Origin of the sequence: Pseudomonas putida (genome assembly GCF_028682175.1) — a bacterium.
Taxonomy (GTDB): Bacteria; Pseudomonadota; Gammaproteobacteria; order Pseudomonadales; family Pseudomonadaceae; genus Aquipseudomonas; species Aquipseudomonas putida_AD.
In genome coordinates, this window is sequence record NZ_JANHKS010000025.1 from 1 (window position 1) to 57,671 (window position 57,671).

Sequence of the window (57,671 nt, forward strand, 5' to 3'; positions counted from 1 at the left end):
TCAACAGCGGTAAGGTTCGCCTAAGCTTGTGATCACTGACACGGAGACGTCCCATGCCACAACTTCTGCTCGCCTCCGGCTCCCCGCGTCGCCGGGAATTGCTGACCCAGGTCGGCGTGCCGTTCACCACGCTCGCCGCTGATATCGACGAAACCCCGCTTGACCACGAAACCCCGGCCGCCTACGTCGAGCGTCTTGCCCGTGGCAAGGCCGATGCTGGTCTGTTGCAACTGGCCAATGACCCTGCGTACCCCACCGCCTGCGTGCTCGGCGCCGACACCGCCGTGGTGCTCGATGGCCGCATCCTCGGCAAACCCGTCGATGAGGCGGACGCCCTGGCCATGCTCGCCGCCCTGTCCAACCGCGAACACGAAGTGCTGACCGCCATCGCCGTGGTCGACGAGCAACACTGCGAGACTCGCGTGATCACCAGCCGCGTGCGTTTCCGCGCGATTTCCACTGAAGATGCCCGCGCCTACTGGGCCAGTGGCGAGCCGTGCGACAAGGCTGGCAGCTACGGGATTCAAGGACTGGGCGCCGTGTTCGTGGAACATCTGAGCGGCAGTTATTCCGCAGTGGTCGGCCTGCCTTTGTGCGAAACCGCAGAAATCCTGCAGCGTTTCGGCATACCCTGTTGGCAATGCCTGGAAGGTAACAAGCCATGAGTGAAGAGATTCTGATCAACATCACGCCGATGGAGTCGCGCGTGGCCGTCGTCGAGAACGGTGTGTTGCAAGAGGTTCACGTCGAGCGGACCCAGCGTCGGGGGATCGTCGGCAACATCTACAAAGGCAAGGTCGTGCGGGTGCTGCCCGGCATGCAGGCGGCGTTCATTGACATCGGCCTGGACCGCGCCGCGTTCATTCACGCCTCGGAAATTTCCATGCGTGAAGGCCCGGCCGTGGAGACCATCAGCTCGCTGGTCCACGAGGGCCAGAGCCTGGTGGTGCAAGTCACCAAGGACCCCATCGGCAGCAAGGGCGCGCGCCTGACCACTCAGCTGTCCATTCCGTCGCGCTACCTTGTGTACATGCCGCGCACCGCCCACGTCGGCATTTCCCTGAAGATCGAAGACGAAGCCGAGCGCGAGCGCTTGAAGCAGGTGGTCACTGACTGCGTGGCCAAGGAAGGGATCAAGGAGAAGGGCGGGTTCATCCTGCGCACAGCCGCCGAAGGCGCCGGCGCCGATGAAATCATGATGGACATCCGCTACCTGCGCCGCCTGTGGGATCAGATCAGCGAGCAGATCAAGACCATCAGCCCGGCCAGCGTCATCTACGAAGACCTGGGCCTGGCCCTGCGCACCCTGCGGGATCTGGTCAGCCCCCGCACCGAGAAGATTCGCATCGACTCGCGGGAAACCTTCCAGAAGACCACTCAGTTCGTGGCCGAACTGATGCCGGAAATCGCCGACCGCCTCGAACACTATCCCGGCGAGCGTCCGATCTTCGACCTCTACGGTGTCGAGGACGAAATCCAGCGCGCCCTGGAGCGCAAGGTGCCGCTCAAGTCCGGTGGGTATCTGGTGATCGACCCGGCGGAGGCGATGACCACCATCGACGTGAATACCGGCGCGTTCGTCGGCCATCGCAACCTTGAAGAAACCATCTTCAAGACCAACCTGGAAGCCGCCACCGCGATTGCCCGCCAGCTGCGCCTGCGCAATCTGGGCGGCATCATCATCATCGACTTCATCGACATGGAAGACGGCGAGCATCAGCGGCAGGTGCTGCGTACGCTGGAAAAACAGCTGGAGCGTGATCACGCCAAGACCAACATCATTGGTATCACGGAGCTTGGGCTGGTGCAGATGACGCGCAAGCGCACCCGCGAAAGCCTTGAGCAGGTGCTGTGCGAGCCCTGCAGCAGTTGCCAGGGTCGGGGCAAGCTGAAAACCCCTGAAACCATTTGCTACGAGATTTTCCGGGAGATTCTGCGCGAAGCTCGTGCCTATCAGGCGCTGGGGTATCGGGTGCTGGCCAACCAGAAAGTGGTGGATCGCCTGCTCGACGAAGAGTCGGGTAATGTGGCGGAACTCGAGGTATTCATCGGCCGTACCATCCGTTTTCAGGTCGAAACCATGTATTCCCAGGAACAATATGACGTCGTGCTGCTCTGATCTGGCTCAAAACGTTTCTTGAAAGAATACCGAGCCCTCAGGGGCCGCAGGCATGGATGCCCTCCACAGAGATTGCTGCGTGACAAATGAGCAAAACCCGGACATACCCGCAACCGCACCAGTGAGCCGGATGCCATTTGTAGTCTCTGTGCACGGAGGCCCGGTGGCATGGAGCGTATGACGCGATTCTTCGCGGCCCTGACCCGTTGGGGCCTAAGCCTGTGCGCGCTGTTCGTGGTGCTGGTCGCGCTGTACGTCAGCGTGGGGCGGCAGTTGGTGCCGATGGTGGCCGAGTACCGCGCCGACGTTGAAGTCAAGGCGCAGGCCGCCGTGGGCATGCCGGTCAATATCGGGCGCCTGGAAGGCAGCTGGAGCGGCTTTGCCCCTGTATTCGTGGCACGCGACGTGATGGTCGGGCAGGGCGCAGGTACCGTCCGCCTGGACCAGGTTCGGGCAGTGCCGGACCTGTGGGCCAGCCTCAAGGCGCGTCAGGTGCGCCTCGCCCGTCTGGAAGTGGACGGCCTGCAGTTGTCGCTCAAAGAGGACAAGGACGGCCACTGGGCACTGCAAGGGCTGCCCGTGCAGGACGACAAGCCGTTCGACCCCGAGCAGGCCCTGACCCAGATGCGCATGGTGTCGCAGCTGTCGCTGTTCGACAGCCAGATCACCCTGCAACCCTACGAGCAATCCCCGCTGACCCTGACCTACGTCAGCATGACCCTGCGCACCGGCAGCTATCACCAGCGCCTTGACGCACGAGTGACGCTGCCGGATGGCCAGCCGCTGTCGCTCAACGTGCGCTCGAAGATCCGCGCCAGCGCCTGGCGTGACGCCGAGGCCGAGGCGTACCTGAGCGTGCCCCAGAGCGACTGGTCCAAATGGCTGCCCAAGAGCCTGGTCGGCGACTTGCACATCAAGACCCTCAAGGCCGGTGGCGAATTCTGGCTGACCTGGGGCAAGGGCAACCTGCAAACCGCTGTCGCCCGGGTCAACGCCCCGCAGTTCAAGGGAGCTTACGCGGATCGCAAGTCGTCGAAGCTGGACAACCTGGCGCTCAATGCCTGGTTCCAGCGCAGCGACACGGGTTTCAGCGTGGCCCTGGATTCGCTGGCAATGGACATCGCCAGCAAGCGCTGGGAAAGCCGGGTGCAACTGACACAGACTGCGGCAACGTCTGACAGCGAAGAGCTGTGGCACGTACAGGCCGACCGGCTGGATCTGACACCGGTCACGCCGCTGCTCGATTCCCTGGCCCCTCTGCCGGACAAGCTCATGGTGGTGCTCGATCACCTGAACGTCACCGGCGGCCTGCGCAACGTGCTGCTCGACTACCGTCCCAAGGCCGAAGGTGCCAGGCGCCTGGGCTTTGCGGCGAATCTGGACAAGGTCGGCTTCGACGCCTACCACGGCGCGCCCGCGGCAGGAAACGTCAGCGGCGCCATCAGCGGTGACCTGGGCGGCGGCGAGCTGCGCCTGAACACCGACGATTTCATGCTGCACCTGGACCCGATCTTCAAGAACGCCTGGAATTACCGCCACGCCGATGCACGCCTGACCTGGGCGCTGGACGATCAGGGTTTCACGCTGATTGCGCCGTACATCAAGGTGCTGGGGGATGAGGGCAAGATCGCCGCCGATTTCCTGATTCGCCTGCATTTCGACCACGATCAGGAAGACTACATGGACCTGCGCGTCGGGCTGGTGGATGCCGACGGTCGCTACACCGGCAAATACCTGCCCGCCGTGCTGAGCCCGGCGCTGGATCACTGGTTGCGCACGGCCATTGTGAAGGGCGACGTCGAGCAGAGCTTTTTCCAGTACCAGGGCTCGATCAACCACGATGCGCCGGATGTGGCGCGGGTCATCAGCCTGTTCTTCAAGGTGCATAACGCCACCCTGGACTTCCAGCCTGGCTGGCCACAACTGACCGGCGTGGACGGCAACGTGTTCGTCGAGAACAGCGGCGTGCGGATCCGCGCCAACAAGGGCCAGTTGCTCGACACCCAGGTGCGCAACGTGGCCGTGGACGTGCCCCACGTGCCGTCCGGCCAGCCCAGCCACCTGCTGGTGGACGGCGATTTCAACGGCAGCCTGCAGGACGGCATGAAGATCCTCCAGGAAGCGCCCATCGGCACCGGCCAGACCTTTGCCGGCTGGCAGGCCGAAGGGCCGCTGCAAGGCCACATCAATCTGGACGTGCCGCTGGTCAAGGGCCAGGAGCCCAAGGTTGCGGTGGACTTCAACACCGACAGCGCGCACCTCAAGCTGCCTGAGCCGGAGCTGGACCTGACCCAGCTCAAGGGCAACTTCCGCTTCGACTACAACAAGGGCCTGAGCGGCAAGAACATCAAGGCCATGGCCTTCGACAAGCCGCTGAACGCGGAAATTTTCGCCGAAGGCAAACCCGGTGCGCTGGTTACCCGGATCGCTGCCAGCAGCCAGATCGCTACCAAGCGCCTGACCGACTGGCTGGGCGTCACCCAGCCATTGCCGGTGTCCGGTGACCTGCCGTATCAGTTGCAGTTGACGCTCAACGGCGCCGACAGCCAGTTGCAGATCAACTCCAGCCTCAAGGGCGTGACGGTCGATCTGCCTGCGCCGTTTGGCAAGGCGGCCGACGACACCCTCGACACCGACTTCCGCATGAACCTGCAAGGCGCCGAGCGGCGTATCGGCGTGGGCTACGGCAATCTGGCGAATTTTGCCTTCGCGGCACCCGCCGGCAAGTTCGCCGACGGGCGTGGCGAGTTGTTTCTGGGTGAAGGCGGGGCGGTAGTGCCGGATGCCAAGGGCCTGCGTGTGCGCGGTTCGCTGTCCGAGCTCGATATCGCGCCCTGGCAGGCGATGGCGCAACGCTACGCCGGCAATGACCCAGGCGGCAGCGCCAAGCAGTTGCTCAGCAGCGTCGATCTGCAGATCGGCAAGCTGACCGCCATGGGCACGACCCTGGATCAGGCTGGCGTTCAGCTCAAGCGCAACGAAGCCAGCTGGAGCCTGGCCCTGGACAGCGCCAAAATCAAGGGCTCGGCGACCTTGCCGGACAGCAAGGCCACGCCGGTCGATATCAATCTGCTTTACGTGCGCCTGCCAGCGCCGGACCCGAACGCCGCCGTGGTGGAAAACGCCCCGGATCCGCTGGCAGACGTCGATCCGCACAACATTCCGGCGATGAACATCAAGATCACCCAGCTGTTCCAGGGCGATCAACTGATGGGCGCCTGGTCGCTCAAGGCGCGCCCGACGGCCAATGGCATCCAGTTGTCGGACATGGACCTGGGCCTCAAGGGCATCTCCCTGGTCGGCAATGGCGGCTGGGAAGGCACGCCGGGCTCGACCAGCAGTTGGTTCAAGGGCCAGGTGGCGGGCAAGAACCTGGCCGACGTGCTGAAAGCCTGGGGCTTTGCACCGACCGTCACCAGCCAGTCGTTCGAGATGAACGCCGATGGCCGCTGGCCCGGTTCGCCTGCCTGGGTGGGCTTGAAGCGCTATTCCGGCAGCCTGGATGCGACCTTGAAAAACGGTCAGTTCGTGGAAGTCGAGGGCGGCGCCCAGGCGTTGCGGGTGTTTGGCCTGCTCAACTTCAACTCCATCGGGCGGCGCCTGCGCCTGGACTTCTCGGACCTGCTGAGCAAGGGTTTGAGCTATGACCGGGTCAAAGGGCTGCTGGTGGCCAGCGATGGCGTCTACGTGACCCGCGACCCGATCACCATGATCGGGCCGTCGAGCAATCTGGAGCTCAACGGCACGCTGGACATGGTCCGCGACCGGGTCGATGCGAAGCTGCTGGTGACGTTGCCGGTGACCAACAACCTGCCGATTGCCGCGCTGATCGTCGGCGCGCCAGCCATTGGCGGGGCACTGTTTCTGGTCGACAAGCTGCTGGGTGATCGCGTCGCGCGCTTCGCCAGCGTGCAATACAAGGTCGAAGGCCCGTGGAAAGAGCCTAAAATCACCTTCGACAAGCCGTTCGAGAAACCACAGTAAGGCCAGACCAGGCCAGGCGCCTGTAGGAGCGCGCTTGCCCGCGATTACAGTGGGTCAGCTACACATGTGTTGGCTGAAACGACGCCATCGCGGGCAAGCGCGCTCCTACGGGACCGAGGCGACACCGGATTCCTCCGGCACCCCGGTTCCCGGTGCGCGCTCTTGGGGCTGTCTTGGAGTACAGTGCAGTTCTATCGATCAAGGAGCGTTCAATGTCCTTCGCTGTGATTCAGATGGTCAGCCAGAGCGATGTCCAGGCCAATCTGGCCCGCGCCCGGGCGCTGCTGGAACAGGCTGCCGCATCGGGTGCCAGGCTTGCCGTGCTCCCCGAGAACTTCACGGCCATGGGCCGGCGTGACGTCGCTGCCATCGGTCGCGCCGAAGCCCTGGGCGAAGGACCTATCCTGCCATGGTTGAAACTCGCCGCCCGTGACCTCAAGTTATGGATAGTCGCCGGGACATTGCCGCTGCCGCCCCAGGGCCAGCCAGACGGCAAGGTCACGGCGTGCTCGTTGCTGATCGACGATCAGGGCCAGCAGGTGGCGCGCTACGACAAGCTGCATCTGTTCGATGTGGACGTGGCCGACGCCCGTGGCCGCTATCGCGAATCCGACGACTACGCCCACGGCAACAACGTGGTGGTGGCCGATACACCCGTGGGCAAGCTGGGTCTGACCGTGTGTTACGACCTGCGCTTTCCCGAGTTGTACACAGCCCTGCGAGAAGCCGGGGCCGAATTGATTACCGCGCCGTCGGCCTTTACCGCCGTGACAGGCGCGGCGCACTGGGAAATCCTGCTGCGCGCGCGTGCCATCGAAACCCAGTGCTATGTGCTGGCGGCCGCGCAGGGCGGGGTTCATCCGGGGCCAAGGGAAACATTTGGGCACGCAGCGATCATAGATCCATGGGGCCGCGTGCTGGCCGAGCAGGCACAGGGTGAAGCCGTGCTGTTGGGCCAACGAGACAGTGAAGAGCAAGCGTCCATACGGGCGCGGATGCCGGTTACCAACCACCGGCGATTTTTTTCGCAGGACGCCTTGCGGCCTGCCAATACCCCGGAGTGAATATGAGCGACTTGTCCTCTGTCAGCGAACACCTTCTGGCGCCAGGCGGCCTGAGCATCGACAGCCTGCAATCGGTGCTGGGGGAGCTTGCCGGTCCCGGGATCGACGCTGCCGACCTGTATTTCCAGGGCCAGATTTCCGAGTCCTGGGCGCTGGAAGACGGCATCGTCAAGGAAGGCAGTTTCAATCTTGATCAGGGCGTCGGCGTGCGTGCGCAATCGGGTGAGAAAACCGGTTTTGCCTACAGCAACGCAATCACCCCTGAGGCCCTGAGCCAGGCCGCCCGTGCGGCCCGCTCGATCTCCCGCGCCGGGCAGAACGGCCGCGTGCAGGCCTTCACCACCCAGGACGTGGCTCAGCTCTACGCGCCGGACAACCCGCTGGAAGTCATGACCCGCGCCGAAAAGGTCGAGCTGCTCAAGCGCGTCGATGCCGCCACCCGCGCCCTGGACCCGCGCATCCAGCAGGTTTCGGTGAGCATGGCCGGGGTCTGGGAGCGCATCCTGGTCGCCTCCACCGATGGCGGCCTGGCCGCTGACGTGCGCCCGCTGGTGCGCTTCAACGTCAGCGTGATCGTCGAGCAGAACGGCCGTCGTGAGCGCGGCGGCCACGGCGGCGGCGGGCGTACCGATTACCGTTATTTCCTCCAGGAAGACCGCGCCATGGGCTATGCCCGCGAAGCGCTGCGTCAGGCGCTGGTCAATCTGGAAGCGATTCCGGCCCCGGCTGGCACGCTGCCAGTGGTGCTGGGTTCCGGCTGGTCCGGTGTGCTGCTGCACGAAGCCGTGGGCCACGGCCTGGAAGGCGACTTCAACCGCAAGGGCAGCTCGGCCTACAGCGGGCGCATGGGCGAAATGGTTGCTTCCAAGCTCTGCACCATCGTCGATGACGGCAGCCTGGCCGGGCGTCGCGGCTCGCTGAGCGTGGACGACGAAGGTACGCCGACCGAATGCACCACCCTGATCGAGAACGGCGTGCTCAAGGGCTACATGCAGGACAAGCTCAACGCCCGCCTGATGGGCGTGGCCCGTACTGGTAACGGCCGTCGCGAGTCCTATGCGCACTTGCCGATGCCGCGCATGACCAACACCTACATGCTGGGCGGCCAGAGCGATCCGGCGGAAATCATCGCGTCGGTGAAGAAGGGCATCTACTGCGCCAACCTCGGCGGTGGTCAGGTCGATATCACCAGCGGCAAATTCGTGTTCTCCACCAGCGAAGCCTACCTGATCGAAGACGGCAAGATCACCGCGCCGGTCAAGGGCGCGACGCTGATCGGCAACGGTCCGGAGTGCATGAGCCGGGTGTCGATGGTCGGTAACGACCTGTCGCTGGACAGCGGCGTGGGAACGTGCGGCAAGGACGGGCAGTCAGTGCCGGTAGGTGTGGGTCAGCCGACGCTGAAGATCGATGCGATCACAGTGGGTGGTACGGGCGGGTAAGGAGCTATATCAGGCACCTGTGGGAGCGAGCTTGCTCGCGAAGGCGGTGTGTCATTTTCAGACTTGGTATCTGACACGCCGCCTTCGCGGGCCAGCCCGCTCCCACAGGGGAGGAAGGCTGCGAAGCGGGTTTAACGCAACCCGCGCTTGGTTTCGTCCAGGTCGCGGATGTATTTGAAGATTTTACGGGACGCGGTAGGTGCCTTGTTCTGCTTGGCTTCGTGCTGGGCCTGACGGATCAGCGAACGCAGTTGCTGGCGGTCGGCATCGGGGTATTCGACCACGAACTGCTCAAGCGTCTCGTCGGTGCCGCCGGTCAGGCGATCACGCCAGCGTTCCAGGTTGTGGAAACGCTCGTTGTATTGACGCGTGGAGGCATCGAGCTGATCGAGCAGGACCAGGATTTCATCCAGGTTCTGGTCGCGCATCAGCCGGCCAATGAAGGAAATGTGGCGTTTGCGCGCGATATGCGCGGTGTGCTTGGGAGCATCGGCCAGTGCGCGACGCAATTCGTCGGTCAGAGGCAGCTTGGCCAGCACATCGGGTTTGAATGTCGTCAAGCGTTCACCCAGATCCACCAGAGCGGCGAGCTCTCGTTTGACCTGGGATTTGCTTTTCTCTCCGTCGAAGGAGTCGTCGTAAGAATCAACCATGGGGGCCGTCCGCAAATAAACGCCGCCATGATAACCAGTCAGGGACCAATTGTCCGGCCCGGCTGCCGAAATCGGAATTTGATGGAGTAAGTCATGAGTGCATCAGAAAGCGTCGGCCCACAGGCTTTGCCAGCCCTGCAGCAGCAGGTCGAGCAGATCGTCGCCGAAGCCAAACGCCAAGGCGCGAGTGCCTGTGAAGTCGCTGTGTCGCTTGAGCAGGGGCTGTCGACGTCGGTTCGCCAGCGCGAAGTCGAAACCGTCGAGTTCAACCGTGACCAGGGTTTTGGCATCACCTTGTATGTGGGCCACCGCAAAGGCTCGGCCAGCACCTCGGCCAGCGGCCCGGATGCCATTCGCGAAACCGTCGCGGCGGCACTGGCCATCGCCAAACACACCTCCGAAGACGAAAGCTCGGGCCTGGCCGATGCCGCGCTGATGGCCCGGGAACAACCGGATTTCGACCTGTTCCACCCCTGGGACATCACGCCTGAGCAGGCCATCGAGAAGGCGTTGATCTGCGAAGCGGCGGCATTCGACGCCGACAGCCGGATCAAGAACGCCGATGGCACCACCCTGAACGTGCATCAGGGCTGCCGCGTGTACGGCAACAGCCACGGCTTCATCGGCGGTTATGCATCGACGCGTCATAGCCTCAGTTGCGTGATGATCGCCGAAAAAGACGGCCAGATGCAGCGCGATTACTGGTACGACGTGAACCGTCAGGGCGAGCTGCTGATGGACGCCAGACTGATCGGCAAGAAGGCCGCGGAGCGCGCCGCGAGCCGCCTTGGCGCCCGCCCGGTGCCGACCTGCGAGGTGCCGGTGCTGTTTTCGGCGGAACTGGCGGGCGGGCTGTTCGGCAGTTTCCTGGGGGCGATTTCCGGCGGCAACCTGTACCGCAAGTCGTCGTTCCTCGAAGGCGCCATGGGCCAGCGGCTGTTCCCGGAGTGGATGACCATCGACGAACGCCCACACCTGATGCGCGCCATGGGCAGCGCGGCGTTCGACGGTGATGGCCTGGCGACCTACGCCAAGCCGTTCGTCGAAAACGGCGATCTGGTGTCCTACATCCTCAGCACTTACTCGGGCCGCAAGCTGGGCCTGCCAAGCACCGCCAACGCCGGCGGCGTGCACAACCTGTTCGTGTCCCACGGCACCGAAGACCAGGCCGCGCTGATCCGTCGCATGGGCCGTGGCCTGCTGGTCACCGAGCTGATGGGCAGCGGCCTGAACATGGTCACCGGTGACTATTCCCGAGGCGCGGCGGGTTACTGGGTCGAGAACGGCGAGATCCAGTTCGCCGTCCAGGAAGTGACCATTGCCGGCAACATGCGCGACATGTTCAAGCAGATCGTCGCCGTTGGCAGCGATCTGGAGATGCGCAGCAACATTCGCACGGGGTCTGTGCTGATCGAGAAGATGATGGTGGCGGGAAGCTGAATTCCCCCGTTAACGCAGTAACCCAAAGGCCTGCCCCGGATTCGGTGCAGGCCTTTTTCTTTGCCCGCAATTCTGAAACCGCCAAACGTCCTGTAGGAGTGAGCTTGCTCGCGATAGCGGTGTGGCATTCAGGCATGAGGCATCTGACACGACGCTATCGCGAGCAAGCTCACTCCTACAGGGTTGCGGTGTAACCAACGCAATGTCGGGGTTGTTTTGATTCTTAAACTCATTTAATAATGAATATCATTCGCTAAATGAGCCCGGGGTCATGAGCACTGTCCTCCAAGAATCGCCTTACCTGGAAAACTGGCGCGCGCTGAGTTTGCGCGTGCGCTGCGCCGTGGCGCCGGACGAGCCGCGGGGCATCGAGCATTACTTGGCCGAAGGCCGGTATCTGGCGCGCTTCACGGCCACCCCGCAGACCCTCATCGCCGAAAGCACCTTCCGCCTGCTGCTCGACACCGCCCGTGACACCGCGTTGCCCTGGCACTGGCGCTGCCTGTGCCTGGATCAGGCATGGCGCCCGTTGCGCGACCTCAAGGTGCTCGCCCACAGCAATCATCAACGCCAACGCTGGCAGGCCTTCGCCCATCAACTGGCGACCTGCGTGTTGCAGCCCTCGATTTCTCTCGCTGAACTGATGCAAGGATCTCTTGATGAGTAATACCCGTATTGAACGCGACAGCATGGGCGAGTTGCAGGTCCCGACCGAGGCCCTGTATGGCGCGCAGACCCAGCGTGCGGTGAACAACTTCCCGATCAGCCAGCTGCGCATGCCGGCCCAGTTCGTCCGTGCGTTGCTGCTGGCCAAGTCCGCTGCCGCCCAGGCCAACCTCGAACTCAAGCAGATCAGCGAAGGCCAGAGCAAAGCCATCGTCACCGCCTGCAAGGAACTGCTGTCAGGCGACTACATGGCGCATTTTCCGGTGGACGTGTTCCAGACCGGCTCCGGCACCAGCACCAACATGAACGCCAACGAGGTGATCGCGACCCTCGCCAGCCGTGTGCTGGGCGAGCCGGTGAATGCCAACGATCACGTCAACTGCGGCCAGAGCAGCAACGACATCATCCCGACCACCATCCACGTCAGCGCCGCGCTGGCGATCCATGAGCAGCTGTTGCCGGCGCTGGCGCACCTGATCCAGGTCACCGAGCGCAAGGCCGAACAGGTTCACTCGTTCGTCAAGACCGGCCGCACGCACCTGATGGACGCCATGCCGGTGCGCATGAGCCAGGTCCTCAACGGCTGGGCGCAACAGCTCAAGGCCAACGTCGAACACATCGAGAACCTGCTGCCCAGCCTTCAGGCGCTGGCTCAGGGCGGCACCGCCGTGGGCACCGGCATCAATGCTCACCCTGAATTCGCTTCGCGCTTTGCCGGCCATCTGAGTCGCCTGAGCGAAGTCGGCTTCGTGCCGGGCAAGGACCTGTTCGCGCTGATCGGCTCGCAAGACACCGCCGTTGCAGTCTCCGGCCAGCTCAAGGCCACTGCCGTGTCCCTGATGAAAATCGCCAACGACCTGCGCTGGATGAACTCCGGCCCCCTGGCAGGCCTTGGCGAGATCGAACTGGAAGCCCTGCAGCCGGGCTCCTCGATCATGCCAGGCAAGGTCAACCCGGTGATTCCGGAAGCCACCGCCATGGTTGCCGCGCAAGTCATCGGCAACGATGCGGCGATCACCGTCGCGGGGCAGTCGGGCAACTTCGAGCTGAACGTGATGCTGCCGATCATCGCCCACAACCTGCTGCAAAGCATCGAGCTGCTGGCCAACTCCAGCCGCCTGCTGGCGGACAAGGCCATCGCCACCTTCAAGGTCAGCGAAGCCAAGCTCAAGGAAGCCTTGTCGCGCAACCCGATTCTGGTCACCGCGCTGAACCCGATCATCGGCTACCAGAAGGCTGCGCACATCGCCAAGACCGCCTACAGCGAAGGTCGGCCGATCATCGACGTGGCCCTTGAGCACACCGAGCTTGATCGCGCCCAGCTGGAAACCCTGCTCAACCCGGAAAAACTCACTGCCGGCGGGATCTGACCCGCCGTCGCCACCACCCACGCACCGTCTCAGGAGACGCGCCATGGAGCATTGGAAAAGCACCATTCTCAAAGGCAATAGCTGTTTCAACCGTGGCGACCTGATCGACGCACGCGAGCTGTACCTGCAAGCGCTGGCGCTGGCCCAGGTGCTGCTCGAGCGCTGGAGCGACCCGGACGAGGCGGTGGCGGCGTTCGTGATTTCCCACCACAACCTGGCGGACCTGCACCTGAGCCTCAATCAACCGGAGGAGAGCGCCGAGTACCTGTGCTCGGCGCACCAGCGGCTGTTGCAGGTGATCCAGAACCAGCGCCTGAGCGCGGGCTTGCGTCAGGCCGCGTTCCGCCACAGCAACAAGACCTACAGCGAACTGTTGGGCTTCATCAACGAACACGGTGAATACCCACGCACCCATCGCCTGCTCAACAGCAGCGGCGAACACTCACGCTCGGCGCTACAGCGCAACGCCGCTGCCGCCGGCACCTTGTCCTTCGGAGTCCATTGATATGCCGTATACCTTGCCTGCCTTGCCATACGCCTACGATGCCCTTGAGCCGCACATCGATGCGCAGACCATGGAAATCCATTACACCAAGCACCACCAGACCTACATCAACAACCTCAATGCCGCTGTTGACGGCACCGAGTACGCCGAGTGGCCCATCGAGAAACTGGTGGCCAGCGTCGGCCAGCTTCCTGAAAAACTGCGTCCGGCGGTGATCAACCAGGGCGGCGGTCACGCCAACCACTCGCTGTTCTGGGAAGTGATGAGCCCTAAAGGCGGCGGTCTGCCGACGGGTGCGCTGGCCAAGGCCATCGATGAGCAACTGGGCGGCATCGAAGCGTTCAAGGACGCCTTCACCAAGGCTGCGCTGACCCGTTTCGGCAGCGGCTGGGCCTGGCTGAGCGTTACTCCCCAGAAAAAACTGGTCGTGGAAAGCAGCGGCAACCAGGACAGCCCGTTGATGAACGGCAACACGCCGATCCTCGGCCTGGACGTCTGGGAGCACGCCTACTACCTGCGCTACCAGAACCGTCGCCCGGAATACATCGCCGCCTTCTACAACGTCGTCAACTGGGACGAAGTGGCCAAGCGTTACAGCGCTGCGATTTCTTGAATTCACAACAATAAGCAGGCGATCTATGCGCTCGGAATTCCTCACTATCGGCAGCGTCAGGCTGTTGCGTCTGGCCTTGGGTTCATTTTTGCTGTTGGCCGGCACAGGGCTGCTGATTGCCCAGGGTTTGTCCTGGTTGAGCCTGGAACCCAGGATGCTTCGAGCGCTGGAAGGCGGTGCGATGTGCGCCTTGGGCACGGCTCTGGGCGCGGTGCCGGTGCTGGTGATCCGGGGGATGCCGGTGGCGGTGGCCGACGCATTGCTGGGATTCGGCGCAGGCATCATGCTCGCCGCCACGGCCTTTTCCCTGATCGTGCCGGGCCTGGGCGCTGCCCAAGGCCTGGGCTTTACCCCATGGGGCGCAGGTGCCTTGGTCAGTGCCGGCATTCTTGCTGGCGCCGTGGGGCTGTTCATCGTCGACACCCTGGTGTCTCAGGGGCCGCACTTATCGGACGTGGCCGAAAAACCGGCCATTCCCTCGAATATCTGGCTGTTTGTCATCGCCATCATTGCTCACAACATTCCGGAAGGCATGGCGGTGGGCGTGTCGGCGGGCGGCGGCCTGGCCCACGCCGACAGCCTGGCGATGGGTATCGCCTTGCAGGACGTACCCGAAGGGCTGGTGATTGCACTGGTGCTGGCGGCGGCGGGCATGTCCCGGCTCAACGCCTTTCTGATCGGCGCGGCTTCCGGGCTGGTGGAGCCGGTGTTTGCCGTGCTGTGCGCCTGGCTCGTTGAAGTCGCCGCGATGTTGCTGCCGGTGGGCCTGGCGATGGCGGCCGGTGCGATGTTGTTGGTGGTGGTGCACGAAATCATCCCCGAGTCCCGCCGCAACGGCCACGACAAGATCGCCAGCTTCGGGCTGCTGGTGGGGTTCTGCCTGATGATGGTGATGGATACTGCATTGGCTTGATTGCGCCACAACACTTGTAGGAGTGAGCTTGCTCGCGATTGCGGTGTGTCAGATATCCATTCAGGGACAGACACGCCGCTATCGCGAGCAAGCTCACTCCTACAGGGTTTGCGTCTCAGGTAAGAAAAACCCTTATAATCGCGCGCCTATTCCATTGTGATGCGAGATCCATCGTGAGCTTACCGCCGTGCCCCAAATGCAATTCCGAGTACACCTACGAAGACGGCGCCCAGCTCGTCTGCCCGGAATGCGCCCATGAGTGGTCCGCCAACGGCGCGGCTGACGCGGACGATGATGTGAAAATCATCAAGGATGCGGTAGGCAACACGCTGCAGGACGGCGACACGGTGACCGTCATCAAGGACCTGAAGGTCAAGGGCTCGTCCCTGGTGGTCAAGGTCGGCACCAAGGTCAAGAACATCCGCCTGGTCGATGGCGACCACGACATCGATTGCAAGATCGACGGGATTGGCGCGATGAAGCTCAAGTCCGAGTTCGTGAAGAAGGGCTAATGCTTTGCGTAGCAGCACGGCTTGCCGGCGGGGGCGTCCTCAAGAATGTCCCCGCCGGCAAGCCGTGCTGCTACGGGTCAGTGTGCAATCCTCAAATCGGCAGGTTGATCCCGAAGGTATTCACGCCCTGTTCGCTGCGGGCGAAGACCGTGCCGCCGTGCATCAGCGCAATGGCCTTGACGATCGCCAGTCCCAGCCCGTGATTCCCCCCGCTGTTGGTGCGTGAAGCATCGACCCGGTAAAAGCGCTCGAATAGCTTGGGCAGGTGCTCGCCGGAAATCTGCGCGCCAGGGTTGGCGACGCCGATGCTCACATGATGACCTTCGTCGCTGATGTCCACGTGAATGGTCTGCCCAGGCAAGGTGTGCTGCACGGCGTTGTGCACCAGATTGATCAGCGCGCGTCGCAAGTGCGCTTTCTCGATGGGTGCACAGGCGTCGCCCCGGACCTCGACCTGAACCTGTGCGTCTTCCAGAATGAAATCCAGGTAATCCAGGGTTTTCGCCACTTCCCCGGCCAGGGATGCCTGGGTCAGTTCCGTAGCCTTGCTGCCCTGATCGGCGCTGGCCAGGAACAGCATGTCGTTGATGATCGAGCGCAGCCGTTCCAGTTCTTCCAGGTTTGATTGCAGCACCTCGAAATAATGCTCCGCCGAACGTCCCCGCGTCAGCGCCACCTGCGTCTGGCCGATCAGGTTGGTCAGCGGCGAGCGCAGTTCATGGGCGACGTCGGCGTTGAACCCTTCCAGTCGCGCATAGGCCTGCTCGACCCGCTCCAGCGTCGAGTTGAACGAGGTGACGAACTGGTCCAGTTCAGGCGGCAGTGCAGACAACTGCAAACGGCCGGACAGCCTGGGAGGTGCCAGTTTGCGCGCTTCCAGCGACAGGGCGTACAGCGGTTTCAGACCGATCCGCGTCACCCAGTAACCCAATGCCGACGCCAGAGCGATGCCAATCGCCGCCAGGCTGATGAGCGCGATCAGCAGCGAGTGCTGGGCTTGGCGGAACGTCTCGGTGTCAATGGCGGTAAGGAATCGCAGGGGCGGGCGCTGATCCTTGGCCGGGAATTCGCTGACCAGCACCTTGAACGGGTAATCGTGATCGCTCAGCAAAAGGTCGCGCATGCCCAATGGTCCACGGGCGAATTCGCGGATAGCAGGGCCGGGGTTACCGAACTCGTAAGAGGGATTGTCGCTGACGACCCAGAATCGCAACCGCTTGTCTTCCTCGCTGAGCAGCTTGAGCTTGGTGCTGAGTTTGCCCCAGTGCTCAAGATCACCGAAACGCTGCACCTGTGATTCCAGCACGCTGTAACGGGCATCGACTTCAGCCTGAGGCAGCAACCCAAGGTTCTTGCCCACCTGCAGGTAGAGCGCCCAGCCGATCAGCAGGAACACCAGCAGCGCCACCAGGGCAAACAGGCCGGACAGGCGCAGGGCGATGGAGTTGCTAGACACGACGGCTCTCCAGCACATACCCCATGCCGCGGATGGTGTGCAGCAGTTTCTGCTCGAACGGGCCGTCGAGCTTGGCCCGCAGGCGCTTGATCGCCACCTCGACCACGTTGGCGTCACTGTCGAAATTGATGTCCCAGACCATCTCGGCAATCGAGGTTTTCGAGAGGATTTCCCCGTGGCGCCGCGCCAGCACGCTGAGCAGCGAAAACTCCTTGGCGGTCAGGTCCAGGCGAGCGCCCGCACGGGTGGCCTTGCGGCTGATCAGGTCGATCCACAGGTCGGCGATGCTGATCTGCACCGGCTCGTGGCCGCCGCTGCGGCGGGTCAGGGCCTGCAGGCGCGCCACCAGTTCCAGGAATGAAAACGGCTTGCCCAGGTAGTCGTCGGCGCCCTCGCGCAGGCCGCGAATACGGTCGTCGACGTTTTCCCGCGCGGTGAGCATGATCACCGGCGTCTGCTTGCGCGCGCGCAGGGCCCGCAGCACGCCGTAGCCGTCCAGGCCGGGCAGCATGACGTCGAGGATGATCACCCCGTACTCGCCTTCCAGCGCCATGTGCAGGCCTTCGATGCCATCGCGCGCGACATCGGTGGTGTAACCCTGTTCGGTGAGGCCGCGATGCAGGTAGTCGGCGGTCTTCTCTTCGTCTTCGATAATCAGGACACGCATGGGTGCACTCTCAATTCTCTGGTGCTCACTTCTCTGATGCTCACTTTTCAGTCACCAGCAGGGCGGCAGGCTTCTTGCCGGCTGAGGGCGCTGTCGGGGTGGCGGTCGGGTGCCTGCGATGGAAAATCCGCTCCAGTTGCAGGTAAATGACCGGCGTCGTGAACAGTGTCAGTGCCTGGCTCACCAGCAATCCGCCCACCACCGCAATCCCCAGTGGCTGACGCAACTCTGCCCCCACACCATAGCCGAGCATCAGCGGCAAGGCACCGAGCAATGCCGCCAGAGTGGTCATGATGATCGGGCGGAAGCGCGTCAGGCACGCCTCGTAAATCGCATCCTGTGGCGACAGGCCGCGATGGCGCTGACCCTCCAGGGCAAAGTCCACCAGCAGGATGCCGTTCTTCTTGACGATGCCGATCAGCAACACGATACCGATCAGGCCCATGATCGAGAAATCCTGGCCCATCAGCCACAGCAGCAACAGCGCGCCGATACCGGCCGAAGGCAAGGTGGAGATGATCGTCAGCGGGTGCACGAAGCTTTCGTACAGCACGCCCAGAATGATGTACACCGCCACCAGTGCCGCGAGGATCAGCCACGGCTGGTTGGCCAGCGAACTCTGGAAGGCCTGGGCCGCGCCCTGGAAGTTGCCGATGATCGAGGCCGGCATGCCGATCTCGTTCTTGGCCTGATCGAGCAACTGCACCGCATCGCCCAGAGCCACGCCTGCCGACAGGTTGAACGACAGGTTGGCCGCCGGGAACATGCCGTCGTGGCTGATCGACAGCGGCCCCATCTTCGGCGCGCCGACCTTGGCCAGTGCCGACAGCGGCACCATCTCGTTGGTGAGCGGCGAGCGCAGGTAGAAGTAGTTCAGGCTCTCGGCCTTGCCGCGTTGCGACGGGTCGAGTTCGAGAATGACTTTGTACTGGTTGATGTCGGTCTGGTATTCGTTGATCTGCCGCTGGCCGAAGGCGTCGTACAGCGCCTGGTCGACGTCGGCGGTGGTCAGCCCGAAGCGCGCGGCGGCGCTGCGGTCGATGTCCAGGTGAGTCACGCTGCCGCCCAGTTGCAGGTCGTTGGACAGGTCGCGGAACGCCGGGATGGTCTTGAGTTTTTCCGTGAGCTTTTGTGTCCACTCGTTGAGCAGGGCGCCGTTGTTGCTCTTGAGCACGTACTGATACTGGGCGCGGCTCGGGCCGGAACTCAGGTTGATGTCTTGCCCGGCCCGCAGGTACAGGACGATGCCGGGGATCTTCGCAAGCTTGGGCCTGATCCGGTCGATGAACTGGCTGGCGGTCACGTCGCGGTCGCCACGGTCTTTCAGCGCGATCCACACCCGGCCGTTGGCGATGGTCTGGTTGCTGCCGCTCACGCCCACCGAGTGCGAGAAGGCTTTGACGGCCGGGTCTTCGCCGATGATCTTCGCCAGTTGCTTGTGCTTCTCGACCATGTCCGGGTAGGAAATATCGGCAGCCGCTTCACTGGTGCCCAGCACCATGCCGGTGTCCTGAACGGGAAAGAAACCCTTGGGAATCAGCACGTAGCCGGCCACCGCCAGCACCAAAGTCAGACCAAAGACGCCCAGCATCAGGCGCTGATGAGCCAGGGCGTAGCGCACGCCACGGGCATAACGGGCGAGCAGTTTTTCGCCAAAGCCCGGGTTGGCGTGGGCATCGTGCTTGGGTGCGCGCATGAACAGCGCGGCCAGGGTCGGCGCCAGGGTCAGTGAAACGACCACCGAGATCAGAATCGTCGAGGTCGCCGTCAGTGCGAACTCCTTGAACAGTCGCCCGACCACGCCACCCATGAACAGCAATGGGATGAACGCCGCCACCAGTGAAAAGCTGATCGACACCACGGTAAAGCCGATCTCGCCCGCGCCCTTGATCGCCGCGTCGCGCATGCTTTCGCCGGCTTCCAGGTGTCGGTGGATGTTCTCCACCACGACGATGGCGTCGTCGACCACAAAGCCGACGGCCACCACAATCGCTACGAGCGTCAGGTTGTTGAGGCTGAACCCCAGCACATACATCAGGGCGAAACTGGCGACCAGCGACACCCCCAGCACGGCGGTCACGATCAGGGTTGCCGAGAGCTGGCGCAGGAACAGCGCCATGACCGCGATGACCAGCCCGATGGCGATCAGCAGGGTCATTTCCACTTCATGCAGCGAGGCACGAATGGTTTTGGTGCGATCGCTCAGCACCGAGACATCCACCGAGGCCGGGAGCATTTCCTGCAGGCGTGGCAGCTCACCGAGCACGCGGTCCACGGTCTCGACGATGTTCGCGCCGGGCTGGCGGAACACCACGATGTTCACGCCCTGCTGATCGCCGGACCAGGCATTGACGTAGGCGTTTTCCGAGCCGTCGATGACCTTCGCCACATCACGCAGGTGAACGGGGGCGCCGTCTTTGTAGGAAACGATCAACTGATCGTAGTCCTTGGCCTGGAACAACTGATCGTTGGAGGCGAGGGTGGACACGCTGTCCTTGCCGTACAGCGCACCCTTTGCCAGATTGAGGCTGGTCTGCTGCAATGCGCCGCGGAGGTCCGCGAGGGTCAGCCCGATGGACGCGAGTTTTTCCGGCGCCGCCTGCACGCGAATGGCCGGACGCCGCTGACCGGTGATCGCGACCTGGCCGACGCCGTTGATCTGGCTCAACTGACGGGCCAGCAGGGATTCGGTGACGTCACTCAGTTCCGTGGCCGGCATCAGGTTGGAACTGACGCTGAGGATCAACACCGGGCTGTCGGCGGGGTTGACCTTGCGCCAGGTCGGCGCGGTCGGAAGGTCTGCGGGCAGTCGGCCCGAGGCGGTGTTGATCGCCGCCTGAACCTCCTGCGCTGCGGTGTCGATGCTCTTGTTCAGCACGAATTGCAGGGTCAGGTTGGTCGAGCCCAGGGCGCTGCTGGACGTCATCTGGGTCATGCCGGGGATGGCGCTGAACTGCACTTCAAGCGGCGTCGCTACCGAAGACGCCATGGTCTCCGGGCTGGCGCCGGGCAAGGTGGCGCTGACCTGAATGGTCGGAAATTCCGCCTCGGGCAACGGCGCCACGGGCAGGCGAGGAAAGGCGATGCAACCCAGCAGCACCAGGGCGAAGGTCAGCAGCACGGTGGCAATCGGGTGATTTACACACCACGCGGAAATCGAGCCATGGCCTTTCATTTCGAGGCCTCGGCGGTGCTGGCATCGGCCAGCGTATCAACATCGCCCGGCTTGACCACCTCGATGTGCGCGCCGTTCTTCAGGCGCGACTGACCATCACTGACCAGTACGTCGTTGGCGCTGACGCCGCTGATCAGCATCAGGTCGCTGTCCTGATACAGCACTTTGACCGGCACCACCTCGACCTTGTCGCCCTGGACGCGGTAGACGAAATGCTGATCGATACCGCGCTGCACCACTTGCGGCGGCACCTTCAGCGCGTTGCGGTCGATGGCCGTTTGAATCCGCACGTTGACCAACTGGCCGGGCCAGAGTTTTTCGGCGGCGTTTTCGAACACTGCCTTGGCGCGGATGGTGCCAGTGGTGGCCGCGACCTGGTTGTCGATCAGCGTCAACGTGCCTTCGCCCAGCGGCGCGCCATTGCCTGCTTCGCCCACATAGGCGTTGACCTTGGCCGGTGCAGGGGAGGCGAGCAAGTCGTGCAGGGTGGGGAGCATTTGCTGTGGCAGGGAAAACTCCACGGATATCGGGTCAATCTGGGTCACTGAAAACAGCCCCGTCGCATCGCTGACGCGCAGGAAGTTGCCCTCATCGACATTGCGAATGCCGACGCGGCCCGTCACCGGCGAGCGAATCTGGGTGTAGGACAGTTGCACCTGCGATGCGTTGATCGACGCCTGGTTACCCTGCACCGTGGCCTTGAGCTGATTGACCAGAGCCTGTTGCTGGTCGTATTGCTGTTTGGAGATGCTGTTGTCGACAGTCAGCAGCTTGTAGCGATTGAGGTCCACTTGTGCCACGTCCAGTTGCGCCTGGCTCTGGCTCAATTGCGCCTTGGTCTGTTCCAGGGCTGCGCGAATGGCGCGGTCATCGATGGTGGCCAGCAGATCCCCGGCCTTGACCTGTTGCCCTTCCTTGACCAGCAGCCTGGTCAGGATGCCATCCACCTGGGTACGAATCACCACGCTTTGCAGCGACAGCACCGAGCCGATGCCGGTCACGTAGCGCGGCACGTCCTTCTGCTCGACATGAATCACCTGAACCGGCACTGCGGCCGGGGCGCTGACTTTCTTCTCGGCGGGGCGGGTCGCCATCCAGATACCCACTGCGATGAGTGCGAGTAACGCAGTGACGGCCATCACGGATTTTCTTTGTTTGTGCATACAGGGAAAACGCCAGCAGAGAGGTGGAAACCGGAGAATCGAGAGCCTCCTTTATAAACCCTGGACCCGGTCAGCAAAATGACTGCTACCTGTCAATATTGTCAGGTGAACAAGAGCAGAGGATGGAGGTGGATAAAGAAAGGGCGAGGGAGGGCGATACAGAGGAAAGGGCTGCCGGAATCGGCGGGACAGATGTCACTGATAGTGAAAAATCCTACAAGGGATACCGCACTTTCTGGTCGACCTTTCCTAACTCGACTTAACTGTTACTTACAAGTCTTCACTGCGGAGTATGGCGATGAGAACTAAAAAGACAGCTTCTGTGTTTTTTTCAATCGCATTCATCGGGGCCGGTGTGCTCGCCGCGCCGATGGCATGGGCGGTGGACAACGCCCTGATGTTCCACGGAGGACTCGTCAATGCCACCTGTGAAACCCAACTGGCCGAGCCTGGCGATTCGTCCGCGCAGCTCAAGCCGCTCAAGGTCAATGCAAACCTGACCCTGCGCCTGGTCAGCCATGACGACGCCTGCGGTAAAGCCGCCTTGCCACTTTCGGTCGCTTACGCAGAGCGCAGTTCGATCACCGCCGACGGCCATGGCACCATCGTCACCCTGACCTACCAGTAACCCGCCCGCGAAGCTCATCCACCCGCGCAGAAACCGCCTCGACCGCTCCAGGTCCAGGCGGTTTTTTTGTGCCGGAATTAAAGGCTTGAGCGCGTTGCTGCCTACAAACGAGCTGCACAACCTGCCTGACTCTTTTTTTTGAGGGTTTTGTGCAATGCCACGCCGCTTGTGGGCTGTAGGGAATGCCGAGCATGTCCTACGGAAATTCCCTACATGCACCACTGACGTTTCTGCAGGCACAAGGTAGATAGCCTGACATCCGCGAATTGGCCCGCCGCTTATAGTTCTCGCCGTCCTCTGGGGCACACACGAATTGACACAAGGAACGTTGTTAACATGAAAACCCTCTCTCTTTCTCTGGCTGTCGTGGCTGCAATCGGCCTGAGCGTAGCGTCCACTGCCAACGCTGCGAACAACGGCAAACTCATCCTCAACGGCACCCTGACCAACATGACCTGTGACGTTGGCGCGGGCACCGGCGTAAGCCCGGGCACCAACCCTGGCGAGATCAACGTCGATCTGGGCAACGTCTCGTTCTCCGATATCGGTCGTTATGCCGACAACAAACTGGCCACTGCCACGCCGATCCAGTTGCTGGTCAACTGCACGGCAGGTGCTGCGCAGTACAACACGGTCAACATGCGCTTCGTCGCGCGTCAGGGCAGTGGCCTGGATAACCTGGACAACAAACTGCTGCGTACCACCGGTGCTGCCGACGGTGTGGGCATCGGCATGCTCAACTCCTCGTTCCAGCTCATGGACCTGAGCGGTAACGAGACGATCGACACGCCGCTGGTCAAGCAGGGCACCGACGGTGCGACTGCCGAGATCAACTTCGGTGCGGTGTACGTGCTCAACGGCGCGACAACCAATCCGGGAAATGCCGACGGCTTCCTGCCGTTCGTAATGGACTATCAGTGATACCCGGGCGGGGAGGGCACTGCTCGCCCCGCCTGACTACCGATTCGAGGCGACTAGCGCATGTTTTCCAGATTATTTCGTTGCGTGGCGTTCTGGCTCTGGCCAGGGCTGGCATTGACGCTGGCAGCGCCGTCCCAGGCCGGTATCGTGCTCAACACCACGCGGGTGATCTTTCAGGCCTCTGACAAGGAGGCCAGCCTGATGGTGCACAACACCGGTACCGGCGACATCCTCGCTCAGTCATGGCTTGAGGCCGAAGGCACGAATGGCGTTTCCGGCAGTCTGCCGTTTGCCGTCACGCCTGCGCTGGCGCGGATGTCCGGTGATGCCAGGCAACTGATCAGGATTCTCTACTCCGGCGAAGGCCTTGCGAAGGATCGCGAATCGGTGTTCTGGGTCAACGTCCAGGAGATCCCCCAAACCGCCAAGGAGAACCAGTTGCAGGTGGCGATCCGGCAACGCATCAAACTGTTCTACCGCCCCGATGGACTGGACGCCGATCCGCTCAAGGCTGCCCAGGCCTTGCAATGGCAACTGCGCGACGGACATCTGGAGGTCACCAATCCGGGGCCTTATCACGTGTCGTTGATCAAGCTCCAGGCCAGGCGCCATGGGCAGGTGGTGTTCAGCGAGGACAGCCGGATGCTGGCACCGATGCAGCGGTTGCAGTTGCCCCTGAGTTCAGCAGGCACAGGTGCGCCGCTGGACCTGGCTTTCATCAGCATCAACGACTTCGGGGCCCAGGAGCCCTATCACGCCAGCGTCTCTGGTGAGCGATTCATACAGGCCAGCAAGGCCGAACATCGTCCTGACGAGTGAATCGTCGGGATGTTTTCGTTGACCCATTTTTCGAGTCGGAACTGTTTCCGGCTTTGGCGTCGCACGCCTGCGCAACGACTCGGCAGGGTGTCGGCACCCAGGACACGAGTGAAATCAGCTAATGGAACGGCGAAAGAAAAAGACCAGGGGATGTATTTCAAGAACTATTCCGGCCTGCACTCGCAAGAGCAAAAAGGCAGGGTGCAAGGTAGCCACCCGTAGACCGCTGTCCTCCTGTGTCGTTGCCACAGCATGGATGGTCGGCTCCAGTGCAATGGCCATGGCGGACGTCGGCGGCGAAAGCGGCAGCGGCACAAGGGTGAAATTCAACACCGCATTCATTCAGGGGACGGACCAGCCAGCAGACCTCAACAGTTTTCTTGAAGGTAACAGCGTGGTGCCTGGCACCTATCGCGTCGATATCTACGTCAACCGCACCTTGAGTGGCCGGCGTGACTTGAACTTCGTGGTCAATCCAGCCAGAGGCACTGTCGAGGCCTGCCTGACGCTGGACATGCTGCAGCAGTTGGGCATGGATATAGCCACGTTCACCGAAGGCGATGTCCAGCCGGGCGCGTGTTTCGATCTGGCCGCGAACGTCGAGTTCGCCCATGTCGAATACCAGCCGGGCAGCCTGCGGCTTAACATCAGCATCCCACAGGCGATGATGTCGCGCAGCAACCGCGGCTACGTCGCCCCGGAGCTCTGGGACGAGGGGCTGACCGCCGGGTTCGTCAATTACAGTTTCAGCGGTGCCCGGCGTACTCGCGGCAGCCTGACGCAGGATCAGTATTACCTGAGTCTGCGCAACGGTATGAACCTGGGTTCATGGCGCCTGCGCAACGAATCCTCGCTGGCTTATGGCAACGATCAGCCTTACCGGTTTCGCAGCAACCGCACCTTCGTGCAGCGTGATATCAGCTCACTGAAAAGCCAGTTGACCCTGGGTGAGACCTATACCGACTCGCAGGTATTCGACAGCGTTCGGTTTCAGGGCGCGACCCTGGCGTCCGATGACGGCATGCTGCCCGACAGCGAGCGCATCTATGCGCCGGTCATACGAGGTATCGCCGAGACCAACGCGACCGTCGAAGTGCGTCAGAACGGGTTCATGCTGTACAGCGGCAACGTCTCGCCGGGGCCGTTCGAGATCAGCGATATCTACCCCAGCGGCTCGAATGGCGATCTTGAAGTCACCGTGATCGAGGCCGATGGGCGCAAGCGTGTCACGATCCAGGCCTACGCATCACTGCCCATCATGCTGCCCAGGGGCGCACTGCGTTACAGCGTGGCGGCAGGGCGCTACGACAGCTACATCGACGGTGGCCAGACACCGACTTTTGCCAGCACCACTGTTATCTACGGACTGACCGAACACCTGACCGCAGCGGGAGGCGGGCAAGTGGCCGAGGATTTCCAGGCGGGGAATATCGGCGCAGGCGTCAACACCGGGCTGGGGGCGGTGTCGCTGGATGTGACCCAGTCCGTCAGCCACCAGCGCCAGCAGACTCACAGTGGGCAAAGCTTTCGTCTGCGCTACGCCAACACGCTGGACCTGACCAACACCACGCTGGCCGTGGCCGGCTATCGTTATTCCACTGACCAGTACCGCACCCTCGATGAGCATGTCGAGGAATTGAACCTGCGTGAAAGAGGGGGAGTTGGCCAAGCCAAAGACCGCTATGAAATCAACCTTACGCAGGCGCTACCCGAGCAGTCTGCGTCGCTGAGCATTACCGGATCCGAGCAGCGTTACTGGAGCCAGAGCGGCAAGGTACGCCAGCTTTACGTGTCCTGGAACGCGGCCTGGCGCAGCCTGAGCTACGGGATATCCGTCGAGCGCAACCAGACCTTCGAGCGCGATGGGCAGGGACGAAGCGATAACCGGGTGGCACTGACGTTGAGCCTGCCGCTGGGAGACAGCCCGGGATCGTCACGGGCGTTTCTCAACGGTGTACGCGACAGTTCCGGCGACTATGACATGCAGGCCGGGCTCAACGGCCAGGTGCTGGACGACCGCAACTCGTTCTACTCGGTGCAGGCAGCCTACGACAATCGTTCGGGCTCTGCAGGGTTCGGCAAGATTGCAACCACCAGGCCATACGGGCGCTTCGATGTCGGTTACGGGCAGGGCGATGACTACCGCGCATTCAACCTTGGCGCTTCGGGTTCGGTTGTTGCCCATGCTGGCGGCGTGAACTTTGGCCAGCCGCTGGGTGAAACCTTTGCCCTGGTGCAGGTCAAGGACGTCGCAGGTGCCAGGCTTGCCAGCAACAGTAATGTCGAGACCGGCAGCAACGGTTACGCCATCGTGCCTTACGCCCAGCCTTATCGCGCTAACTGGGTCAGCCTCGATACCCGTCAACTGGGTGCCGATGTCGAACTTGAGAACGCGGTGACCCAGGTCGTGCCGCGTCGCGGTGCGGTGCCGTTGGTCAGCTTCAATGCCTCGACAGGACGGCGAGTGCAATTCGAGCTGGTCCGGGCCGATGGCAGTCGCTTGCCCCTTGGCGCTGTGGTCGAGGACGCGCAAGGCAAGCTGCTGGCCGCGGTCGATCCCACCAGCCACGCGCTGGTATTGAGCGAGCAGGACAGTGGCGAATTGATCGTCAAGTGGGCGGATCAACAGTGCCGGGCATCATTCGACCTTCCCCCACGAGATCCCCAGCGCGCCTTCGACCGGGCCAGGGTGGTCTGCCAATGAAGTGGATCAGCCTGTTTTTCGCCGTGGCCGCAGTCATCAGTGAGCAAGCGCAGGGAGTGGTGTCGTTGACCGGGACACGGCTGGTGTTCGATGGACGGTTTCATGAGGCCAGCATCGAAATCACCAACCAGGACCCGACCCAGGCACTGGTACAGGCCTGGCTCACCAGCGCCCGGGGCCAGGATGACCGCTCCGAGCACCTGCCCTTTGTGGTCACGCCGCACCTTGTGCAATTGCCGCCGCAAGGCCGGCACATGCTGCGCATCCTGTACGAAGGCGTCGGCATGCCTTCGGACCGCGAGTCCTTGTTGCACCTGTATGTGCTGCAAGTGCCACGGCGCATCGAGGGGCGCCAGCAACTGAACATCGCCGTGCGCCAGCGGATCAATGTGTTCTATCGCCCGGTGGGACTGTCGGGCGATCCGGCCGATGCCGCGCAGGCGCTGGTGTGGCAATGGTCACAGTCGAATCGGCCGGCGCTCGAAGTGCGCAACCCCACGCCGTTTCATGTCTCGCTGCACAACCTGTCGATCAGCGGCCTGGCGCTCAGGGAGGATCTGATGGTCGCGCCCTTTGCCCAACACCGCCTGCCTCTGCCCACGGGCACGTCTGCCACGCCAGGCCCGTTGAGTTTCACCGCACTGACCGACTACGGCGGGTCGCGCCCGTTCTGCGCGCAGCCTGAGCCCGATGCCCCGTTCAATGCCCGCCCCGGGATGGCGGGCGCCCCATCACCCATAGGGAAATGCTGACCATGACGACCTTATCCATCACACGCTGGTGTCCGACCTTCCTGCTGGCGCTGTTCCTGCCCCAGGCGGGCATGGCCATGACGTGCAAGACCCAGGGCGCAGGCGAAACGGTGGTTCGCGCCGATTTGAGCAGCAGCGTCGCGATCCCTGCCACCTTGCCCAACGGCAGCGTGGTGTGGCGTTCCGAACGCCTGAATCTTGCGGTCGAATGCGCCAGGGACAAGCCGGGTGCCGCCGAAGACGTGTTCGTGTACCTCAACCCGGAAAACCTGGAAATCGGGCAGGGGATTCGCGCCGGGGTTACCCTCAACGGCAGCGATTACCTGCAGAGCAATGGCCGAATTCCGGTGCAGCAGGTGCTTCCCGCCTGCACTGACCCTGATCTTGCGGCTTGCCCCAAGGCCACGTTCAGCCTGCCGTTCACAGTGTTCATCCAGAAACACGGGCCTACGCCACCGTCCGGCGGCGCAAGCAACCTGCTGGATTACCGCATGTTTCAGATCGACAGCGGCAATGGCATGAATCCGGCACCGGGAAACAACCTCAACTACGTCATCAACAACCTGAGCGGGCTGCGCTTTGTTGCATGCAGCGCCGAGTTGCGGGTGATGCCTGAAACGGTGGAATTCGGCGACGTGGCCATCCGCAACGTGCGAGTGGGGGAGGTGGCGACCTTCGAGCGATTCGCCCTGGCGACCAGCCGAATCTGCGACTCACCGTTCAGCCTGAATGCGCGGTTCACGCCGGTGTCTGGCACCCTGTCGGGGGATCAACTGGTGCCGGTGAACAACGACAGCGTCGGCATCCGCATCACCAACGCCCGCACCAACGTGCCACTGCGTTTCAACGAGCCGTTTCATGCCACCGATCTCTTGGGCGAAAACTATTCGGCCACTGCCGATCTGAACGCCGAACTGATCTGGCGCAAGAGCGAGCCGACCCCTGGCCCGTTCTCGGCAGAAGTCATGGTGGACCTGTTCTACAAATAGCCGTTGCTCGGTTGTCACAGGCGTCGGATCGGGGTTTGAGGTATGCTGCGCGGCTTGCGGGCGCAGCCTGCCAAACCCTCGACCGATTCGAGATTCGGAAGCTTCCATGACCACCCCTGAACACACCCAGGCGCCAGACGTCGTCGAAACCAGCGACGCCAACACCGCACCAGCCGAGAGCAAACCGGCCATTCCTTCGTTCCGTTTCCCGTTCAAACCGGGTGAACTGGGCCAGGCAAAAAACCAGCACAACTACCCCGGCGCCGGCAAATCCAACCACGACAAACGCCCGGGTGTAGCGCCGTCGGGTACTCGTCGGTCGATGGGCAAGCGCTAGTTTCGATACCCCCGTCGCGGGCAAGCGCGCTCCTACAGGTTTCTGCCCGTAGCAGCACGGCTTGCCGGCGGGGGCGTACTCAAGATCGCTCCCGCCGGCAAGCCGTGCTGCTACGGGTCGGTGGTGTGTTTTAGATTTTGATCTGGCTTTTGATCTTCATGCGCGATAGTGCAGGCGACACAGGGCGCGACGTTAAGGCGCCAGGCCGAGCGCAGGCGTCGTGGAGGGGGATGAGCGGCAGGAAGCCGCGAAAGCTGTGCGGGCCAGGGACGGCCCATCACGGCGTGCCCCCGGAACGGCGCCGGAGTCGAGGGAAGTCCGACGAAGGAGGACCCCAGCCAGGAGCAAATGGTTTGCCTACTTTCCCGAAAGAAAGTAGGTCGCCCGTAAGGGGCGAAACCCGCCAGTCAAACCACCGCGAAAACGGATCTACACCCGATCCCACAGTCACCCGACGACGCGGAGCGTCAAACACCCCGTTACCACGCGGAGCGTGGGAACGATCATATGATCCTGCTCAAGCCTTCTTGCGAAAACTGTCCCGGTACTGCGTCGGCGTCACCCCCAGCCTCTGGCTGAAAATCAAGCGCATGCGCGCCGCGCTGCCAAATCCGCAATGCCAGGCCACCGCCTTGATCGCCATCTCGCTGCCTTCGAGCAGATGCCGTGCTGCATCGATTCTGGCCCGTTGCACGAACTCCGCCGGCGTCACCTTCGCATCCCGCGCAAATACCCGGGCAAAGCTGCGCGGGCTCATGGCGACCACCTCGGCCAGCCGCTCCACCGAGAAAGGCTCGCCGATGTGCTCCATGACATAACGCTGAATCTTCGCCACCGGTGATTCATCGTCCGCCGGCGCATTCAGATACGGACTGAATTGCGACTGCCCGCCTTGGCGCTGCGCCACCACCAACAGGCGCTTGGCCACTGCCAGCGCAATGGCCGAACCGTGATCCTCAGCCACCAGCGCCAGGGCCATGTCGATTCCCGCCGTCACGCCCGCCGAGGTCATCATCGATCCGTCGCGTACATAAATGCGGTCGGCCTGAACCTGCGCCTCAGGAAAAAGATCCGCCAACTGCTGAGCATGGCTCCAGTGAGTTGCAACCTGTTTGCCATCGAGCAAGCCTGCGTGCCCCAGAATGAATGCCCCGGTGCAGATCGAGCCAAAGCGGCCCGCAAGCGGGGTCGCCTTGTGCAGCCAGGCCGACACATGAGGCATTTGCGCGCTCACGGGCAGGTCCGGGCCGCCGGGTACCAGCAGAATGTCGAATTGCAAGGGCGCGTCGGAAAGGTCGAACCGGGCGCCCAGAGGCATTCCGTTGGACGCAAGGATCGGGTAGGGCGCCGCGCCGATGGTGACGATCGTGTAGCCCTCGCCCTGGCCCACGAAGCGATTGGCCTCGCTGAATACGTCCAGCGGGCCAGCAACGTCCAGTGACTGGACGTGGGGGAACAGCACGATGGCAACGCTTTTCATCGAGGGTACTCAGGCGCTCTGCAAAGGGATGAACATATAGCCCATCGCCTCGCCTGTCTCCAGTCGCGCACCGGCTTGTTGCAGGGAATGGGTCGCTGCGTCACCCGCAACCCGGAAGCGCCAGCCATTTTCACAGGCAGAAGGCAGCTCGCCTGTCTGGTAACGGGCTACCGCATCGGCGAAGGCATTCATATCGGGAAGGTAGGCCACGAAACCGTTGCCCTTGAGCGCTGTGATGTTGATGCCCAACGCCATGCAGATCGCCTGTTTGCGCGCGATATCATCGCGGTCGGCCTGACGGGAGCGTTCGATCAGGGTCATGAGTTGCTGATCCACCAACTGTCCGCCCACGATCAGGTCAGGCCCTTGCTCCCAGGATTCTGGCGGACAGTCCTTGGCTTGCGGGCGCAGCGGAATGTGCGGATTGATCTCCATCGGGTAGATGCGACAGACCAGAGGGCGGCGTTCGTAAATGCGGCAGAGGTTGTCCGCGTCAAGATTTCGGCAGCGGCCAGCGTTGTAGGCGGCGAAGGTAATGGCCACCAGTGCCTGCGCCGAGCCACTGGTCACTGGGTGGGACCTGCGCGTGGCGTGGGTGAGTTGCTCGGGCGCAACGCCATAACCGTCAGCCAGAAACGCCTCGGTCAGCACGATCACCGAACCGCCGTCCGCCGCCCACTGCGCGGCTTCCGCGAGGGTCAGAGGGACGTGGTGATCGGTACAGCACTTGCCGCAGCCGACACAGGAAAACTGAGTATTCATCGAAGGGAAAACGCCGCCAGCCCAGAGGAAAACAGGTTCGGTCCCTGCGACTGTGATACGTCAGCGCAGGACGGAATTCTGCAAGTGCCGGGATTTGCAGCAAGTTATGCGCCAGCCCAAGGTCATCTTCACCGCCCCGTAGCAGTCCGGCTTGCCGGCGTCAGCGATCTTGTGGATGCCGACGCCGGCAAGCCGGACTGCTACGGGGCGAAGGTCAACCAATGTTCAGATGTACGAAAACCAGAGGCGGGGTTATTTCTTCGGCACGGTGGTGACGTTGTCCCACTCGGTAATCAGCGCTTTCTTGTTCTTGCGGTCGTACAGGCACAACTCGGTGCCGGTCTTGTTCTTCATGAACGCCTGCTTGTACTGGCCTTTGATCAACAGCGCGTTGTACCCGACGCTGTCATCGAACATCGCCGAGGCGCCTGCAGGCTTGGCGTTTTTCAGGGAACTGGCTGCCACGCAACTGTCGACCAGGGTCTTGTCGAAGGCTTTCCAGGCTTCGTCGCTCGAGGCGCTGGCCTGGCCGGCAAAGGCGCCCAGGGCGAGCAGCAGCAGGGTGGTGGTCTTCATGGCAATCTCCATCGTTGTCGTGCTCGTGTGAGCGGGGCAGGTATGACAGCGACTTGGACTGGCTCAGCGGGGATCGAGTTCGCAACGTTGCACATAATGCATCCCTGCGCGCTCGTACAACTGCCGTGCGGCCAGGTTGCTCTCCATGACCTTGAGGTCGACCTGTCCTTCATGCCGCCCTGCAAAGGTCTCGAACACCTGATTCAACAAGGTTAGCCCAAGACCCCGGCGCCGGGCCCGGGGATGCACCACCAGGTTAAGGATGAAGGCGCTGGTCCAGCATTGCGCCACCGCTGCCACGCCCTGCGGATCGTGAACGACGAAGCATAGCGCTCGATCGAATTCCGGATCACCTTCGAAATTGTGCAGCCATGTGTCGAAGTCGGCCACCCGACCGCCTCCGTGCTCCATGCCCAGGGTGAGCAACTGGTGAACGGCGCGGGCGTTGTCGGCGCTGAAGGCCACTCGCTCAAGGCCCAGCGGCCAGCGGACGGCGGGGACGGGATGCGCAAGGTCGCGACGCATCAGCCAGTAATGACTCGTGGATGCGTCGTGAATGCCAGGCCTCAGATGCCCTGGGCCTCGACTGTGCGTGCGGCTTCGATCAAGCATCGCGTGAGCTCAGGGGAGGAGAACTTGGTCAGTACGGCGTTGGCGCCAGCGGCCTTGGCCTTTTCGGCGTTCATCGCGCTGTCCAGTGAAGTGTGCAACAGGACATACAGCTGCTGGAAGTCCGGCGTCTCGCGCAGGGTGCGGGTGAAGGCGTAACCGTCCATTTCCGACATCTCGATATCAGACACCACCACGTTGATCTGCTGTGCGGTGCCTTGCAGATCCAGCAGATGATCAATGGCCTCGCGGGCGCTGCGTGCCGTGTGGCATTCGATGCCCAGGTTGCGCAGGGTCAGCACCGATTGCTGCAGCGCCACCTGGCTGTCGTCGACGATCAGGATGCGTGCCTTGTTCAGCACTTCCACTTCTTCGGGGCTGAGTTCCGTGGGCTCCGGCGCCACCTGCATGGGCGCGATGCCGTGGATGACCTTCTCGATGTCCAGCACCTGAACCAGCGTGCCATCGACCTGGGTCACACCGGTGATGAACGATTTGTTGCCCGAGCCGTACGGCGGCGGGCGGATGTCGGTGGTCATGCAGTGCACGATCTTGCTGACCGCCTGAACATGCAGGCCCTGCTTGGAGCGGCTGACGTCAGTGACGATCAGGCAGCCACCATCGGGGTCGAGCAGCGGGCGCTCGCCGATGGCACGGCTAAGGTCGATCACCGACAACGAGTTGCCCCGCAAGGTGGCCACGCCTTTGACGTGAGGGTGCGATTCGGGCAAGCGTGTCAGGGGAGGGCAGGGGATGATTTCACTGACCTTGAGCAGGTTGATCGCCATCAGCTTTCCGCTGCGTAACGTGAACAGCAGAAGCGAAAGTGAATCTGCACGGACGTTTTTGGACATATGAACCTTCTGTGATGCGGTGTCTGGCTGGCGCATCGGGAGGTGCGTACAGCTGTCGATACAGGTTTATCGACCCCGTGCCTGCAGGCTTTAGCTTATTGGCCCGACGGCATTCAGGGTGTGGTAGTCAAAAGAACCTGTCAGAAGTCATTTTGACCAATAGATCAGGTTGGTCAAAATGACTATATATGTATATCTTATTGTTTTTAAAGGAAATAATATCTGGCACGCTTCCTGATATGACTTGGTCAGTCCTTACTAACCGAGTCTCAGGAGTCAATCATGTTGAATGCTTCGGATCGTGCCATCGTCAAATCCACTGTCCCGCTGCTGGAGAGTGGGGGTGAAGCGCTGACCACTCATTTCTACAAGAAGCTGCTCGACCGCTATCCGCAGGTGCGCCCGCTGTTCAACCAGGCGCACCAGGCCAGTGGCGACCAGCCTCGCGCCCTGGCCAACGGCGTGCTGATGTACGCCCGTCACATCGACCAGCTCGAGCAACTGGGTGACCTGGTTGCCAAAATCATCAACAAGCACGTCGCCCTACAGATTCTGCCGGAGCATTACCCACTGGTCGGCGAGTGCCTGCTCGAAGCGATCCGTGAGGTGCTGGGAGCCGACATCGCCACCGACGAAGTCATCAATGCCTGGGGCAGTGCCTACGGCCAACTGGCTGGCATCCTGATCGGTGCCGAGGAAGGCATCTACAAGGACAAGGAACTGGCCGCCGGCGGCTGGCGCGGGGCTCGCGAATTCAAGGTCGCGAAGAAGGTGCAGGAAAGCGCGGAAATCACTTCGTTCTACTTCGCTCCGGCCGATGGCCAGCCGATCCTGGATTTCACACCCGGCCAGTACCTGGGCCTGCAACTGTTCGTGAACGGTGAGGAAATCCGTCGCAACTATTCGCTGTCGGCGCTTGCGGGCAACGGTCAGTACCGCATCAGCGTGAAGCGTGAGCCTGGCGGCCGTGCGTCCAACTTCCTGCACGATAACCTCCAGGTAGGTGACAGCATCAATCTGTATCCACCTGCTGGCGACTTCACGCTTTCCCACAGCGAAAAACCGCTGGTGCTGATCAGTGGCGGCGTCGGTATCACGCCGACCCTCGCGATGCTGCAGGCGGCTCTGGACACCCAGCGCCCGATCCACTTCATTCACTGCGCACGCAACGGGGCAGTCCATGCGTTCCGTGACCTGGTCGAGGAACTGGCCGGCAAGCATCCACAGCTCAAGCGCTTCTACTGCTACTCCGAGGATGACGGTGTCAGCCCGGCAGCCCATGCGGTTGGTTTGCTCGACCAGGCACGTCTTGAGCAGTGGCTGCCAGAGGACCGCGATCTGGATGCCTACTTCCTGGGCCCGAAAGGTTTCATGGCGGCGATCAAGCGCCAGTTGAAGGCGGCAGGCGTACCGGACAAACAGGCCCGCTACGAGTTCTTCGGCCCGGCCTCTGCGTTGGAATAATGCGAACCTGGGGTTCGCCCCGGTGCGACAAATAGACGCACGTTTCTATATATAAGGAAGAGGTGCGGCGTTGTGTCCCTGCGGCATGGTGTCGCACGCTTCTATATATAAGGAAGGAAAGGGGTTTGGTGTCGGTCGATTGTTACCGATTTGCTTAATGTTCGGCTAATGCCACTGTGTTCACCATCTGCACCGGCGTGCGCCCGCGACGATGGTAGAATTGCCGGCTTTCCGGGCAACCGGGGCACGCGATAACGCAGATCTGCCGATCTGGATGGACACCAAATGCAAAGGGCATGGGAATGACTGACGAGATGTTTTACCTGCGACGCGAAAAACAGTTTCTGGTCCTGCTGGGCATCATCTGCCTGGCATTGATCGGCGGGGCGCTGTACATGCAGGTCGTACTGGGCGAGGCGCCGTGCCCGCTGTGCATCCTGCAACGCTACGCCTTGTTGTTCATCGCCGTGTTCGCCTTTATCGGCGCCGCGATGCCGGGACGCCTGAGCCTGACGGTCTGCGAGGCACTGGTGACCTTGAGCGCGGTGGGCGGGATTGTTGCAGCGGGGCGTCATGTCTGGATCCAGACCCACCCCACCGAGAGTTGCGGAATCGATGTGCTGCAGCCGATCGTCGATGGCCTGCCGCTGGCCTCCTGGTTCCCCCTGGGGTTCCAGGTCGGTGGTTTCTGCGAGACGCCATATCCGCCAGTTCTCGGACTTTCGCTGGCGCAATGGGCACTGATCGCTTTCGTTCTCACCGTAATTCTGGTACCAGCGGGCATCATCCGCAACCGGATGAAAGCACGCTGATTACAGAAGCTTGCGTAAAAAATCGCCTCGAATTCCTCAAGAAATTTGAGGCCTTTACGACAAAATTGGGTGCGACATATGAGCGCATTCTTACAGAATGGGAAATTAACTGTTGCGCAATAACTCATAGTCAATAAAACTTTACGTATCTACAATCGCCCCCACTTAACGCCCCTCCGCCCCTGGCGGTCGCGTAAATCGAGGTCAGAAAGCGTTTTTACGCCTTTGTAGACGCCGTTTGGATGGCCTCATGCGTAAAGTTCTGAATGTCTGCGCCAAGGGATTTGGTCCGCAAAGGCAGTTGCCACCATTCGAATAAGAAACCACAGCAAAACCGGAATTGTTACGAGGCCACAAGCTTCCTGACAGGCCCCTGTTCAATCCAAGAATTTGCCAGCACCTGGCAGGGTGAAGTGTTGGCGGTCGAAACCCAACTGCGATGCGAAAGCTGCTTTTAGAGGTCGTGAGATGAGTAAAAAAAGGTACCCCAGATTGTTTGGCTTCTTGGCCCTTTTCAGCATGCTCCTGCTCAGCGGGTGCGATTACACCTTGCTGGATCCCAAGGGCCACATTGGCATGCAAGAGCGTGATCTGATCATCACCGCAACTCTGCTCATGCTGCTGGTGGTGGTGCCGGTCATCTTCATGACCATCATCTTCGCCTGGAAATACCGCGCCTCGAACAAGAGCGCTACCTACACCCCTGACTGGGCCCATTCGACCAAGATCGAACTGGTTGTCTGGCTGGTGCCCCTGGCCATCATCATCGTGCTGGGCTACATCACCTACAAGTCGACCCACGCGCTGGACCCATACCGTCCGCTCGAATCCGACGTCAAGCCTGTGACCATCGAAGTGGTCGCGCTGGACTGGAAGTGGCTGTTCATCTACCCGGAACAGGGTATCGCCACCGTCAACAAGATCGTTTTCCCGGCCCACACGCCGATCAATTTCCGCATCACCTCTGATTCGGTCATGAACTCGTTCTTCATCCCTGCACTGGGTGGCCAGATCTACGCGATGGCCGGCATGCAGACCAAACTGCACCTGATCGCCAACGAAAACGGCGAGTTCGACGGTATCTCCGCCAACTACAGCGGCGCAGGCTTCACCGGCATGAAGTTCAAGGCAACTGCTACCGATCAGGCTGGTTTCGACGCCTGGGTTGCCGAAGTCAAGAATTCTCCGAAACAACTGGCAACCGACGAATACACCGCTCTGGCCAAGCCTAGCGAACGTAACCCGGTTGAACTCTACTCCACGGTCACTCCGAACCTGTTCCAGATCATCATCGACAAGTATGAAGGTATGAAGCCGGGCAAGATTGTCCACGAGAAGAAAGAAGTGGCCGGTATGGAAGGGATGGACATGGGCAAGAATTCAGCTGCGCAGGCAGAGGAGTAAACGATGTTTGGTAAATTAAGTCTGGACGCGATTCCGTTCCACGAACCGATAGTCATGATCACGCTCGCCATGATCGCTATCGGTGGCGCGGCGGTTTTCGGTCTGATCACGTATTTCAAGAAGTGGACCTACCTGTGGACCGAGTGGCTGACGTCGGTCGACCACAAGAAAATCGGCGTGATGTACATCATCATCGCCATGGTCATGCTGCTGCGCGGCTTTGCCGACGCCATCATGATGCGTTCCCAGCTGGCCCTGGCCACCGAGGGTTCGCCTGGCTACCTGCCGCCTGAACACTATGACCAGATCTTCACCGCTCACGGTGTGATCATGATCATCTTCATGGCGATGCCGTTCTTCACAGGTCTCATGAACATCGTTCTGCCTCTGCAGATCGGCGCTCGCGACGTTGCCTTCCCGTTCCTGAACTCCCTGTCCCTGTACCTGCTGATCTCCGGCGTGGTTCTGGTGAACGTGTCCCTGGGCGTCGGCGAATTCGCACGTACCGGTTGGGTTGCCTATCCGCCGCTGTCTGAACTGGGCTACAGCCCGGGCGTGGGTGTGGACTACTACATCTGGGCACTGCAGCTGTCGGGTCTTGGTACGACACTGACGGGCGTCAACTTCCTGGTTACCGTCCTGAAGATGCGCACCCCTGGCATGAAACTGATGGACATGCCGATCTTCACCTGGACCTGCACCTGGGCCAACGTCCTGATCGTGGCTTCGTTCCCGATCCTGACCGGCACCCTGGCGTTCCTGACCCTCGACCGTTACCTGGACTTCCACATCTTCACGAACGAATTGGGTGGTAACCCGATGATGTACGTGAACCTGTTCTGGGCATGGGGTCACCCTGAGGTTTACATCCTGATTCTGCCGGCGTTCGGTGTCTTCTCCGAAGTCATCTCGACCTTCACCGGCAAGCGTCTGTTCGGCCATCACTCGATGATCTACGCTTCCGGCGCGATCTCGGTACTGGGCTTCATGGTCTGGCTGCACCACTTCTTCACCATGGGTTCGGGCGCCAGCGTCAACGCCTTCTTCGGTCTGGCGACGATGCTGATCTCCATCCCGACGGGTGTGAAGCTGTTCAACTGGCTGTTCACGATCTACCAGGGCCGTCTGCGCTTCACCGCGCCAGTACTGTGGACCCTGGGCTTCATGATTACCTTCTCCATCGGTGGTATGACTGGCGTTCTGCTGGCTATCCCGGGTGCCGACTTCGTTCTGCACAACAGCCTGTTCGTGATCGCGCACTTCCATAACGTGATCATCGGTGGTGCCGTATTCGGTTACATCGCAGGTTTCGCGTTCTGGTTCCCTAAAGCGTTCGGCTTCAAGCTGAACGAGAAGTGGGGCAAGGCAGCGTTCTGGTTCTGGATCTCGGGCTTCTACGTGGCATTCATGCCGCTGTACGCACTGGGCTTCATGGGCATGACCCGTCGTCTGAACACCACTGACAACCCGGACTGGACTCCGTACCTGCACGTAGCCTTCTGGGGCGCGGCACTGATCATGGTCGGTATCGCCTGCCAGCTGATCCAGATCTACGTGAGTATCCGTGACCGCGAGCAGAACCGCGACCTGACCGGCGACCCATGGAATGGCCACACCCTGGAGTGGTCCACTTCTTCGCCACCGCCGTTCTACAACTTCGCCGAACTGCCGAAGGCAGGCGAGATCGACGCGTTCTACGCAGCCAAGCGTGATGGCGAGGCGTACAAGGTTCCGGCCAAGTACTCCGACATCCACATGCCGAACAACACCGCGACCGGTCTGGTCATGGGTGCTCTGCTGACCGTATTCGGCTTCGCAATGATCTGGCACATCTTCTGGCTGGCTGGTGCGAGCCTGGTAGGTACCATCGTCTACTTCGTCATCCACGCTGCACGTGACGATCAGGGCTACATGGTTCCTGCTGCTGAAGTGGCCCGCATCGAAGGCGAGCAACACAAGATCCTGGCCTCGGTTCGCGCCCAGGCAAACTCTCCTGTCAACAAGCTGGAGCAGGCATAAACAATGTCCAACTTAGTATTTGATGGGGCGAAAGGTCACGATCACGATCATGACCACGCCCATGATCACCACGATGCCGGCGAGATGAAGATCTACGGCTTCTGGATCTACCTGATGACCGACTGCATCCTGTTTGCGTCGATCTTCGCAATCTATGCAGTACTGGTTAACAACGTCGCCGGTGGTCCTTCGGGCCACGACATCTTCGAGCTGCCATACGTGCTGGGCGAAACCGCCTGCCTGTTGCTCAGCTCGATCACCTACGGCTTCGCCATGCTGGCGATGCACAAGGGCAACAAAGGCGGCGTTCTGGGCTGGTTGTTCGTGACCTTCCTGTTCGGCCTGGGCTTCATCGGGATGGAAATCAACGAATTCCACCTGCTGATCTCCGAAGGCTACGGCCCTAACCGCAGCGGCTTCCTGTCGGCGTTCTTCACGCTGGTCGGTACCCACGGTCTGCACGTGACCAGCGGTCTGATCTGGATGGCGATCCTGATGTATCAGGTTTCGAAAAACGGCCTGACTTCGACCAACCAGACCCGCCTGAGCATGCTCAGCCTGTTCTGGCACTTCCTGGACGTGGTCTGGATCTGCGTGTTCACCGTTGTCTACCTGATGGGGACCATTTAAATGGCTAATTCGCATCACTCCCATGACGATTCCAGCCACGGCAGCTTCAAGTCGTACATGGTCGGTTTCGTACTGTCGATCATCCTGACCGCGATTCCTTTCGGTCTGGTGATGTTCCCGACCATCTCGAAAGTCGCCACCCTGTGGGTCGTGCTGATCTTCGCAGTCGTGCAGGTTCTGGTTCACCTGGTGTACTTCCTGCACCTGGACCGCTCGGTAGCACAGCGCAACAACGTGATCACCTTCGCGTTCGCCTCGCTGGTTATCCTCCTGCTGGTCGGCCTGTCCGTCTGGATCATGTTCAGCATTCACACCGTCATGATGGCGAAGTGAGGAAAACCTGATGTCACTGAAGCACTTTATCCAAATCACCAAACCGGGGATCATTTTCGGTAACGTGCTTTCGGTGGCAGGTGGCTTTTTCCTGGCGTCCAAGGGGCATGTCGATTTCGCCCTGTTCCTTGTAGCGATGATCGGTACTTCGTTGGTGGTCGCGTCCGGTTGTGTTTTCAACAACTGCATCGACCGCGACATCGACCTGAAGATGGAACGCACCAAGAATCGTGTGCTGGTCCAGGGCCTGGTTTCTCTGAAACTGGCCCTGGTCTACGCCACGGTGCTGGGCGTTGTCGGCGTCGGCCTGCTGTATTTCAAGGCCAACCCGCTGGCGGCGCTGTGTGCGGTGATCGGGTTCGTGATCTACGTGGGCTTCTACAGCCTGTACCTCAAGCGTAAATCCGTTCACGGCACGCTGGTCGGGAGTTTGTCTGGCGCGATGCCACCGGTCATCGGTTACGTCGCGGTCAGCAACACCTTCGACCTCGCGGCGCTGACCCTGCTGGTGATGTTCAGCCTCTGGCAGATGCCTCACTCGTACGCCATCGCGATCTTCCGCTTCAACGACTACCTGGCTGCCTCGATTCCGGTCCTGCCGGTCAAGCGTGGTATCCGGGTCGCCAAGCTGCATATCCTGATCTACATCCTGGCGTTCCTGGTCGCGACCCTGATGTTGACCTTCTGCGGTGCCGCAGGGCTCAACTACCTGGCCGTCGCCGCCGCCATGGGCATGTACTGGCTGTATATGGCCTGGTCAGGTTACAAAGCCAAAGATGACACCGTTTGGGCACGCAAGCTGTTCGTGTTCTCCATCTTCACCATCACGGCCTTGAGCGTGGCGATGTCGCTGGACTTTCAAGTCACCAAGGAGCTGCTGGTTACCTACGCCGCTCCCTGATTGCCTGAACTGAAACACCGAAAACCCCGCCGCTCGCGAGAGCTGCGGGGTTTTTTATTGGACGTTGAATCGTGCAGCTCAGGCAGCAGGTACGAGTACTGTGTAGGAAAATTCCGTTTCAGAAGTCTTCAGGCTCTAATCAGCCCATGACAAAGGCCATCTCTTTGCCGCATCATGTAACGGTTTTGTACAAGGATCGTGGTCAAAACGCCTCTGATCCAGTCGTAGCGATACAAATAACAGAATTATGACTGACACTATCACGCCAGAAATCCGGCCGGAAAACGACTCGATCCCGCTCGTGTCGATCATCGCCCCCTGCTACAACGCAGAGAAGTATCTGGACGTTGCGATGGCCAGCATCTTCGCCCAGGACTATCCGAACTTCGAAGTCATCATCGTCGATGACGGTTCGAGCGATAACAGCGTGGCGATGCTTAAGGCTCTGCAGGCCAAGTACGATTTTCAGCTCTACTCCCAGGCCAACCAGGGCGTCAGCGCGGCACTGAACCACGGACTGCAACATGCCCGTGGCGAGTACGTCTGCACCCCGGATCTGGATGACATCATGCTGCCCGCATCGGTGCGCCTGCGCGCCGATTACCTCAACGAGCATCCGGAAGTCGGCTGCGTCGGCGCCCTGATCATCTACATGGATTCCGAGGGCAACGACACCAAGTCGCAGAAGCTGTCGAGTATCCAGAAACTGAGCTTCGACGAGATTCTGGGTGATGCCATCGTGGTTGGCGCGCCCGTGTCCCTGTATCGGATGGACGCCCTGCGGACGGTGGGGTTCTACGACCCGGAGATCAAGGTCCAGGATTTCCAGATGACCCTCAAGATTGCCAGCAAGGGTTATCAGGTTCACGTGCTGCCCGTGAGCGTCACGCGCTATCGTCGCCACCCCAACAACCTGTCACGCCGCTACAAGGTGCTGCTCGATGCCGACATGCGCACCATAGCGCCCTACAGCACTCACCCGGCGTACAATCGGGGTCTGACTGCCATCATCAACAAAGCGTTGAAGTACGCGGTGGTCAGCGACAAGAAATACGCCTGGACCCTGCTGCGCTCCATTCCGCTACGGCAGTTCAACAAGACCACATTTCGTCGCTTCAAGCGCCTTCTGCTGCATCGTCAGAGCAGCTGAAAAGCCTCTGCCGCGTCTGCTTTTGTTCACGGATCCCTGCATGAAATTCCTCGAACTGCTGAAAACCCGCAAGACCAGAAAGCACCTGCGCAGCCTGGACAAACTCGAACGCGCCCCGGAAAAGATCCGCCTGCGCTATCCGCACTACGTGGTCGGCACCGGGACCTATGGCATCCCTGAAGTGTTCGAGTTCGGCGATGACACCATCTTGCGGATCGGTTCCTACAGCTCAATCGCGGCAGGCGTAAAAGTCCTGCTGGGCGGCGAGCACCGCACCGACTGGCTGACCACCTACCCATTCCCGGCCATGATGAAGGGCCTGGAAGACATCAAGGACTACGCCCCCAGCAAGGGTGATGTGGTCATCGGCAGCGACTGCTGGATCTGCGCCGACGCGATGATCCTCTCGGGCGTGACCGTGGGCCATGGCGCCATCGTCGCCGCCGGTGCCGTAGTCACCCGTGACGTGCCGCCGTTCGCGGTAGTGGGTGGCAACCCGTGCAAATTCATTCGCTGGCGTTTTGACGAGGCGGTTCGTGAGCAACTGCTCGCCTCGGCCTGGTGGGACTGGCCCATGGACGAGGTCAAAAGCGTGGCCCGCATGCTGTCGGGGTCGGACCTTGAAGCATTTCTTGAATACGCACGCTCGCGCAAAGTCGCGTGAGGTCGTGCTGACCACACCCGTCCCGTAGCAGTCCGGCTTGCCGGCGTCGGCGATCTCGAGGGTGCCGTCGCGGGCAAGCGCGCTCCTACGGGATGAGGGGTAACGACGATCGTCGCTTAAGGAGGTTTTGTGGGAGCGGGCTTGCCCGCGAATGCGGTGGGTCAGTCACCCTCTATGCGTCAGGGCTGACGCGATCGCGGGCAAGCCCGCTCCCACAGAGTTGTACTGGCGCATCGGCTGCATGAGCATGCGTGACGTCAAACTTGACGGTCAAAGCGTCGGGGCGTCTTTCGCGGGCCCCAGCACAATCGCCAGGTGCCGCAAGTCCTCGATCTCCACGCTCAGGCTCTTGCCCGACGGGCTCGCAGCCAGCGTGCCCAGCGCGAAGAGGGTAAAGAACTTCACCTCGTCGGCATGGCTCAGCAACTCGGCGATGTAGCGGCTGGAACGATAGGCCTGCATCTGCGCAGGCGAGACATACAGCGTCACCCGCTTGCCCTGCAGCCGGTCAAAGAACGTGAACCTGAACCCGGTCCCGAAGCGCTCCACCAGCCCGCCACCATACAGCACGCGTCGCTCGTCACCGACCTGCGCGTACTTGATGTGGCGAAAGTACGAGCGCAACGTCACCTCGCCCTGGCCCGGAACACGCAGCGTCAGAAGGGCAAATTCCTCTTTGCTCAGCTCGGCCTGGGCCTGGCGGAAACTGTCCACCAGCCGCTCCAGATTGCTGGTGCGGGTTTCCTTGGGCTGATTGCGCTTGGGTGTGTCAGGAACAGGCGTTGGTTGCGCAGGTTCTTCTGCCTGGGGGATGTCAGGCTTGTCTGTGTCAGGCGCCGGTTTCACCCGTTCCTTGAGGGATGGATCGAACACATCGATGTAGTCATCCAGCTTGCGCCTGGCCTTGCGCAGCGCACTTTCTGACTCCGTTTCTTCGGCAGGCGGCGCGTCCTGGGGGGTGTCGTCGACCCACTCGCAATCGGCGTGGTGTTCGTAATTGGGATTGGCGCGAAAGTGCGCAGCGACAAACGCCGGGTTTTCCTGCGGCTTGACGTCATACCGTACGCCGGTGACCTTCACCCCCAGCGCCCGGCAGGCCTCGGAGGAACACAGGAAGCTGAAGCGCGCCCGCGGCGGCTCCTGGGAAAAGTATTCACGCCGCGCCGCAACGATCGACAGTTCCTGCTGCAGTTCGACACAAAACGCGCGAGTGATGCTCTTGCTGGTCTTCATGAAAGCGGCCGGTTCCTTTGCCCAGGTGACATAAGGGCATGATGCGTAATCGCCATGAACCGGGCAATGGCTTGTGACCGCTTTTGCAGGAGCAAGCTCACTCCTACAGGCTTGTCATTGGCCCGGGACCGCCAGCCATTCGCCGACCACTTTCTGATAGGTACCGGTGGCCTTGGCCAGATGCAGCCATTGATCGACGTAGGCCTTCCAGCTCACATCGTCGCGAGGGAGCAGGTAGGCCTTTTCGCCGTACTGCATGTAGCGTGACGGGTTGACTGTGCACAGCCCGCGCAGGCGTTTCTGCTGGTACAGGGCTTCGGACGCATCGGTAATCATCACGTCTGCCTGCTTGTCCAGCAATTGCTGAAAGATGGTCTTGTTGTCGTGAAAGGCCAGCTTCGCGTTGGGCAGAAACGCCCGGGCGAACGCCTCGTTGGTGCCGCCCTGAGGTTCGATCAGACGGACGTCGGGCTGATTGATCTGCGCAACGGTCTGGTATTTGGCCTCATCCTCGCACCGTACCAGCGGCACCTTGCCGTCGATATCCAGCGTGTCGCTGAAAAACGCCTTCTTCTGCCGTTCCAGCGTCACTGAAATCCCGCCCACCGCGATGTCGCACTTGCCCGCGGTGAAGTCCGTCATCAGCGTCTTCCAGGTGGTCGGCACCCACTCGACCTGCGCCCCGAGGCTCTGCGCCAGCGACTGCGCCAATTCGATGTCGATGCCCTCGTAGCCACCGTCCGGTCTGTGGAAGGTATACGGCTTGTAATCCCCGGTGGTGCAGACCGAAAGCTTGCCACTTTGCTGCACCGAATCCAGACGCGAAACCGCCTCGCCCGCCTGCGCCTGCGCCATCCCGAGCAGGCTAACCAGCAGGGTGGCAGTGATGTTTTTATTGTTCATGTGATCGATCCCTGTGAGGTGACATCCGGGGTGTTGTTATAGAGGTGGGGGACAGGGATGGGAAGCGTCAACCTGCCACAAGATAGTCCCAACACCAGGGACTGATCTACTTACTGGGTGCCCGAGCCGCCCGGACCTTCGCCCGATGATGCCGCACCAGCGCGACCACTGCCGCAATCACCACCACGCCGATGAAGATCGGCAGGCGGTAGGGTTTGAGGTTGCCCAGCAGGTTCTGCAGCGCTTCGCCGGCCCAGTATCCGGCCATGACGAAGAGGGTGGCCCATACGGCGGCGCCGAGCAGGTTGATCGCGGAAAAACGGATCGGTGACAGGCGACTGGCGCCGATCACCAACGGGCCGATCAGGCGCATGCCATAGAGAAATCGCACCGAGAACACCGAGGCCATGGGGTAACGTTCGATCAGCCCTGACACTCGGTCAATGGTGGCTTGCTGGCGATGCAGGCGAGGCAGGATGCGCGGCCCGAAGTAGCGACCGGTCCAGAACAGGATCTGGTCGCCGAGCATGCCGCCCAGGGTGGCGATCAGGATCACATCGACAAGACGCAGGGATGTCTGGTGCGCAGCAAGCCCGCCCAAAATCAGAATGGTTTCGCCTTCAAGCAGGCAGCCGATGAACACGGCCCAATAGCCGTAGTTGACGAGCAGCGCGTTGATGTCGACATGTTCGAACATGGGGGAAAGCGGCCTCAAGGCAGGGACCTGCCGCAACGGGCGGAAGGTTTGCCGTTCGACCTGATCGGTTCGTCAACAGTTCTATCGCGTTTTCTGCCCCGAAGCCGCTCACTCGCTGTATTCGGCTTCCAGTGCCGCGAGATCTTTCTCTATCACCTTCATCAACATTTCCCACTCGCCCTGGGTACGTTTCATCGCCTCACCTTCGCGGGAGTAGAGAAAATCGATGACGTTCGCGGTTTCCTTGGCCTTGGTGGTCGGGCGGAAGGCGTCCATGCTCAGCACCCGCGCCAGCATGTCCAGCTCGGTGGCGTGGTTGACCCACTGCCAATTGTCCTTGATCACCAGCTTGTCGATGAGAATGCATTGCTTCTTGAAGCTGCGCAGACTGGCGCCAAAGGGGCTGGCGGCCAGTAGCGAGGTGATGCGCGAACCTTCGTTGTTGGCCTTGTCCACCGCATTGGGGCCAAAGAACCACTCGTTGAAGCTCAGTTCGATCTCACGAAAGGCGACATTGGCATCCCAGATGATGCCCAGCGCCTTGTTGTGGATCATCTCGTTCTTCCAGGCGCGATAGGCCTTGAATGCAAGGCCCACCAGGCCTATGGCTGCCAGCGCCTGCACCAGGGCCGAACAGGAATTGATGACGTCGTACGCGCGGGCCGAACCTGAGACGCCAGCGCCCGTGTAGGACTCGTAGAAGACAGCCCCGGTCATTGCCGCGAGGGCAAAGAGGGCACAGTAGAAACCGAATGCATAGGGATCTTTCATTGTTGTTTTTATCCGATCAGCGAGGTTAAACGTATGGTCCATTTCGCTCTGGATCAGTCATTTTTCAGGCTAGTTGAGAACTGGGGATTTGCAGGAAGGGTGACGAAATGAATTCTTACAGATCCACTCGCTTCTCGTAGCAGTCCGGCTTGCCGGCGAGGCGATCCTCAGATATTCGGCGCCTTGAAAGACGACACGCCGGCAAGCCGGACCGCTACGGGTTGCGGCGATGCGGGAACAGTCGGGTGTCAGCAAGACAGTCCTTCAAGTGGTCGTAGACCAGTCGCACACGTGGAGGTACCGGGCCTGACTGGGTGCGGTAAATAATCAGGTCCGTGGAGGGCGGCGCGCAGTCGGCCAGCACTTCGATCAGCCGTCCCTCGCTCAAATGCGGTTCGGCCAGATAATGCGGCATCTGTGCAAAAGCCAGCCCGCCTAGGACGAATTCAAGCTCCGTTTCCGGATCGTCGCAGCTGAACGCGGGGGAGGGCGGCAGGTAGTCCTGACCCTGGGCAAAAAACCACGGCCATGGCCGACCATGATTGCGGTCGATCAACAACGACATGGGCAAGGCTTTCAGATCCTCGATGCTGGTGGGCGACCCCACCCTCTCGATCAGCGAAGGCGCCGCGACGACTTTCAATGGCACCTGCGCCACCGCCCGCGCGATGTAGCGCCGGTCCCGCACTGCACCGACCCGGATGCCGATGTCGATACGCGACGCCACCGCATCGGTCAGTTGGTCCTCAAGGCTCAACTCGATTCGCAGCCCAGGATGCTGCTCCATCAGCGGCCCGAGAAACCCCGGCAGGTACAGCTTGCCGATGGCATGGGGTGCAGTAATGCCTACCCGCCCCGTGATTTCGGCACTCCGGGATTTGCTGTGGGCCACGAACAGCTGATCGAACCGGTTCAGCGTCTCCCGCGCCTGCTGGGCGATCTCCCTGCCGAACGCAGTGACATGAGCCTGGCGCGTGCTGCGATGAAACAACGGCTCGGCGAAGGTTCGTTCCAGTTCCTTGATCGCCCGCGTCACCTTCTGCGGCGACGTCCCGAGGCGATGGGCCGCCTCGCGAAAGCTTGGCGCATCCACTGCTACCAAAAATACCCGCAGCATCTCCATGCGATTGAGCATTGCACGCCTCGTATTCCAGAAAGTGGAATTCTCAAATCCTAACTCTTCCATTTTCTGGATCGGATATCCACTGCAAACTTCATCTCAAGCACTTCCCACTCGCTTGAGGAGATTCAAAATGAGCAATGGCATTCAAAACAAGGTTGTTGTCATCACTGGCGCCAGCAGCGGTCTGGGCGAAGCCACCGCCCGCCACCTGGCCCGCCTGGGCGCCAAGGTTGTCCTGGCTGCGCGCCGTCAGGAACGCATGGACGTGATCGTCAGCGAGATCAAGGCAGCCGGCGGCCAGGCCTCGGCCTACACCGTCGACGTCACCCGCCGCGAAGACCTCAGCACCCTGATCGAAAACGCCGTGCGCGACTTCGGCAAGGTCGATGTCATGATCAACAACGCCGGCTTCATGGCCATCGCCCCCATCTCCGAACTGCGCGTCGAAGAATGGGATCGCATGATCGACATCAATATCAAGGGCGTGCTCTACGGCGTGGCTGCCGCGCTGCCCAAGTTTGAAGCCCAGGGCTTCGGCCACTTCATCAACATCTCGTCGGTGGCCGGCATCAAGGTCTTCAGCCCCGGCGGCTCGGTCTACAGCGGCACCAAATATGCGGTGCGCGCCATCTCCGACGGCCTGCGCCACGAAGTCGGCGGCAAGATCCGCACCACCACCATCGAGCCAGGTGCCGTTGAATCCGAACTCAAACTCGGCAGCGGCCACCAGCCAAGCGCTGACGTGGTGAACGAGTTCTACAAAATGGCCATCCCGGCCGAGTCCGTCGCACGAGCGATCGCCTACGCCATCGAACAGCCGGGGGATGTGGACATCAACGAAATCGTGTTGCGGCCGACTGCGCAGGATTTCTGATCAGCGCAGCGCTTGCCGGCGAGGCGTCCTCACCATCGGCTCGCCGGCAAGCCGGACTGCTACGGTTCTGCGGCGCAACACACACCGCAATCACCCCCCAATCCCGTAGCAGTCCGGCTCGCCGGCGTCAGCGATCTCAAGGCCGCCCCCGCCGGCAAGCCGTGCTGCTACGGTTCCGCGGCGGAACACAAACCGCAAGCACACCCCGATCCCGTAGCAGCACGGCTTGCCGGCGGGGGCGATTTTGAAGGCGCAGGATTGCCAGGTCAGGCATGAATATTCAGGAACCGGCTACCTGCACAGGGTTGCCGGTTTTTGGCATTGGGGCAGACGCGACCAGCGCTATCCGAAAAACCTCAGACACAAAAAAACCGGCTCAAATCTGGCCGGTTCTTTTCATCTTCAAGCGACGCAACCCCTTGAAGGTACTGCTGTCTGGTGCCCCGAGGGAGACTCGAACTCCCACTCCTTTCGAAAACGGATTTTGAATCCGCCGCGTCTACCAATTCCGCCATCAGGGCTTGTGGCGGCGGAGTATAGAGACGCGCCTACCGTTGGTCAATCATGTTTCATGGTCAATTTTGTGCTTTTCCGCTAAACTTCCCGGCCCTGCTAGACGAACCCCATCATGCGTGTCGCCGACTTTACCTTCGAACTCCCTGATGCACTGATCGCTCGCCACCCTCTGGCCGAGCGTCGCAGCAGCCGCTTGCTGACCCTGGACGGGCCGAGCGGTGCGCTGGCACATCGCCAATTCGCTGATTTGCTGGAGCATTTGCGCCCCGGCGATCTCATGGTTTTCAACAATACCCGGGTGATTCCGGCGCGGCTGTTCGGGCAGAAAGCCTCGGGCGGCAAGCTGGAAATCCTGGTGGAACGGGTGCTGGATCAGCATCGCGTGCTGGCCCATGTGCGGTCGAGCAAGTCGCCGAAGGCGGGGTCGACGATCCTCATCGATGGCGGTGGCGAGGCCGAGATGGTGGCGCGCCATGATGCGCTGTTCGAGCTGCGTTTTGCCGAGCCGGTGCTGCCGCTGCTCGAGCGCGTAGGGCATATGCCGTTGCCTCCTTATATAGACCGCCCGGATGACGACGCCGACCGCGAGCGCTACCAGACCGTGTACGCCCAGCGTGCCGGCGCGGTGGCGGCGCCGACGGCGGGGCTGCATTTCGACCAGGTGATGATGGAGGCGATTGCTGCCAAGGGCGTCGAGACGGCCTTTGTCACGCTGCACGTGGGCGCGGGGACGTTCCAGCCGGTGCGCGTCGAGCGCATCGAAGATCACCACATGCATAACGAGTGGCTGGAAGTCACTCAAGAGGTGGTCGATGCCGTGGCGGCGTGTCGCGCGCGCGGTGGCCGTGTGGTCGCGGTGGGCACCACCAGTGTGCGTTCGCTGGAAAGTGCGGCACGTGATGGCGTGCTCAAGGCGTTCAGCGGCGACACCGATATCTTCATCTACCCGGGCCGTCCCTTCCATGTGGTCGATGCCCTGGTCACCAATTTCCATTTGCCTGAATCCACGCTGTTGATGCTGGTTTCAGCCTTCGCCGGTTACCCGGAAACCATGGCGGCCTACGCGGCTGCGGTGGAGCACGGATACCGCTTCTTCAGTTACGGGGATGCCATGTTCATCACCCGCAATCCGGCGCCGACTGCACCTCAAGGATCAGATGCGGCCCCCGAGGATCTCGCATGAGTCGCACCTGTCGTATGTCGTTTGAGCTGCTGGCCACTGATGGCAAGGCTCGTCGTGGTCGTCTGACCTTTCCCCGTGGCACGGTCGAGACCCCGGCGTTCATGCCGGTCGGTACCTATGGCACGGTCAAGGGCATGCTGCCCCGTGATATCGAGGCCATCGGCGCCGAGATCATCCTGGGCAACACCTTCCACCTGTGGCTGCGTCCTGGCACCGAGGTCATCAAGGCCCACGGCGACCTGCACGATTTCATGCAGTGGAAAGGCCCGATTCTGACCGACTCCGGTGGTTTCCAGGTGTTCAGCCTGGGCGCGATGCGCAAGATCAAGGAGGAGGGCGTGACCTTCGCCTCGCCGGTGGACGGCTCCAAGGTATTCATGGGGCCGGAAGAGTCGATGCAGGTCCAGCGTGACCTGGGCTCGGACATTGTGATGATCTTCGACGAATGCACCCCGTATCCGGCCGACGAAGACGTGGCGCGCACCTCCATGGAGCTGTCGCTGCGCTGGGCCAAGCGTTCGAAGATCGCCCATGGCGAAAACACCGCGGCACTATTCGGCATCGTTCAGGGCGGCATGCATGAAAACCTGCGCATGCGCTCGCTGGAAGGCTTGAGCGAGCTGGATTTCGACGGCCTGGCCATTGGCGGCCTGTCGGTGGGCGAGCCCAAGCACGAGATGATCAAGGTGCTCGATTACCTGCCTGGTCGCATGCCCGCTGACAAACCTCGTTACCTTATGGGTGTAGGCAAGCCTGAAGACCTGGTTGAAGGTGTGCGCCGCGGAGTCGACATGTTCGACTGCGTGATGCCTACGCGCAACGCCCGCAACGGTCATCTGTTCATCGACACCGGTGTCCTGAAGATTCGTAATGCGTTCCATCGCCACGATGATTCGCCGCTGGATCCGACGTGCGATTGCTACACCTGCAAGAACTTCTCCCGCGCTTATCTGCATCACCTGGACAAGTGCGGCGAAATGCTGGGGAGCATGCTCAATACGATCCACAATTTGCGGCATTACCAGCTGCTGATGGCTGGTTTGCGCGAGGCTATTCAACAGGGTACATTGGCCGCCTTTGTCGATACGTTCTATGCCAAGCGCGGGCTTGCAACGCCGCCCCTGGATTGATTGACAGCCGGTCTATCCGCTTCTTATTAAAATTATGCAACTGGAGTGCTAAATGAGCTTTTTCATTTCCAACGCCATGGCGGACGCAGCCGCGCCTGCCGCTGCGGGTCCGGCGGGTTCGGGTTTCGAGTGGATTTTCCTGGTCGGCTTCCTGGTCATCTTCTACCTGATGATCTGGCGTCCACAGGCCAAACGCGCCAAAGAGCAGAAGAATCTGCTGGGTAACTTGCAGAAGGGCGACGAAGTCGTTACTTCCGGCGGTATCGCGGGCAAGATCAACAAAGTGACTGACGATTTCGTGGTGATCGAAGTTTCCGACACTGTAGAACTGAAGATCCAGAAGGGCGCCATCGCTGCCACCCTGCCCAAGGGCACCCTGAAAGCCATCTGATTCCAGTCTTTTACCAATCGACGGGGCGCGCAAGGCGCCCCGCGTTATAAGCAGGCGGCGTGATGTTGAACAAATACCCACTGTGGAAATACTTCCTGATCCTGGTCGTACTGGGCATCGGCTTTATTTATTCCGCACCCAATCTCTACCCTGACGACCCGGCCATCCAGGTCAGCGGCGCAAGCACTGCGTTGCAGGTCAATCAGGCGGATCTGGATCGCGTAAGCAAGGCGCTTACCGATGCTGGCATCGCGGTCAAGGGCGCGTCTCTGGCCGAGAATGGCAAGGGCGGTTTGTTGCGTCTGACCAAACAGGAAGACCAGCTGCCCGCCAAGGATGTTGCGCGCAAGGCGCTGGGTGACGACTACGTCGTTGCGCTGAACCTGGCACAGACCACGCCGAAGTGGCTGCGCAACGTGGGCGCAAGCCCGATGAAACTGGGTCTCGACCTCTCCGGTGGTGTGCACTTCCTGCTGGAAGTCGACATGGAGAAGGCACTCAGTGCGCGTCTGAACGTCTACGAAGGCGAAGTCAAAAGCCTGCTGCGCAAGGAAAAACTGCGTTATCGCAGCCTGCCGCAGGATGGCAATGCCATTCAACTGGGCTTCAGCGACACCGATTCCCGCGAGCAGGCCCGTAGCCTGATCCGCAAGGATTACAGCGATTTCGACATCACCACCAGCGAGCGTGGCGAGATGCCGATCCTGCGTCTGGCCATGACCCAGGCCAAGATCGCCGAGATTCGCGAATATTCGATCAAGCAGAACCTGACCACGGTGCGTAACCGTGTCAACGAACTGGGCGTGGCCGAGCCACTGGTTCAGCGCCAGGGTGCCAACCGCATCGTGGTCGAGCTGCCAGGCGTGCAGGACACTGCCGAAGCCAAGCGTATCCTGGGCAAGACCGCCAACCTTGAGTTCCGTCTGGGTGCAGGCCCCGATGACACCAAGGCCACCACTGAAATGTTCGAGTTCCGCGAAGGCGGTCGTCCGGCTGCAGCGGTAGAGCGTGGCCTGATCATCACCGGTGACCAGGTCACCGACGCCAAGGCCGGCTTTGACGAGCACGGTCGCCCGCAGGTGAACATCAAGCTTGACGGCCACGGTGGTGACCTGATGAGCCGCGCCACCCGCGCCAACGTCGGTCGCAGCATGGCGGTGATCTTCATCGAGCAGCGTCCGCAGACCACCTACGTCAAGCAGATGGTCGACGGCGTCGAGAAAGACGTGCCGGTGCAGACCTTCAAGGAAGACAAGAAGATCATCAGCCTGGCGACCATCCAGTCGCCGCTGGGTGCGCAGTTCCGCATCACCGGCCTGAACGGCCAGGGCGAATCGTCGGAACTGGCACTGCTGCTGCGTGCCGGTGGTCTGGCCGCTCCCATGTACTTCGCTGAAGAGCGCACCATTGGCCCGAGCCTGGGTGCCGACAACATCACCAAGGGTGTCGACGCTTCCCTGTGGGGCATGCTGTTCGTCTCGCTGTTCATCCTCGCCATCTACCGTTTCTTCGGCCTGATCGCGACCGTGGCACTGGCCTTCAACATGGTCATGCTGCTGGCGCTGATGTCGATCCTGGGTGCCACGCTGACCCTGCCGGGTATCGCCGGTATCGTGTTGACGATGGGTATGGCGGTGGACGCCAACGTGCTGATCTTCTCGCGTATACGTGAGGAGCTGGCCAATGGCATGACCGTGCAACGTGCGATCAACGAAGGTTTCGACCGCGCCTACACCGCGATTCTCGACGCCAACCTGACCTCGCTCCTGGTCGGCGGCATTCTCTACGCCATGGGCACCGGCCCGGTCAAAGGCTTCGCCGTGACCATGTCGCTCGGTATCTTTACCTCGATGTTCACGGCCATCATGGTGACCCGCGCAATGGTCAACCTGATTTATGGCGGCCGTGACGTCAAGAAGCTGTGGATCTAAGGGGCTGCCATGAAACGTACAATCAACTTCATGGGCGTTCGCAACGTTGCGTTCGCCCTGACCATGCTCCTGACCGCGCTGGCGTTGTTCAGCTGGTTCCACAAGGGGCTGAACTTCGGCCTGGATTTTACCGGCGGTACGCTGATCGAGCTGACCTACGAGCGTCCTGCCGATCTTGGCAAGGTGCGTGACGAGCTGACCAATGCCGGTTACCACGAGGCAATCGTGCAGAGCTTCGGCGCGACCACCGATCTGTTGGTGCGCATGCCGGGTGAAGACCCGCAACTGGGCGCACAGGTAGCCGACGCACTGCGCAAGACCGGTGCCGATAACCCGGCCACGGTCAAGCGCGTCGAGTTCGTCGGCCCGCAGGTGGGTGAAGAGCTGCGCGACCAGGGCGGTATCGGCATGTTGCTGGCACTGGGCGGCGTTCTGATCTACCTGGCATTCCGCTTCCAGTGGAAGTTTGCCGTGGGCGCGATCGTTTCCCTGATCCACGACGTGGTCGTGACCATGGGTATCCTGTCGTTCTTCCAGATCACCTTCGACCTGACGGTGCTGGCGGCGGTCCTGGCGATCATCGGTTACTCGCTCAACGACACCATCGTGGTATTCGACAGGGTTCGCGAGAACTTCCGTCTGCTGCGCAAGGCTTCGCTGATCGAGAACATCAACATCTCCACCACCCAGACCCTGCTGCGTACCATCGCCACGTCGGTGTCCACGCTGCTGGCTATCGGCGCGCTGTGGATCTTCGGCGGCGACAGCCTGCACGGTTTCTCGGTGGCGCTGTTCATCGGCGTCATGGCCGGTACCTACTCCTCGATCTACATCGCCAACGTGGTGCTGATCTGGCTGAACCTGCGTACCGAAGACCTGCTGCCACCGGTTGCAGCCGAGCAGGTGGATGATCGTCCATAACGATTTGATCTGACCGGTCGTCACGTTAGAAGGCGCGAGTTTGAACTCGCGCCTTTTTTTGTGCTCCAAGGCTGGGAGTAGCGTAAGAAATTGCGCTGAAAATGGTCAGGAGGTTCACGTGAACAAATCGTTGCTAGTTGGTGCTGTATTGGGCGCTGTCGGTGTGACTGCCGGTGGGGCTTTGGCCACCTATAGCCTCGTTAAAAACAACGGCCCTGAATATGCCGACGTGCTGGCCGTCGAGCCTGTAAAAGAACAGATCAAGACCCCTCGTGAAGTGTGCAAGGACGTCGCGGTGACCCATCGCGCCCCGGTCAAGGACCAGCACCAGATCGTCGGTACAGTTGTCGGTGCCCTGGCAGGTGGCCTGCTCGGTAACCAGGTGGGTGGCGGTAACGGCAAGAAGATCGCCACCGTGGCCGGTGCGGTCGGCGGCGGCTACGCCGGCAACAAGGTGCAGGAAGGCATGCAGAACCGCGATACCTACACCACCACCGAAACCCGTTGCAACACGGTCAACGACATCAGCGACAAGGTCGTGGGCTACAACGTGAAGTACAAGCTGAACGACAAGGTCGGCCAGGTGCGTATGGATCGCGATCCGGGCAGCCAGATTCCGGTCAACAAAGACGGTCAGCTGGAATTGAGCCAGGCCGGTCAGTAAGTTTCGGTCGGCTCCCCAAAAACGCCCCTCACGCAGGGGCGTTTTTTTTGGCCCATCCGGCCATCCCGTAGGAGCGCGCTTGCCCGCGAATGGCCGGTACATCCGATGGCGATGTGTCGGATGCACCACCGCCGTCGCGGGCAAGCGCGCTCCTACAGGGAGTGAGTCCAGTTTCTCCGGCATACCCGAAAAAGACACGCTTCGTCCGTCACAGCAAGACCTGTAGGAGTGAGCTTGCTCGCGATATGGCCAGTACATTCGATCGAGATGTGCCGGATGCAACACCGTTATCGCGAGCAAGCTCACTCCTACAGGAATGGGGGAATCGCTTTCTGCGCCATACACGGCACGGTAGGAGCGCGCTTGCCCGCGAATGGCCGGTACATCCGATGGATATGCGTCGGATGCACCACCGCCGTCGCGGGCAAGCGCGCTCCTACAGGGAGTGAATCCAGTTTCTCCGGCATACCCGAAAAAGACACGCCTCGTCCGTCACAGCAAGACCTGTAGGAGTGAGCTTGCTCGCGATACGGCCAGTACATTCGATCGAGATGTGCCGGATGCAACACCGTCATCGCGAGCAAGCTCACTCCTACAGGAATGGGGGAATCGCTTTCTGCGCCATACACGGCACGGTAGGAGCGCGCTTGCCCGCGAATGGCCGGTACATTCGATGGCGATGTGTCGGATGCGCCACCGCCGTCGCGGGCAAGCGCGCTCCTACAGGTTTGGAGGAAAATACATTCCTGCGCCATACCGCGGAATTACCTCTATATCTAAAACGTATTCAACCGGTACTAACTATATATTTTTTATTTGAATTCTCGCCGCGTAAGCTTTTTGCAGGTGGTCATCCACCTGACAAAACCAATAAAAAACAGCTACGCCACGCGGGAAACAATAATGCAAAAAAGCCCTGTATCTCTTGGCCTCACGTCTGCTGCCGCCCTTGGGTTGAGCCTCACTTTTCCAGGTTTTGCCGAAGCCGATTTCCTGGAGGACAGCAAGGCCGACCTCGAATTTCGCAACTTCTATTTCAACAGCGATTACCGCCAGGACAACGCCAGCCAGTCCAGGCGCGATGAATGGGCCCAGGGCCTGATCCTCAACTACGAATCCGGTTTCACCGAAGGCACGGTAGGTTTCGGGGTGGACGCCGTCGGGCTGTTCGGCCTCAAACTCGACTCGGGCCCCGAGCGCCGCAACTCCGGCCTGCTGCCGGTGGGCGATGAGAAGGCCCCGGATGACTATGGACGCGCCGGTGTAACCGCCAAGGCGCGGATTTCCAAAAGCGTGCTGCGGGTCGGCACGCTGATGCCGAAATTGCCTACGGTCCTGCCCAACGATGGACGACTGCTGCCGCAGACCTTTCGTGGCGCGCAGGTGACATCCAAAGACATCACCGACATGACCCTCAATGTCGGGCGCCTCACCAGCAACAGTGAACGCAACGACAGTGGCCACGAGGACATCGAGGCTGAAGGGAAGGGCATCAAGGGCGGGCGGCCCAGCGACAAGTTCGATTTCGCCAGCGCCAGCTACAGCTGGACCAAGGGACTGACTACTTCCTACAACTACGGCGGACTTGAGAACAACTACAAGCAGCACATCGTGACGCTGCTGCACAATTTCCCCCTGAGCGAGTCGCAGTCGATCAAGAGTGACCTGCGCTATGCGCGCTCGCTCAAGGACGGCAATACCAACGTCGACAACACCGCCATCGGCGCGCGTTTCACCTACAGCGTGCTCGGCCATGGTTTTGGTGTGGCCTATCAGAAGATGAGCGGCGACACAGGGTTTCCGCACTTGGCGGGAACCGACTCCTTCCTCGTCAACTACGTGATGATCTCCCCCGATTTCGCCAACCCCGAAGAGCGTTCGTGGCAAGCCCGCTACGACTATGACTTCGCGGCGGCCGGTCTGCCGGGGCTGACCTTCATGACCCGTTACCTGCAGGGCGACAACTTTGCCCGTGGCGCCAAAGAAGGCACCGAGTGGGAACGCAATACCGACATCGCCTATGTGTTCCAGAGCGGCGCGCTGAAGAACCTCGAACTCAGGTGGCGCAACGGCACTTACCGCAGCAATGGCGGCAACGACATCGACCAGAACCGCGTCATCGTCAGTTACACGCTGCCGTTGCTCTGAGTCGCACCTGTGAACACTTTTCCTCAATCGCTCACCCTCGGCTGTTGCCGCAACGGAGCCTGAAATGCCAACCAGAAAGACCCTGATCCATCTCGCCGTCGCCTTCGCGCTGTTCAATAGTCATGGGGCCTGGGCCGCCAATACCGCCGAGGTGCCCTGTGCCACCACAGAACAATGTGCCGCACAGGCGGCGAAGATCGGCGCGACTGTCGACAAGTCCAAGGCGCGGGCCAGCAAGGGCGAGAGCCAGTTCTCCTGGCTGAACCGTATCAACAAGGCCTCCATCGTCATGCTCACGGAGGAGGGCATCGTCAAACCCGAGATGGGGCAGAAGATCGCTACCGGTGTGCGCTACGCCATCGATCAGGCCGACCAGCCCAACGGCAAGCGACCCAGCGATGTGCTGCAACTGGAGCAGATCATGACCGACAAGATCGGTCCTGAAGCTTCGCTGATCCACTCTGGCCGCAGCCGCCAGGACATGCTCGCCACCTACCGTCTGGCCAAATTACGTTCTGACGTCCTGGGCTATAGCGAGGCCTTGAATGCGACCCGCAAGCGCCTGCTGGATCTGGCCGACAAGAACGTCGATACGCTGATCCCGGCGTACACCAACGGCGTGCAGGCGATGCCGAT

The 57,671-nt window shown here is 61.3% G+C and carries 52 protein-coding genes and 1 tRNA gene (1 of these 53 running past the window's edge); 37 read left to right on the forward strand and 16 right to left on the reverse strand.

The features are described from left to right. Positions 1-53 precede the first annotated feature (53 nt). From NPS29_RS17465 to tldD, 5 genes are all read left to right on the forward strand, one after another. On the forward strand, positions 54-665 hold the full coding sequence (locus NPS29_RS17465) for a Maf family protein (protein WP_274133992.1): 612 nt from the start codon (positions 54-56) through the stop codon (positions 663-665). Further along, on the forward strand, positions 662-2,119 hold the full coding sequence (rng, locus tag NPS29_RS17470; RefSeq protein ID WP_274133993.1) for a ribonuclease G: 1,458 nt from the start codon (positions 662-664) through the stop codon (positions 2,117-2,119). The genes NPS29_RS17465 and rng overlap by 4 nt, the downstream gene beginning before the upstream one ends. A 168-nt stretch (positions 2,120-2,287) precedes the next feature. Next, positions 2,288-6,103, forward strand: a complete 3,816-nt coding sequence (locus NPS29_RS17475; protein ID WP_274133994.1) for a YhdP family protein — start codon at positions 2,288-2,290, stop codon at positions 6,101-6,103. A 212-nt stretch (positions 6,104-6,315) separates the two neighbouring features. Then, entirely contained in the window at positions 6,316-7,167 is an 852-nt protein-coding gene (locus tag NPS29_RS17480; RefSeq protein WP_274133995.1) for a carbon-nitrogen hydrolase family protein, read from the forward strand. 2 nt (positions 7,168-7,169) lie between these two features. Beyond that, positions 7,170-8,609: a metalloprotease TldD gene (gene tldD, locus NPS29_RS17485; RefSeq protein WP_274133996.1), complete on the forward strand. Its 1,440-nt coding sequence runs from the start codon at positions 7,170-7,172 to the stop codon at positions 8,607-8,609. 131 nt (positions 8,610-8,740) lie between these two features. Here the strand turns inward: tldD and yjgA are convergent, their stop codons facing one another. Further along, positions 8,741-9,262, reverse strand: coding sequence for a ribosome biogenesis factor YjgA (gene yjgA / locus NPS29_RS17490; protein WP_274133997.1), 522 nt, complete (start codon positions 9,260-9,262; stop codon positions 8,741-8,743). A 93-nt stretch (positions 9,263-9,355) separates the two neighbouring features. Between yjgA and pmbA the strand changes: the two genes are divergently transcribed. The 7 genes from pmbA to NPS29_RS17525 all read left to right on the forward strand — a co-directional run bounded on the left by pmbA (position 9,356) and on the right by NPS29_RS17525 (position 15,281). Then, the gene (gene pmbA / locus NPS29_RS17495) at positions 9,356-10,702 is read left to right on the forward strand and encodes a metalloprotease PmbA (protein WP_274133998.1); all 1,347 of its coding nucleotides are present in this window, start codon (positions 9,356-9,358) and stop codon (positions 10,700-10,702) included. A 271-nt stretch (positions 10,703-10,973) separates the two neighbouring features. Then, a complete protein-coding gene (locus tag NPS29_RS17500; protein WP_274133999.1) occupies positions 10,974-11,369 on the forward strand; it encodes a FagA protein in 396 nt (131 codons plus the stop codon). Then, complete coding sequence (locus NPS29_RS17505) at positions 11,362-12,738, forward strand: class II fumarate hydratase (RefSeq protein ID WP_274134000.1); 1,377 nt, start codon at positions 11,362-11,364, stop codon at positions 12,736-12,738. Before NPS29_RS17500 ends, NPS29_RS17505 begins: the two co-directional genes overlap by 8 nt. A gap of 43 nt (positions 12,739-12,781) precedes the next feature. Then, positions 12,782-13,243, forward strand: a complete 462-nt coding sequence (locus NPS29_RS17510; RefSeq protein WP_274134001.1) for a hypothetical protein — start codon at positions 12,782-12,784, stop codon at positions 13,241-13,243. Between the two features lies 1 nt (position 13,244). After that, entirely contained in the window at positions 13,245-13,856 is a 612-nt protein-coding gene (locus NPS29_RS17515) for a superoxide dismutase (RefSeq protein ID WP_274134002.1), read from the forward strand. Between the two features lie 25 nt (positions 13,857-13,881). Then, positions 13,882-14,769 carry a ZIP family metal transporter gene (locus tag NPS29_RS17520; protein WP_274134003.1) on the forward strand — a complete coding sequence of 296 codons (888 nt, stop codon included), beginning with the start codon at positions 13,882-13,884 and terminating at the stop codon, positions 14,767-14,769. Between the two features lie 170 nt (positions 14,770-14,939). Continuing rightward, entirely contained in the window at positions 14,940-15,281 is a 342-nt protein-coding gene (locus NPS29_RS17525; RefSeq protein WP_274134066.1) for a zinc ribbon domain-containing protein YjdM, read from the forward strand. Positions 15,282-15,372: 91 nt separating this feature from the next. On the opposite strand, the gene NPS29_RS17530 is transcribed toward NPS29_RS17525, so the two are convergent. The 4 genes from NPS29_RS17530 to NPS29_RS17545 are packed head-to-tail and all read right to left on the reverse strand — an operon-like array spanning position 15,373 to position 21,742. After that, positions 15,373-16,737, reverse strand: a complete 1,365-nt coding sequence (locus tag NPS29_RS17530) for a heavy metal sensor histidine kinase (RefSeq protein WP_274134004.1) — start codon at positions 16,735-16,737, stop codon at positions 15,373-15,375. Continuing rightward, on the reverse strand, positions 16,730-17,404 hold the full coding sequence (locus NPS29_RS17535; protein WP_274134005.1) for a heavy metal response regulator transcription factor: 675 nt from the start codon (positions 17,402-17,404) through the stop codon (positions 16,730-16,732). The genes NPS29_RS17530 and NPS29_RS17535 overlap by 8 nt, the downstream gene beginning before the upstream one ends. Positions 17,405-17,444: 40 nt before the next feature. Further along, positions 17,445-20,579: a multidrug efflux RND transporter permease subunit gene (locus NPS29_RS17540; RefSeq protein WP_274134006.1), complete on the reverse strand. Its 3,135-nt coding sequence runs from the start codon at positions 20,577-20,579 to the stop codon at positions 17,445-17,447. Further along, entirely contained in the window at positions 20,576-21,742 is a 1,167-nt protein-coding gene (locus NPS29_RS17545; RefSeq protein ID WP_274134007.1) for an efflux RND transporter periplasmic adaptor subunit, read from the reverse strand. The genes NPS29_RS17540 and NPS29_RS17545 overlap by 4 nt, the downstream gene beginning before the upstream one ends. 322 nt (positions 21,743-22,064) lie before the next feature. Here NPS29_RS17545 and NPS29_RS17550 point away from each other — a divergent pair, with 322 nt between their 5' ends. From NPS29_RS17550 to NPS29_RS17580, 7 genes are all read left to right on the forward strand, one after another. After that, positions 22,065-22,370, forward strand: a complete 306-nt coding sequence (locus NPS29_RS17550; RefSeq protein ID WP_274134008.1) for a hypothetical protein — start codon at positions 22,065-22,067, stop codon at positions 22,368-22,370. Positions 22,371-22,706: 336 nt separating this feature from the next. Continuing rightward, positions 22,707-23,291 carry a fimbrial protein gene (locus tag NPS29_RS17555; RefSeq protein ID WP_274134009.1) on the forward strand — a complete coding sequence of 195 codons (585 nt, stop codon included), beginning with the start codon at positions 22,707-22,709 and terminating at the stop codon, positions 23,289-23,291. 60 nt (positions 23,292-23,351) lie between these two features. Beyond that, positions 23,352-24,110 (forward strand): fimbrial biogenesis chaperone, encoded by a 759-nt coding sequence (locus NPS29_RS17560; RefSeq protein WP_274134010.1) that lies wholly within the window; start codon positions 23,352-23,354, stop codon positions 24,108-24,110. Between the two features lie 280 nt (positions 24,111-24,390). Continuing rightward, positions 24,391-26,814, forward strand: coding sequence for a fimbria/pilus outer membrane usher protein (locus NPS29_RS17565; RefSeq protein ID WP_425312528.1), 2,424 nt, complete (start codon positions 24,391-24,393; stop codon positions 26,812-26,814). After that, positions 26,811-27,566 (forward strand): fimbrial biogenesis chaperone, encoded by a 756-nt coding sequence (locus NPS29_RS17570; RefSeq protein WP_274134012.1) that lies wholly within the window; start codon positions 26,811-26,813, stop codon positions 27,564-27,566. The genes NPS29_RS17565 and NPS29_RS17570 overlap by 4 nt, the downstream gene beginning before the upstream one ends. Before the next feature lie 2 nt (positions 27,567-27,568). Next, the gene (locus tag NPS29_RS17575) at positions 27,569-28,555 is read left to right on the forward strand and encodes a fimbrial protein (protein ID WP_274134013.1); all 987 of its coding nucleotides are present in this window, start codon (positions 27,569-27,571) and stop codon (positions 28,553-28,555) included. Positions 28,556-28,661: 106 nt separating this feature from the next. Continuing rightward, on the forward strand, positions 28,662-28,892 hold the full coding sequence (locus NPS29_RS17580) for a hypothetical protein (protein WP_274134014.1): 231 nt from the start codon (positions 28,662-28,664) through the stop codon (positions 28,890-28,892). Positions 28,893-29,409: 517 nt separating this feature from the next. On the opposite strand, the gene NPS29_RS17585 is transcribed toward NPS29_RS17580, so the two are convergent. The 5 genes from NPS29_RS17585 to NPS29_RS17605 all read right to left on the reverse strand — a co-directional run bounded on the left by NPS29_RS17585 (position 29,410) and on the right by NPS29_RS17605 (position 33,173). Further along, a complete protein-coding gene (locus NPS29_RS17585) occupies positions 29,410-30,372 on the reverse strand; it encodes a GlxA family transcriptional regulator (RefSeq protein WP_274134015.1) in 963 nt (320 codons plus the stop codon). Between the two features lie 9 nt (positions 30,373-30,381). After that, complete coding sequence (locus tag NPS29_RS17590) at positions 30,382-31,134, reverse strand: YkgJ family cysteine cluster protein (protein WP_274134016.1); 753 nt, start codon at positions 31,132-31,134, stop codon at positions 30,382-30,384. Between the two features lie 252 nt (positions 31,135-31,386). Further along, positions 31,387-31,710, reverse strand: coding sequence for a hypothetical protein (locus NPS29_RS17595; RefSeq protein WP_274134017.1), 324 nt, complete (start codon positions 31,708-31,710; stop codon positions 31,387-31,389). A gap of 63 nt (positions 31,711-31,773) precedes the next feature. Further along, a complete protein-coding gene (locus NPS29_RS17600; RefSeq protein ID WP_274134018.1) occupies positions 31,774-32,235 on the reverse strand; it encodes a GNAT family N-acetyltransferase in 462 nt (153 codons plus the stop codon). A gap of 41 nt (positions 32,236-32,276) precedes the next feature. After that, positions 32,277-33,173: a chemotaxis protein CheV gene (locus NPS29_RS17605; RefSeq protein ID WP_274134019.1), complete on the reverse strand. Its 897-nt coding sequence runs from the start codon at positions 33,171-33,173 to the stop codon at positions 32,277-32,279. Positions 33,174-33,455: 282 nt separating this feature from the next. Here NPS29_RS17605 and hmpA point away from each other — a divergent pair, with 282 nt between their 5' ends. From hmpA to NPS29_RS17650, 9 genes are all read left to right on the forward strand, one after another. After that, positions 33,456-34,637: an NO-inducible flavohemoprotein gene (gene hmpA / locus NPS29_RS17610; protein WP_274134020.1), complete on the forward strand. Its 1,182-nt coding sequence runs from the start codon at positions 33,456-33,458 to the stop codon at positions 34,635-34,637. 302 nt (positions 34,638-34,939) lie between these two features. Further along, positions 34,940-35,449, forward strand: coding sequence for a disulfide bond formation protein B (locus tag NPS29_RS17615; protein WP_274134021.1), 510 nt, complete (start codon positions 34,940-34,942; stop codon positions 35,447-35,449). A gap of 468 nt (positions 35,450-35,917) precedes the next feature. After that, a complete protein-coding gene (gene cyoA / locus NPS29_RS17620) occupies positions 35,918-36,853 on the forward strand; it encodes a ubiquinol oxidase subunit II (RefSeq protein ID WP_274134022.1) in 936 nt (311 codons plus the stop codon). 3 nt (positions 36,854-36,856) lie between these two features. After that, a complete protein-coding gene (gene cyoB / locus NPS29_RS17625; protein ID WP_274134023.1) occupies positions 36,857-38,872 on the forward strand; it encodes a cytochrome o ubiquinol oxidase subunit I in 2,016 nt (671 codons plus the stop codon). A gap of 3 nt (positions 38,873-38,875) precedes the next feature. Next, positions 38,876-39,502, forward strand: coding sequence for a cytochrome o ubiquinol oxidase subunit III (locus NPS29_RS17630; protein ID WP_274134024.1), 627 nt, complete (start codon positions 38,876-38,878; stop codon positions 39,500-39,502). Then, entirely contained in the window at positions 39,503-39,835 is a 333-nt protein-coding gene (gene cyoD / locus NPS29_RS17635; RefSeq protein WP_274134025.1) for a cytochrome o ubiquinol oxidase subunit IV, read from the forward strand. Positions 39,836-39,845: 10 nt separating this feature from the next. Further along, a complete protein-coding gene (gene cyoE / locus NPS29_RS17640) occupies positions 39,846-40,736 on the forward strand; it encodes a heme o synthase (RefSeq protein WP_274134026.1) in 891 nt (296 codons plus the stop codon). 247 nt (positions 40,737-40,983) lie between these two features. Further along, complete coding sequence (locus tag NPS29_RS17645; RefSeq protein WP_274134027.1) at positions 40,984-41,886, forward strand: glycosyltransferase family 2 protein; 903 nt, start codon at positions 40,984-40,986, stop codon at positions 41,884-41,886. Between the two features lie 40 nt (positions 41,887-41,926). Continuing rightward, positions 41,927-42,550 carry a CatB-related O-acetyltransferase gene (locus NPS29_RS17650; protein WP_274134028.1) on the forward strand — a complete coding sequence of 208 codons (624 nt, stop codon included), beginning with the start codon at positions 41,927-41,929 and terminating at the stop codon, positions 42,548-42,550. A 270-nt stretch (positions 42,551-42,820) separates the two neighbouring features. On the opposite strand, the gene NPS29_RS17655 is transcribed toward NPS29_RS17650, so the two are convergent. The 5 genes from NPS29_RS17655 to NPS29_RS17675 all read right to left on the reverse strand — a co-directional run bounded on the left by NPS29_RS17655 (position 42,821) and on the right by NPS29_RS17675 (position 47,289). Then, positions 42,821-43,783: an ATPase gene (locus NPS29_RS17655; RefSeq protein ID WP_274134029.1), complete on the reverse strand. Its 963-nt coding sequence runs from the start codon at positions 43,781-43,783 to the stop codon at positions 42,821-42,823. 114 nt (positions 43,784-43,897) lie between these two features. Continuing rightward, a complete protein-coding gene (locus NPS29_RS17660) occupies positions 43,898-44,686 on the reverse strand; it encodes a transporter substrate-binding domain-containing protein (RefSeq protein WP_274134030.1) in 789 nt (262 codons plus the stop codon). A gap of 106 nt (positions 44,687-44,792) precedes the next feature. After that, the gene (locus NPS29_RS17665; protein WP_274134031.1) at positions 44,793-45,383 is read right to left on the reverse strand and encodes a DedA family protein; all 591 of its coding nucleotides are present in this window, start codon (positions 45,381-45,383) and stop codon (positions 44,793-44,795) included. Between the two features lie 108 nt (positions 45,384-45,491). Continuing rightward, a complete protein-coding gene (locus tag NPS29_RS17670) occupies positions 45,492-46,154 on the reverse strand; it encodes a hypothetical protein (protein ID WP_274134032.1) in 663 nt (220 codons plus the stop codon). 214 nt (positions 46,155-46,368) lie between these two features. After that, entirely contained in the window at positions 46,369-47,289 is a 921-nt protein-coding gene (locus NPS29_RS17675) for a LysR family transcriptional regulator (RefSeq protein WP_274134033.1), read from the reverse strand. 118 nt (positions 47,290-47,407) lie between these two features. Between NPS29_RS17675 and NPS29_RS17680 the strand changes: the two genes are divergently transcribed. Next, positions 47,408-48,151 carry an SDR family oxidoreductase gene (locus NPS29_RS17680; RefSeq protein WP_274134034.1) on the forward strand — a complete coding sequence of 248 codons (744 nt, stop codon included), beginning with the start codon at positions 47,408-47,410 and terminating at the stop codon, positions 48,149-48,151. Between the two features lie 436 nt (positions 48,152-48,587). Here NPS29_RS17680 and NPS29_RS17685 read toward each other — a convergent pair. Continuing rightward, positions 48,588-48,672 (reverse strand) — tRNA-Leu (locus tag NPS29_RS17685). Positions 48,673-48,779: 107 nt separating this feature from the next. Between NPS29_RS17685 and queA the strand changes: the two genes are divergently transcribed. The 8 genes from queA to NPS29_RS17725 form a co-directional block, all read left to right on the forward strand. Continuing rightward, a complete protein-coding gene (queA, locus tag NPS29_RS17690; protein WP_274134035.1) occupies positions 48,780-49,850 on the forward strand; it encodes a tRNA preQ1(34) S-adenosylmethionine ribosyltransferase-isomerase QueA in 1,071 nt (356 codons plus the stop codon). Between the two features lie 14 nt (positions 49,851-49,864). Continuing rightward, complete coding sequence (tgt, locus tag NPS29_RS17695) at positions 49,865-50,980, forward strand: tRNA guanosine(34) transglycosylase Tgt (RefSeq protein ID WP_274134067.1); 1,116 nt, start codon at positions 49,865-49,867, stop codon at positions 50,978-50,980. Positions 50,981-51,032: 52 nt separating this feature from the next. Next, a complete protein-coding gene (gene yajC, locus NPS29_RS17700; protein ID WP_062383548.1) occupies positions 51,033-51,371 on the forward strand; it encodes a preprotein translocase subunit YajC in 339 nt (112 codons plus the stop codon). Positions 51,372-51,433: 62 nt separating this feature from the next. Beyond that, entirely contained in the window at positions 51,434-53,302 is a 1,869-nt protein-coding gene (gene secD, locus NPS29_RS17705; protein WP_274134036.1) for a protein translocase subunit SecD, read from the forward strand. Between the two features lie 9 nt (positions 53,303-53,311). Then, on the forward strand, positions 53,312-54,223 hold the full coding sequence (gene secF, locus NPS29_RS17710; protein ID WP_274134037.1) for a protein translocase subunit SecF: 912 nt from the start codon (positions 53,312-53,314) through the stop codon (positions 54,221-54,223). Positions 54,224-54,341: 118 nt separating this feature from the next. Then, entirely contained in the window at positions 54,342-54,887 is a 546-nt protein-coding gene (locus NPS29_RS17715; RefSeq protein WP_274134038.1) for a glycine zipper 2TM domain-containing protein, read from the forward strand. A 903-nt stretch (positions 54,888-55,790) separates the two neighbouring features. Beyond that, a complete protein-coding gene (locus tag NPS29_RS17720) occupies positions 55,791-57,035 on the forward strand; it encodes an OprD family porin (RefSeq protein WP_274134039.1) in 1,245 nt (414 codons plus the stop codon). A gap of 64 nt (positions 57,036-57,099) precedes the next feature. Further along, positions 57,100-57,671, forward strand: partial view of an argininosuccinate lyase gene (locus tag NPS29_RS17725; RefSeq protein WP_274134040.1) — the beginning only. The gene runs 1,027 nt beyond the window's last position; 572 of the gene's 1,599 nt are visible here — the first part of the coding sequence; it begins with the start codon at positions 57,100-57,102; the stop codon falls past the right edge of the window.

Bases quoted from the DNA above. Each gene is read 5' to 3' on its own strand.
- NPS29_RS17465 (WP_274133992.1), top strand. From the start codon at position 54: ATGCCACAACTTCTGCTCGCCTCCGGCTCCCCGCGTCGCCGGGAATTG.
- rng (WP_274133993.1), top strand. From the start codon at position 662: ATGAGTGAAGAGATTCTGATCAACATCACGCCGATGGAGTCGCGCGTG.
- NPS29_RS17475 (WP_274133994.1), top strand. From the start codon at position 2,288: ATGGAGCGTATGACGCGATTCTTCGCGGCCCTGACCCGTTGGGGCCTA.
- NPS29_RS17480 (WP_274133995.1), top strand. From the start codon at position 6,316: ATGTCCTTCGCTGTGATTCAGATGGTCAGCCAGAGCGATGTCCAGGCC.
- tldD (WP_274133996.1), top strand. From the start codon at position 7,170: ATGAGCGACTTGTCCTCTGTCAGCGAACACCTTCTGGCGCCAGGCGGC.
- yjgA (WP_274133997.1), bottom strand. From the start codon at position 9,262: ATGGTTGATTCTTACGACGACTCCTTCGACGGAGAGAAAAGCAAATCC.
- pmbA (WP_274133998.1), top strand. From the start codon at position 9,356: ATGAGTGCATCAGAAAGCGTCGGCCCACAGGCTTTGCCAGCCCTGCAG.
- NPS29_RS17500 (WP_274133999.1), top strand. From the start codon at position 10,974: ATGAGCACTGTCCTCCAAGAATCGCCTTACCTGGAAAACTGGCGCGCG.
- NPS29_RS17505 (WP_274134000.1), top strand. From the start codon at position 11,362: ATGAGTAATACCCGTATTGAACGCGACAGCATGGGCGAGTTGCAGGTC.
- NPS29_RS17510 (WP_274134001.1), top strand. From the start codon at position 12,782: ATGGAGCATTGGAAAAGCACCATTCTCAAAGGCAATAGCTGTTTCAAC.
- NPS29_RS17515 (WP_274134002.1), top strand. From the start codon at position 13,245: ATGCCGTATACCTTGCCTGCCTTGCCATACGCCTACGATGCCCTTGAG.
- NPS29_RS17520 (WP_274134003.1), top strand. From the start codon at position 13,882: ATGCGCTCGGAATTCCTCACTATCGGCAGCGTCAGGCTGTTGCGTCTG.
- NPS29_RS17535 (WP_274134005.1), bottom strand. From the start codon at position 17,404: ATGCGTGTCCTGATTATCGAAGACGAAGAGAAGACCGCCGACTACCTG.
- NPS29_RS17540 (WP_274134006.1), bottom strand. From the start codon at position 20,579: ATGAAAGGCCATGGCTCGATTTCCGCGTGGTGTGTAAATCACCCGATT.
- NPS29_RS17545 (WP_274134007.1), bottom strand. From the start codon at position 21,742: ATGCACAAACAAAGAAAATCCGTGATGGCCGTCACTGCGTTACTCGCA.
- NPS29_RS17555 (WP_274134009.1), top strand. From the start codon at position 22,707: ATGAAAACCCTCTCTCTTTCTCTGGCTGTCGTGGCTGCAATCGGCCTG.
- NPS29_RS17560 (WP_274134010.1), top strand. From the start codon at position 23,352: ATGTTTTCCAGATTATTTCGTTGCGTGGCGTTCTGGCTCTGGCCAGGG.
- NPS29_RS17565 (WP_425312528.1), top strand. From the start codon at position 24,391: ATGGCGGACGTCGGCGGCGAAAGCGGCAGCGGCACAAGGGTGAAATTC.
- NPS29_RS17570 (WP_274134012.1), top strand. From the start codon at position 26,811: ATGAAGTGGATCAGCCTGTTTTTCGCCGTGGCCGCAGTCATCAGTGAG.
- NPS29_RS17575 (WP_274134013.1), top strand. From the start codon at position 27,569: ATGACGACCTTATCCATCACACGCTGGTGTCCGACCTTCCTGCTGGCG.
- NPS29_RS17580 (WP_274134014.1), top strand. From the start codon at position 28,662: ATGACCACCCCTGAACACACCCAGGCGCCAGACGTCGTCGAAACCAGC.
- NPS29_RS17585 (WP_274134015.1), bottom strand. From the start codon at position 30,372: ATGAAAAGCGTTGCCATCGTGCTGTTCCCCCACGTCCAGTCACTGGAC.
- NPS29_RS17590 (WP_274134016.1), bottom strand. From the start codon at position 31,134: ATGAATACTCAGTTTTCCTGTGTCGGCTGCGGCAAGTGCTGTACCGAT.
- NPS29_RS17595 (WP_274134017.1), bottom strand. From the start codon at position 31,710: ATGAAGACCACCACCCTGCTGCTGCTCGCCCTGGGCGCCTTTGCCGGC.
- NPS29_RS17600 (WP_274134018.1), bottom strand. From the start codon at position 32,235: ATGCGTCGCGACCTTGCGCATCCCGTCCCCGCCGTCCGCTGGCCGCTG.
- NPS29_RS17605 (WP_274134019.1), bottom strand. From the start codon at position 33,173: ATGTCCAAAAACGTCCGTGCAGATTCACTTTCGCTTCTGCTGTTCACG.
- hmpA (WP_274134020.1), top strand. From the start codon at position 33,456: ATGTTGAATGCTTCGGATCGTGCCATCGTCAAATCCACTGTCCCGCTG.
- NPS29_RS17615 (WP_274134021.1), top strand. From the start codon at position 34,940: ATGACTGACGAGATGTTTTACCTGCGACGCGAAAAACAGTTTCTGGTC.
- cyoA (WP_274134022.1), top strand. From the start codon at position 35,918: ATGAGTAAAAAAAGGTACCCCAGATTGTTTGGCTTCTTGGCCCTTTTC.
- cyoB (WP_274134023.1), top strand. From the start codon at position 36,857: ATGTTTGGTAAATTAAGTCTGGACGCGATTCCGTTCCACGAACCGATA.
- NPS29_RS17630 (WP_274134024.1), top strand. From the start codon at position 38,876: ATGTCCAACTTAGTATTTGATGGGGCGAAAGGTCACGATCACGATCAT.
- cyoD (WP_274134025.1), top strand. From the start codon at position 39,503: ATGGCTAATTCGCATCACTCCCATGACGATTCCAGCCACGGCAGCTTC.
- cyoE (WP_274134026.1), top strand. From the start codon at position 39,846: ATGTCACTGAAGCACTTTATCCAAATCACCAAACCGGGGATCATTTTC.
- NPS29_RS17645 (WP_274134027.1), top strand. From the start codon at position 40,984: ATGACTGACACTATCACGCCAGAAATCCGGCCGGAAAACGACTCGATC.
- NPS29_RS17650 (WP_274134028.1), top strand. From the start codon at position 41,927: ATGAAATTCCTCGAACTGCTGAAAACCCGCAAGACCAGAAAGCACCTG.
- NPS29_RS17655 (WP_274134029.1), bottom strand. From the start codon at position 43,783: ATGAAGACCAGCAAGAGCATCACTCGCGCGTTTTGTGTCGAACTGCAG.
- NPS29_RS17660 (WP_274134030.1), bottom strand. From the start codon at position 44,686: ATGAACAATAAAAACATCACTGCCACCCTGCTGGTTAGCCTGCTCGGG.
- NPS29_RS17665 (WP_274134031.1), bottom strand. From the start codon at position 45,383: ATGTTCGAACATGTCGACATCAACGCGCTGCTCGTCAACTACGGCTAT.
- NPS29_RS17670 (WP_274134032.1), bottom strand. From the start codon at position 46,154: ATGAAAGATCCCTATGCATTCGGTTTCTACTGTGCCCTCTTTGCCCTC.
- NPS29_RS17675 (WP_274134033.1), bottom strand. From the start codon at position 47,289: ATGCTCAATCGCATGGAGATGCTGCGGGTATTTTTGGTAGCAGTGGAT.
- NPS29_RS17680 (WP_274134034.1), top strand. From the start codon at position 47,408: ATGAGCAATGGCATTCAAAACAAGGTTGTTGTCATCACTGGCGCCAGC.
- queA (WP_274134035.1), top strand. From the start codon at position 48,780: ATGCGTGTCGCCGACTTTACCTTCGAACTCCCTGATGCACTGATCGCT.
- tgt (WP_274134067.1), top strand. From the start codon at position 49,865: ATGTCGTTTGAGCTGCTGGCCACTGATGGCAAGGCTCGTCGTGGTCGT.
- yajC (WP_062383548.1), top strand. From the start codon at position 51,033: ATGAGCTTTTTCATTTCCAACGCCATGGCGGACGCAGCCGCGCCTGCC.
- secD (WP_274134036.1), top strand. From the start codon at position 51,434: ATGTTGAACAAATACCCACTGTGGAAATACTTCCTGATCCTGGTCGTA.
- secF (WP_274134037.1), top strand. From the start codon at position 53,312: ATGAAACGTACAATCAACTTCATGGGCGTTCGCAACGTTGCGTTCGCC.
- NPS29_RS17720 (WP_274134039.1), top strand. From the start codon at position 55,791: ATGCAAAAAAGCCCTGTATCTCTTGGCCTCACGTCTGCTGCCGCCCTT.